At 65.0% G+C, this 51,951-nt stretch carries 49 protein-coding genes, 1 CRISPR repeat array and 1 riboswitch; of the genes, 27 read left to right on the forward strand and 22 right to left on the reverse strand.

All coding sequences use genetic code 11. The features are described 5' to 3' along the window. The coding region (locus ACFMO3_RS11170; RefSeq protein WP_376790487.1) for a transposase at positions 1-240 on the reverse strand (240 nt) is incomplete at its 3' end. 414 nt (positions 241-654) lie between these two features. Here ACFMO3_RS11170 and ACFMO3_RS11175 point away from each other — a divergent pair. Genes ACFMO3_RS11175 through ACFMO3_RS11195 form a run of 5 tightly spaced genes read left to right on the forward strand, consistent with a single transcriptional unit; the run spans position 655 to position 3,709 of the window. Continuing rightward, positions 655-978 (forward strand): ArsR/SmtB family transcription factor, encoded by a 324-nt coding sequence (locus tag ACFMO3_RS11175; RefSeq protein ID WP_376790488.1) that lies wholly within the window; start codon positions 655-657, stop codon positions 976-978. Positions 979-989: 11 nt separating this feature from the next. Beyond that, the gene (locus ACFMO3_RS11180) at positions 990-1,508 is read left to right on the forward strand and encodes a DsrE/DsrF/DrsH-like family protein (RefSeq protein WP_376790489.1); all 519 of its coding nucleotides are present in this window, start codon (positions 990-992) and stop codon (positions 1,506-1,508) included. Between the two features lie 38 nt (positions 1,509-1,546). Next, complete coding sequence (locus ACFMO3_RS11185) at positions 1,547-1,783, forward strand: sulfurtransferase TusA family protein (RefSeq protein ID WP_376790490.1); 237 nt, start codon at positions 1,547-1,549, stop codon at positions 1,781-1,783. After that, positions 1,780-2,397: a hypothetical protein gene (locus tag ACFMO3_RS11190; RefSeq protein WP_376790491.1), complete on the forward strand. Its 618-nt coding sequence runs from the start codon at positions 1,780-1,782 to the stop codon at positions 2,395-2,397. The genes ACFMO3_RS11185 and ACFMO3_RS11190 overlap by 4 nt, the downstream gene beginning before the upstream one ends. 16 nt (positions 2,398-2,413) lie before the next feature. After that, on the forward strand, positions 2,414-3,709 hold the full coding sequence (locus ACFMO3_RS11195; protein ID WP_376790492.1) for a (Fe-S)-binding protein: 1,296 nt from the start codon (positions 2,414-2,416) through the stop codon (positions 3,707-3,709). Positions 3,710-3,906: 197 nt separating this feature from the next. Here ACFMO3_RS11195 and ACFMO3_RS11200 read toward each other — a convergent pair whose 3' ends face one another. The 6 genes from ACFMO3_RS11200 to fabG form a co-directional block, all read right to left on the reverse strand. Next, positions 3,907-5,271, reverse strand: coding sequence for a cyclic 2,3-diphosphoglycerate synthase (locus ACFMO3_RS11200; protein WP_376790493.1), 1,365 nt, complete (start codon positions 5,269-5,271; stop codon positions 3,907-3,909). 183 nt (positions 5,272-5,454) lie between these two features. Continuing rightward, complete coding sequence (gene tatC / locus ACFMO3_RS11205) at positions 5,455-6,195, reverse strand: twin-arginine translocase subunit TatC (RefSeq protein WP_376790494.1); 741 nt, start codon at positions 6,193-6,195, stop codon at positions 5,455-5,457. Then, positions 6,155-6,472 (reverse strand): twin-arginine translocase TatA/TatE family subunit, encoded by a 318-nt coding sequence (locus tag ACFMO3_RS11210; protein WP_376790495.1) that lies wholly within the window; start codon positions 6,470-6,472, stop codon positions 6,155-6,157. Before ACFMO3_RS11210 ends, tatC begins: the two co-directional genes overlap by 41 nt. Before the next feature lie 61 nt (positions 6,473-6,533). Then, complete coding sequence (nusB, locus tag ACFMO3_RS11215) at positions 6,534-7,028, reverse strand: transcription antitermination factor NusB (RefSeq protein WP_376790496.1); 495 nt, start codon at positions 7,026-7,028, stop codon at positions 6,534-6,536. Then, positions 6,988-7,365, reverse strand: coding sequence for an Asp23/Gls24 family envelope stress response protein (locus ACFMO3_RS11220; protein ID WP_376790497.1), 378 nt, complete (start codon positions 7,363-7,365; stop codon positions 6,988-6,990). Before ACFMO3_RS11220 ends, nusB begins: the two co-directional genes overlap by 41 nt. Before the next feature lie 45 nt (positions 7,366-7,410). Next, entirely contained in the window at positions 7,411-8,160 is a 750-nt protein-coding gene (gene fabG / locus ACFMO3_RS11225) for a 3-oxoacyl-[acyl-carrier-protein] reductase (RefSeq protein ID WP_376790498.1), read from the reverse strand. A gap of 328 nt (positions 8,161-8,488) precedes the next feature. Between fabG and ACFMO3_RS11230 the strand changes: the two genes are divergently transcribed. The 4 genes from ACFMO3_RS11230 to folP are packed head-to-tail and all read left to right on the forward strand — an operon-like array spanning position 8,489 to position 12,164. Next, the gene (locus tag ACFMO3_RS11230; protein ID WP_376790499.1) at positions 8,489-9,148 is read left to right on the forward strand and encodes an ATP-binding protein; all 660 of its coding nucleotides are present in this window, start codon (positions 8,489-8,491) and stop codon (positions 9,146-9,148) included. 11 nt (positions 9,149-9,159) lie between these two features. Further along, positions 9,160-10,293, forward strand: a complete 1,134-nt coding sequence (locus ACFMO3_RS11235) for a glycosyltransferase family 4 protein (protein WP_376790500.1) — start codon at positions 9,160-9,162, stop codon at positions 10,291-10,293. Positions 10,294-10,315: 22 nt separating this feature from the next. Next, entirely contained in the window at positions 10,316-10,804 is a 489-nt protein-coding gene (locus tag ACFMO3_RS11240; protein ID WP_376790501.1) for a 6-pyruvoyl tetrahydropterin synthase family protein, read from the forward strand. Further along, positions 10,782-12,164 carry a dihydropteroate synthase gene (gene folP, locus ACFMO3_RS11245; protein ID WP_376790502.1) on the forward strand — a complete coding sequence of 461 codons (1,383 nt, stop codon included), beginning with the start codon at positions 10,782-10,784 and terminating at the stop codon, positions 12,162-12,164. The genes ACFMO3_RS11240 and folP overlap by 23 nt, the downstream gene beginning before the upstream one ends. Before the next feature lie 15 nt (positions 12,165-12,179). Here folP and ACFMO3_RS11250 read toward each other — a convergent pair whose 3' ends face one another. Then, positions 12,180-12,395: an FHA domain-containing protein gene (locus tag ACFMO3_RS11250; protein ID WP_376790503.1), complete on the reverse strand. Its 216-nt coding sequence runs from the start codon at positions 12,393-12,395 to the stop codon at positions 12,180-12,182. A 359-nt stretch (positions 12,396-12,754) separates the two neighbouring features. Here ACFMO3_RS11250 and ACFMO3_RS11255 point away from each other — a divergent pair, with 359 nt between their 5' ends. Further along, complete coding sequence (locus ACFMO3_RS11255) at positions 12,755-13,705, forward strand: ABC transporter substrate-binding protein (protein WP_376790504.1); 951 nt, start codon at positions 12,755-12,757, stop codon at positions 13,703-13,705. 369 nt (positions 13,706-14,074) lie between these two features. Here the strand turns inward: ACFMO3_RS11255 and groES are convergent, their stop codons facing one another. Together groES and ACFMO3_RS11265 are read right to left on the reverse strand one after the other, a co-directional pair. Further along, a complete protein-coding gene (gene groES, locus ACFMO3_RS11260; protein ID WP_376790505.1) occupies positions 14,075-14,410 on the reverse strand; it encodes a co-chaperone GroES in 336 nt (111 codons plus the stop codon). Positions 14,411-14,483: 73 nt separating this feature from the next. Further along, positions 14,484-14,744 (reverse strand): glutaredoxin family protein, encoded by a 261-nt coding sequence (locus ACFMO3_RS11265; RefSeq protein WP_376790506.1) that lies wholly within the window; start codon positions 14,742-14,744, stop codon positions 14,484-14,486. A 275-nt stretch (positions 14,745-15,019) separates the two neighbouring features. Continuing rightward, positions 15,020-15,180: riboswitch (TPP riboswitch) on the forward strand. 235 nt (positions 15,181-15,415) lie between these two features. Between ACFMO3_RS11265 and ACFMO3_RS11270 the strand changes: the two genes are divergently transcribed. From ACFMO3_RS11270 to ACFMO3_RS11285, 4 genes are all read left to right on the forward strand, one after another. After that, the gene (locus ACFMO3_RS11270; RefSeq protein WP_376790507.1) at positions 15,416-16,066 is read left to right on the forward strand and encodes a thiamine diphosphokinase; all 651 of its coding nucleotides are present in this window, start codon (positions 15,416-15,418) and stop codon (positions 16,064-16,066) included. A gap of 24 nt (positions 16,067-16,090) precedes the next feature. Then, positions 16,091-16,738: a TenA family protein gene (locus ACFMO3_RS11275; protein ID WP_376790508.1), complete on the forward strand. Its 648-nt coding sequence runs from the start codon at positions 16,091-16,093 to the stop codon at positions 16,736-16,738. An 87-nt stretch (positions 16,739-16,825) separates the two neighbouring features. Next, positions 16,826-17,953 (forward strand): thiamine ABC transporter substrate binding subunit, encoded by a 1,128-nt coding sequence (locus tag ACFMO3_RS11280; RefSeq protein WP_376790509.1) that lies wholly within the window; start codon positions 16,826-16,828, stop codon positions 17,951-17,953. Between the two features lie 347 nt (positions 17,954-18,300). Continuing rightward, entirely contained in the window at positions 18,301-19,686 is a 1,386-nt protein-coding gene (locus tag ACFMO3_RS11285; protein ID WP_376790510.1) for a glycoside hydrolase family 10 protein, read from the forward strand. On the opposite strand, the gene ACFMO3_RS11290 is transcribed toward ACFMO3_RS11285, so the two are convergent. The 5 genes from ACFMO3_RS11290 to ACFMO3_RS11310 form a co-directional block, all read right to left on the reverse strand. After that, a complete protein-coding gene (locus tag ACFMO3_RS11290) occupies positions 19,650-20,411 on the reverse strand; it encodes a WecB/TagA/CpsF family glycosyltransferase (protein ID WP_376790511.1) in 762 nt (253 codons plus the stop codon). The genes ACFMO3_RS11285 and ACFMO3_RS11290 overlap by 37 nt on opposite strands. Then, on the reverse strand, positions 20,408-21,271 hold the full coding sequence (gene fdhD / locus ACFMO3_RS11295) for a formate dehydrogenase accessory sulfurtransferase FdhD (protein WP_376790512.1): 864 nt from the start codon (positions 21,269-21,271) through the stop codon (positions 20,408-20,410). Before fdhD ends, ACFMO3_RS11290 begins: the two co-directional genes overlap by 4 nt. Before the next feature lie 71 nt (positions 21,272-21,342). Further along, positions 21,343-23,616 carry an FdhF/YdeP family oxidoreductase gene (locus ACFMO3_RS11300; protein WP_376790513.1) on the reverse strand — a complete coding sequence of 758 codons (2,274 nt, stop codon included), beginning with the start codon at positions 23,614-23,616 and terminating at the stop codon, positions 21,343-21,345. A 160-nt stretch (positions 23,617-23,776) separates the two neighbouring features. After that, positions 23,777-25,162 carry a hypothetical protein gene (locus tag ACFMO3_RS11305; RefSeq protein ID WP_376790514.1) on the reverse strand — a complete coding sequence of 462 codons (1,386 nt, stop codon included), beginning with the start codon at positions 25,160-25,162 and terminating at the stop codon, positions 23,777-23,779. Beyond that, positions 25,159-25,758 (reverse strand): hypothetical protein, encoded by a 600-nt coding sequence (locus ACFMO3_RS11310; RefSeq protein ID WP_376790515.1) that lies wholly within the window; start codon positions 25,756-25,758, stop codon positions 25,159-25,161. Before ACFMO3_RS11310 ends, ACFMO3_RS11305 begins: the two co-directional genes overlap by 4 nt. Before the next feature lie 197 nt (positions 25,759-25,955). Between ACFMO3_RS11310 and ACFMO3_RS11315 the strand changes: the two genes are divergently transcribed. The 11 genes from ACFMO3_RS11315 (at position 25,956) to ACFMO3_RS11365 (ending at position 38,302) form a co-directional block, all read left to right on the forward strand. Further along, complete coding sequence (locus ACFMO3_RS11315) at positions 25,956-27,281, forward strand: M16 family metallopeptidase (RefSeq protein ID WP_376790516.1); 1,326 nt, start codon at positions 25,956-25,958, stop codon at positions 27,279-27,281. An 87-nt stretch (positions 27,282-27,368) separates the two neighbouring features. Further along, positions 27,369-27,737: an NUDIX domain-containing protein gene (locus ACFMO3_RS11320; protein ID WP_376790517.1), complete on the forward strand. Its 369-nt coding sequence runs from the start codon at positions 27,369-27,371 to the stop codon at positions 27,735-27,737. Positions 27,738-27,914: 177 nt separating this feature from the next. Then, positions 27,915-28,376, forward strand: a complete 462-nt coding sequence (locus ACFMO3_RS11325) for a Fur family transcriptional regulator (RefSeq protein WP_376790518.1) — start codon at positions 27,915-27,917, stop codon at positions 28,374-28,376. Between the two features lie 3 nt (positions 28,377-28,379). Further along, positions 28,380-30,302, forward strand: a complete 1,923-nt coding sequence (locus ACFMO3_RS11330; RefSeq protein WP_376790519.1) for a heavy metal translocating P-type ATPase — start codon at positions 28,380-28,382, stop codon at positions 30,300-30,302. Positions 30,303-30,595: 293 nt separating this feature from the next. Next, on the forward strand, positions 30,596-31,648 hold the full coding sequence (locus ACFMO3_RS11335) for a glycosyltransferase (RefSeq protein ID WP_376790520.1): 1,053 nt from the start codon (positions 30,596-30,598) through the stop codon (positions 31,646-31,648). Positions 31,649-31,843: 195 nt separating this feature from the next. After that, positions 31,844-32,479: a TetR/AcrR family transcriptional regulator gene (locus ACFMO3_RS11340; RefSeq protein WP_376790521.1), complete on the forward strand. Its 636-nt coding sequence runs from the start codon at positions 31,844-31,846 to the stop codon at positions 32,477-32,479. A 159-nt stretch (positions 32,480-32,638) separates the two neighbouring features. Beyond that, positions 32,639-33,760, forward strand: a complete 1,122-nt coding sequence (locus ACFMO3_RS11345) for an ABC transporter permease (protein ID WP_376790522.1) — start codon at positions 32,639-32,641, stop codon at positions 33,758-33,760. A 39-nt stretch (positions 33,761-33,799) separates the two neighbouring features. Continuing rightward, the gene (locus tag ACFMO3_RS11350) at positions 33,800-34,729 is read left to right on the forward strand and encodes an ABC transporter ATP-binding protein (RefSeq protein ID WP_376790523.1); all 930 of its coding nucleotides are present in this window, start codon (positions 33,800-33,802) and stop codon (positions 34,727-34,729) included. Continuing rightward, on the forward strand, positions 34,722-35,675 hold the full coding sequence (locus ACFMO3_RS11355) for an ATP-binding cassette domain-containing protein (protein ID WP_376790524.1): 954 nt from the start codon (positions 34,722-34,724) through the stop codon (positions 35,673-35,675). The genes ACFMO3_RS11350 and ACFMO3_RS11355 overlap by 8 nt, the downstream gene beginning before the upstream one ends. Positions 35,676-35,759: 84 nt before the next feature. Beyond that, positions 35,760-37,013, forward strand: coding sequence for an HlyD family secretion protein (locus tag ACFMO3_RS11360; protein WP_376790525.1), 1,254 nt, complete (start codon positions 35,760-35,762; stop codon positions 37,011-37,013). Positions 37,014-37,081: 68 nt separating this feature from the next. Beyond that, positions 37,082-38,302 carry an HlyD family secretion protein gene (locus ACFMO3_RS11365; RefSeq protein WP_376790526.1) on the forward strand — a complete coding sequence of 407 codons (1,221 nt, stop codon included), beginning with the start codon at positions 37,082-37,084 and terminating at the stop codon, positions 38,300-38,302. 136 nt (positions 38,303-38,438) lie between these two features. On the opposite strand, the gene ACFMO3_RS11370 is transcribed toward ACFMO3_RS11365, so the two are convergent. From ACFMO3_RS11370 to ACFMO3_RS11385, 4 genes are read right to left on the reverse strand one after another with little or no spacing between them, the layout of a single operon-like run. Then, a complete protein-coding gene (locus ACFMO3_RS11370) occupies positions 38,439-39,284 on the reverse strand; it encodes a metal ABC transporter permease (RefSeq protein ID WP_376790527.1) in 846 nt (281 codons plus the stop codon). After that, complete coding sequence (locus tag ACFMO3_RS11375) at positions 39,281-40,069, reverse strand: metal ABC transporter ATP-binding protein (protein WP_376790528.1); 789 nt, start codon at positions 40,067-40,069, stop codon at positions 39,281-39,283. Before ACFMO3_RS11375 ends, ACFMO3_RS11370 begins: the two co-directional genes overlap by 4 nt. Further along, positions 40,069-41,058 (reverse strand): metal ABC transporter substrate-binding protein, encoded by a 990-nt coding sequence (locus ACFMO3_RS11380; RefSeq protein ID WP_376790529.1) that lies wholly within the window; start codon positions 41,056-41,058, stop codon positions 40,069-40,071. Before ACFMO3_RS11380 ends, ACFMO3_RS11375 begins: the two co-directional genes overlap by 1 nt. Continuing rightward, on the reverse strand, positions 41,055-41,507 hold the full coding sequence (locus tag ACFMO3_RS11385) for a Fur family transcriptional regulator (RefSeq protein WP_376790530.1): 453 nt from the start codon (positions 41,505-41,507) through the stop codon (positions 41,055-41,057). The genes ACFMO3_RS11380 and ACFMO3_RS11385 overlap by 4 nt, the downstream gene beginning before the upstream one ends. 443 nt (positions 41,508-41,950) lie before the next feature. Here ACFMO3_RS11385 and ACFMO3_RS11390 point away from each other — a divergent pair, with 443 nt between their 5' ends. Further along, positions 41,951-43,765: a heme o synthase gene (locus ACFMO3_RS11390; protein WP_376790531.1), complete on the forward strand. Its 1,815-nt coding sequence runs from the start codon at positions 41,951-41,953 to the stop codon at positions 43,763-43,765. A 46-nt stretch (positions 43,766-43,811) separates the two neighbouring features. Here ACFMO3_RS11390 and ACFMO3_RS11395 read toward each other — a convergent pair whose 3' ends face one another. Both ACFMO3_RS11395 and dnaG read right to left on the reverse strand, forming a co-directional pair. Next, positions 43,812-45,368 (reverse strand): sigma-70 family RNA polymerase sigma factor, encoded by a 1,557-nt coding sequence (locus ACFMO3_RS11395; RefSeq protein WP_376790532.1) that lies wholly within the window; start codon positions 45,366-45,368, stop codon positions 43,812-43,814. Positions 45,369-45,479: 111 nt separating this feature from the next. Then, positions 45,480-47,423 (reverse strand): DNA primase, encoded by a 1,944-nt coding sequence (gene dnaG / locus ACFMO3_RS11400; protein ID WP_376790533.1) that lies wholly within the window; start codon positions 47,421-47,423, stop codon positions 45,480-45,482. Between the two features lie 219 nt (positions 47,424-47,642). On the opposite strand from dnaG, the gene cofD reads away from it, so the two are divergent. Then, entirely contained in the window at positions 47,643-48,590 is a 948-nt protein-coding gene (cofD, locus tag ACFMO3_RS11405; RefSeq protein ID WP_376790534.1) for a 2-phospho-L-lactate transferase, read from the forward strand. 41 nt (positions 48,591-48,631) lie between these two features. Here the strand turns inward: cofD and ACFMO3_RS11410 are convergent, their stop codons facing one another. Next, positions 48,632-49,921 carry an MFS transporter gene (locus ACFMO3_RS11410; protein ID WP_376790535.1) on the reverse strand — a complete coding sequence of 430 codons (1,290 nt, stop codon included), beginning with the start codon at positions 49,919-49,921 and terminating at the stop codon, positions 48,632-48,634. 662 nt (positions 49,922-50,583) lie between these two features. Further along, positions 50,584-51,947: direct repeats of the CRISPR family, unit length 30 nt; unit sequence GTTTCAATCCCACGCTGGTTCGATTGAGGC. Positions 51,948-51,951 lie beyond the last annotated feature (4 nt).

A 51,951-nucleotide genomic window follows, 5' to 3' on the forward strand; every position in this document is an offset into this window, starting at 1 on the left:
GGGGATCTGCAGCTCGATGGTGCCCACGCGCGTGTCCCAGTGCCGCGGGCGGTACCCGTTCCGGTACGTGGTGCGCGACGGGGTGCGCTCGTAGCGCTGGGCGCCGATGAGTTCGCTGACCTCGACCTCCATCAGCTGCTGGGCGAGCCAGCGCAGGCCCTCCCGCAGGGCATCGAACCCGGGGTCATCCGGGTACTTCCGCAGGAGCTCGAGGAGTGCCATCCTGGAATCGGCGGTCACCGGTAAGCTTCCTCCCTTCGTCGAGGTTGGTCTAACCCGAAGGGAAGCTGCCGGTGGCCCCTTTTGTCAAGGCCTGGCCCTAGGGCCCAGGGGAATTTACACCACTACCCGGGACTCTAACCCTCCATGGCGTGGGGGGCGACCGGCCAGGGCACATTCCGGATTATGACGAAGCCCTCTGAGTCCGGCGAGGCAACCTGCCTTTGAGGATCCGGGAAGCACCATGAGAGGGGCGAGGAGGGTGCCGCCCCACCCTTGCTCCCTAGGCCGGACCGCCAGGATTTTCGATCCGCCCCGTGCGCCCAAAGGCGCCGTCCTTGTGATTCCCTTCTCCCGAAATTGTGAGCAAAAGCACAACTACGACGGCAACATTCCAGTTATCCTGTTAATTGGATGAGCGAAGGGGGAGGGGGGATGCAGCGACCCACCCGGCGGGAGATCTATCGTCTCCATGCGGAGATCTGCGCGGGCCTAGCCGATCCCACTCGGATCCTGATCCTATATGAGCTGGCCGAGGGCCCGCAGACGGGCACAGCCCTGGCCCGGATCCTGGGCCTACCCCAATCCACGGTTGCTCGCCATCTCCGGATCCTGGCCTTGAGGGGCCTAGTGGTCGCTGCCCGCCGAGGGGGCATCGTGGAATACACCCTGGCGGATCGACGGGTGATCCAAGCCTTGGACCTGATGCGGGCCGTCCTAATGGAGCGTTTCCATCTCTATCCGCACGCTGTGGACTGAAGGAGGCCTCGATGGCTCTGGAGCAGATCGCGGCCGCCCCCGGGGCGGAGTCCGCACAGTTCCCACAGAACCGTCTCTCCCTGGTGGTCTTCAGCGGCGACATGGACCGCCTGATGGCGGCCTTCATCATCGCCACCGGTGCCGCTGCCTCCGGAATGGACGTCACGATGTTCTTTACCTTCTGGGGCCTGCAGGCCGTCAAGAAGCCCACTCCCACCGGACGCAGCCTGTTCGGGCGCATGCTCGGCGCCCTCCTCCGGGACATCCGGGGGGTTGGCCCCAGCAAGATGAACTTCGGCGGCCTGGGTCGATGGATGTTCGAGAAGATGATGAAGGCCCACAACGTGACCCCGCTACCCGAGCTGCGCCGCCTCGCGGCCGAGCTGGGCGTGCGCATGCTCGCCTGCCAGATGAGCATGGAGGTCATGGAGATCCGCCGAGAGGACCTCATCGAGGAGGTCCAGGACGTGGTGGGCGTGGCCGCCTTCCTGGAGGAAGCCGCCCGCTCGAAGATCACGCTGTTCATCTGAGGGAATGCCTCATCCTTGATCCACCGTGGAGGTGTCCGATGGAGCTTAAACCGGACCTCACCTTGGACTTGAGGGGGCTGTTGTGCCCCATGCCGGTGGTCCGGATCAACCAGGCCATCCAGAACGTGCCCGTCGGCGGCGTCATTGAGGCCTATGCCACCGATCCCGGGGTTATGGCCGACATCCCGGCATGGTGTCGGAGCACCGGCCACGAGCTGGTGAAGATCGAGAAACAGGACAAAGTGATCCGCTTCGTGGTGCGGAGGCGGAAATGAGCGCGCCGGTACTGTGGGAGCGGATTGTCCTTGTCGCTGCCGCTCTGGGAGGGATCGGCCTGGGCTGGCGGCTGTGGAAGCTGTGGGCCCACCCTCCCCGGCCGGATCGAGCACCCCGGCGCAGCGCCGCGTGGCGCGGCATCCTCTACGCCTTCACTGGGGGCATGATGCCGTGGGCGAAGGAGAGCACCCGCCGCCACCTCGTTCTCTACGCGCGGGGCGTGCTCTTCCACATCGGCGTCGCCGTCGCCTTCGCCTCCCTGGTCATCCTCCCATGGCGCTACACCCTTCCGCCGGTGCTGGCCCCGGCCGGCCTGTTGCTTCTCCTGATGGGCGCCCTGAGCGGGCTGATCGGGGTTCTGACGCGCCTCTTCGATGAGCGTCTGCGGGCCCTGAGCTATCCAGACGACTATGCAGCGGTGGCCCTGGTGACCTTGTGGCAGGCAGCGGGGGCCGCGTCCTGGGCGAGCTCGGAGGTGCTTCCCCTTTTTTACGGGCTCTCCGCTTTGACTCTCTTGGCCATCCCGCTCACTAAGATCCGACATTGTTTGTATTTCTTCTTCTCCCGCTTCTTCTTCGGACGGTTCTATGGACGGCGGGGGGTGCTGAGCTGACGGCAGGAGGATCCCGATGAGCGAGCTTGTGCAGCAGGCGATGGCCGCTTTTGAGAAATCCCTGGATCGGCAGCTGATCGCAGCTCTGGAGGCTTGCGCGCGGTGCGGGATTTGCGCGGAGTCGTGTCACGTGTTCGCCGCCGAGCCGGACCCCCGCCACGCCCCCGTCGCCAAGGCGGAAGCGGTCCGCCGGTTCTACCGGCGGCGCCATGACCCCATCGGACGTCTCCTCCCCGCATGGGTGGGGGCTCAAAATCTCGTCGAGACGGATCTGGACGAGCTGGCAGAGATCGCTTTCGGCTCTTGCACTCTCTGCCGCCGCTGCACGATGAACTGCCCGATGGGGGTGGACACCGCCCTGATCATGCGAGCGGCTCGGGCGATGCTGACCGCTGTGGGCAAGGCCCCTGAGATGCTGGTTCAGCTGGCCGACGCAGCCATCGCCCGGGGGCAGGACCTCGATCTCCTCCGGACGCTCTATGCCGACTCCATCCGGGAGCTAGAACGGGAGCTCCGGGAGCAGACGGGAGATCCTGCCGCCTGCATCCCGGTCGAGCGGGAGGGAGCGGAGATCCTCTACGTGGCCCTCTCCGGCGCCCACACGATCCTGCCCGCGGCCATCCTCTTCCATGCCGTGGGGGCGGATTGGACCCTGAGCATGTTCGAGGCAGCCAATTACGGCTACTTCCTGGCTGACCTGCAGCGGGCGAAAGCCATCGCCCGACGGATCATCGACGAGGCGCGGCGCCTGAAAACAAGGGAGATCGTCGTGGCGGAGTGTGGGCATGCCTACGCGGTCCTGCGCTGGGAAGCCCCCAACTGGTTCGAGGACTTCCCCTTCCGGGTGCGCAGCATTATCGAGGTCGTCGCAGAGTGGATTGAGCAAGGCCGGCTGCCTGTGGACCCCGCGGCAAACCCGGAACCGGTCACCTATCACGATTCCTGTAACCTGGGCCGCAATGGGGGTCTCCTTGAGGAGCCGCGCCGGATCCTGCGGGCGGTGGTCCAGGACTTCCGGGAGATGACTCCCAATCGGGCGGAGAACTTCTGCTGCGGCGGGGGGGCGGGCCTGGTGGCTGTCCCCGAATGGTATGAGCGGCGCATGCGGGCCGGGCGTCGCAAGGTCGAACAGATCCGGGCCACCGGGGCCCGCATCGTCGTCGCTTCGTGCGACAATTGCCGTCTACAGCTCAGCGACCTGAACGATTACTACCAGCTCGGCGTCCGGGTCAGCGGGCTGCTGGACCTCGTGGTGAACGCCGTTCTGTCCGCGCGCCGGGTTTCAATGGAAGCCAGGAAACCTGTGTTCTGAAGCGGGGGCTCCAAGGGCCAGCGCCCCACCAGGCGGGGAGATCCACTGGGGCAGATGGGATATGGAGAACCGAAGAAGGGGCGCAGGCGCAAGCGGAGCAGGGCCAGCGCTGTCCACGGTGCCTATTCGCTAGGAAGGGATGGGGCGCTGTTCGATTGGGGGGCGACTTCTGGGTCGCCCCCCCAATCGGTGAGGGGTTAGCGATCCCCGCGCGGGGCAGGGGACTGGGGCGGCTGCGGGCCGCGCCCCAGGCGTGCCTCGAGGATCTCCATCAGGGTCGGACGGCCGATCTCCTGGATCTCGTAGCGCACCCGCACCACGGGATGGCGCACCCGGAGGATTCGGGTGAGGTCCACCGGGGTGGCCGTCAGCACTAGATCGCAGAGGGCCCGGTTGATGGTCTCCTCGAGCTCGCGGATCTGTTCCGCTCCATAGCCCATTGCCGGGAGCACCGGGCCGGTCTGAGGATAGCGCCGATAGGTTTCCTGGAGGCTTCCTACGGCGTAGGGTCGCGGATCCACGATTTCCGCGGCCCCGAAGCGCCGGGCGGCGACCACCCCGGCCCCATACGCCATCTCCCCATGCGTGAGGGTTGGGCCATCTTCCACGACCAGAACCCTCCGGCCGCGGATGGCGTTCGGATCTTCCACGAAGATGGGCATGGCAGCCTCTATCAACACGGCCCGGGGATTGACCTGGAGGACGTTCTCTCGGACCTGAAGGATCGCCTCGGGGGCGGCAGTGTCGATCTTATTGATCACCACCACATCAGCCATGCGCAGGTTGGCCTCGCCGGGATGATAGCGCAGTTCGTGGCCTGGCCGATGGGGATCGACAACCACGATGTGAAGGTCGGAGACGAAGAAGGGAAAGTCGTTGTTCCCCCCGTCCCAGAGGATGAGGTCCCCTTCCTCCTCCGCCGCCTGCAGGATCCGCTGGTAATCCACTCCGGCGTAGACGGTGAAGCCGTTGGCCAGATGGGGCTCGTATTCCTCCCGCTCCTCGATGGTACATTCATAGCGATCGAGATCCTCAAACGAAGCGAACCGCTGCACGACCTGTTTGCGCAGATCGCCGTAGGGCATCGGATGGCGGACGATCACCGGGCGCCAGCCGAGCTCTCGCAGGAGGCGGGCCACCCGACGGGTGGTGGGGCTCTTGCCGCTGCCGGTGCGCACCGCGCCGATGGAGACCACCGGCCGGCGGGATTTCAGCTGGGTGGCGCGGGGGCCCATCAGCCAGAAATCGGCTCCCGCGGCGTGGGCGATGCTGGCCCGGTGCATCACATATTCATGGCTCACGTCGCTGTAGGCGAATACTACCCGGTCCACCTGAAAGCGGTGGATCAGCTCGGGGAGCTCCTCCTCGGGGTAGATCGGGATGCCATCCGGGTAAAGGGGGCCGGCCAGCTCAGAGGGATACCGGCGTCCCTCGATGTTTGGGATCTGGGCAGCCGTGAAGGCCACCACCTCGTAAGCAGGGTTGTCCCGGAAGAAGATGTTGAAGTTGTGGAAATCTCGCCCTGCGGCGCCCATGATGATCACCCGGATACGCTCCGCCATAATGTGTGTTCCTCCGTAGAAAGGTTTACCGCGCTTCACGGTCTATGTCCTTCCGATCTGGCTCCGGGTTTTCAAAGATCTGACAGACAGGGGGTGGAGGGAGAGGGTGGGGAGTGCTCCCCCCACAGTCCCCCGGCAGGGGCAAAAGCCCCCTGCACTCCGAGTCGCTGCGCCCCGGGCTGCTCAGGCCAGGGCAGCGAGCAGCACGCTGAGCAGATAGAGCCCGATCAGCGGGATCATCACAATAGACATGTTCACCGGGTCCACGGTGGGCGTGATGGCGGCGGCCAGGATGGCGATCGCCAGCACGGCGATCCGCCACGCCCGCAGCAATTGACGGGCGGTAATCAGCCGGGCCTTCGCCAGGGCGAAGAAAGCCAGGGGCATCTCGAAGCTGAGGCCCAGCCAGAACATGAGGGAGACCACGAAATTGAGATACGTGGAAGGCCGGGGCTGGGTTCGGATGCCGGCGAAGGTGGTGAGGAAGGGGATGGCGACCGGCATCATCACAAAGTAGGTGAAGGCGGCTCCTCCGAGGAAAAGCAGGGTGGCCAACGGCACCAGCAGAAGGACGATCCGGCGCTCATGGGGAAGCAGCCCGACGTAAATGAATGCCAGGATCTGATACGCGATATAGGGGAAGGCCAGGGCGAACCCCACGAGCAGGGATACCCGCATGTAGGCGGCAATGCTTTCGGTCACGTCGACGGAGACCAGGCCGGCGCGCCCCCCGACCGGGGCGGCCAGGAAGTCGATGGCCCGATCGGCCACCAGCAATCCGATCCCTGTTCCCACCCCCAGGGCAATCAGGCTGCGGAGCAGCCGCTGGCGTAGCTCCTCCAGATGCTCCAGCAGCGGACGGGGCTGGTCCTGAGCGCGCGTCTTACCGGTCTTCTGGACGATCGGTCGGCGAGGGATTCGCATCTGCACTCCCGCTCAAAGATGGGAGTTGATAGGTGGCGGCCTCTGGAGGAGGGGGGATTTCCAATGGATCGGAGACCGATCGTTCTATCTCCCGGCTGATTTCCCGGACTTCAGCTTCCCATTCCCGCCGCATTTCTTCGTAGAGGAGTTGAGCCTGGCGGATCCATCGGCCCAGCTGATAGGCCATGCGAGGCAGATCCCGCGGCCCCAGCAGGATGAAGGCCAGCAGGAAGATGAACGCCACTTCCATCGGGCCAATGCCAAACAGGCTATCCATGGTCAGGGATCCTCCCTCTTTCCCCTTCTCGTGTCCTGGAGAAGGGGATTGGGACCGACGATCATGAGGTCGGGCCTTCTGGTTTGCCTTCCATTTCTTCCGCGATGCTGCCGAGCACCCCATTGACAAAGCGGGGGGTGCTATCGGAGCCGAAGAGCTTCCCCAGCTCAACGGCTTCATTAATGGCGATGGCCGGGCTGGTGCGGCGGGCGATGACGAACTCGAAAATCGCCATGCGGAGGATGTTGCGGTCAATGATGGCCATCTGGGCCACCGGCCATGCCGGCGCGTAGCGCTGGATCAGGCGGTCGATTTCCCCCCGATGGGCCAGGACCCCGGTGACCAGCTCCTGAACGAAGGCCTGGGCCTCGGCCGGGAGCGGCTCCGCCTGAAATCGGGCGGACAGGACCTCGCCGGGCGGGTGGCCGGCGGCATCGATCTCATACAGTGCCTGCAATGCCACCATGCGGGCTCGCCGCATCAGGGGGATCCCTTCCCGCGCCCGGCGGCTCTCCTCAGGCTCGTCCGCTCGATCCGGAGGCCGGCGACGGGCCACGCTCCTCCACCTCCACATCGGCGATCAGGACGTTCACGGCCGCCACCTCCAGGCCGGTCAGATCGCGGATCGCGCGGGCGACCTCCTCTTGGACCTGTCGGGCGACCTCCCGGAAGGGGACATCGGGGCGCATGACCAGGGCCACGTCGATGCGCACCCGATCCGCCACCATCGTCACGCGCACTCCCCCGGAAAGCGACCAGGGTCCCACCCGCGCCTGCGCGAGACGAGCAACCCCCGGGATCTGCGCGAGCGTTTGATGGACGATGTCCCGCAGGACCTGGGGGGCTACGATAATGCGCCCCGGGATCGTTTCCTGGATGTCCTCGGACATCATGGGTGCTTGGACCTCCCTTCAGGGCCACGAGGGGATCCTGTGCCCCTACATGCAGGTCATCCCCCCATCGACCGTAAGGACATGGCCCGTGATGAAGGCGGCCTCATCGGAGGCCAGGAACGCCACAGCGTAGGCCACATCCTCCGGGGTCCCCAGCCGTCCCAGCGGGGTCATCCGCAGGGCGGCCTCCTTGAATTCCTGGGGTAACGGCTCGGTGAGATCCGTCGGGATGAGGCCGGGGGCCACGGCGTTGACCGTGATATTCCGGGAGCCCACTTCCTTAGCTAGGGATTTGGTGAAGCCGATTAGGCCGGCCTTGGCGGCTGCGTAATTGGTCTGGCCGGCATTGCCCACCAGGCCGGCGATCGAAGTGATATTGATGATCCGCCCGTAGCGTTGCCGCATCATCGGCCGCAGGGCGGCCTTCGTGCAGTTGAAGGCGCTCTTCAAGTTAGTGGCCAGGATGAAGTCCCAGTCCTCCTCCTTCATCATCGCCAGCAGGTTATCCCGGGTGGCCCCTGCGTTGTTGACCAAGATGTCCACCCGCCCGAACGCCTCTAAGGCGGCACGGATCAACCGCTCGGCCTCCTCGTAGCGGCTGACATCGGCCTGCACGGCGATGCTCTCCCTGCCGGCGGATCGGATGGCCTCCACCACCTCCCGGGCGGCCGCCTCGTTCTGACGATAGTTCACCACGACCCGGGCCCCCCGTCGGGCCAGTTCCAGAGCGATCGCCCGCCCCAGCCCCCGCGAGGCTCCGGTGACTACGGCCACGCGGCCTTCCAGGTTCCCCATCGATGCGCCTCCATGATCCCGGTTTGATGAGCTGGAAACGCTCTCTGTAGCGGGATTCACCTCTGAGGATTTTACATCAACCGGGCGCAAGGATTCAGCCTCGGGGATTCCCCGTTCCCATGGACAAGGGACAGGACCTCCGCCGTTTCCCCGGAACCTGTCCGTCTGTCCGGGTCGAGTCGGAGGATTTTGCGTCGGAACTCTTTCTGGGGTAATCGTCAGAAGGCGAGGCGGTGGAGATTCTCCCCGGGACGCTTTTCTCCCTTCCTGTCCCGAGCCTGTCGCCCGTCATAGCCATCTATGGAAGGAGAGCGAGGGAGCTGGGCCCATGATCGCGCTGGCCTGGAGCGGTGGAAAAGACAGCATGATGGCGCTGCACACATTGCGGCAACGGGGGGAGGGGGTGGCGATATTGCTGGTCACCCTGAACGAGGCTTTCGATCGGGTGACGATGCACGGCGTGCGCCGCTCCCTGATCCACGTCCAGGCCGCGGCCCTGGGCCTTCCGGTTTATGAGGTCTGGCTCCCGCATCCTTGCCCGAATGAGGTCTACGAGCAGCGGATGGCGGAGGCCACCCGGCGCCTGATGCAGCAGGGGATCCGCCGGTTTGCCTTCGGGGATCTGTTCCTGGAGGAGATCCGGGCCTATCGGCTGCGCCATCTGCTCCCCCTGGGGGTGGACGTGCTGTTCCCCCTTTGGGGCGAGCCCACCCGGGATCTGGTTCAGCGGTTTATCGCCCTGGGCTTTCGAGCGGTGACGGTGTGCATCGATGGGAACCGCCTGGGCCCAGGGTTTCTGGGGCGAACCCTCGATCTCGCCTTCCTGGCCGATCTACCCGCGGATGTGGATCCAGCGGGGGAGAACGGGGAGTTCCACACCTTTGTGTATGATGGGCCAGGGTTTCGCTCTCCCGTCCCTTTCGCGCCGGGAGAGGTGGTCTTTCGGGATGGCTTCTGGTTCCTGGATCTGATCTCTATTCCGGCGTAGGTCCAGTGCCCATGCGCATCCTGGTCAGCGGCTGGTTCCTGCAACATCCCGCGACGGGCACCGGCCAGTATGTCGGAGAGCTCCTCCGGCATCTCCCCCGGGTGCGGCCAGGCTGGACGATCGGCGTGGCCCTTCCGGAGGGCTGGGCGGGCCCGTTGCCGGAGGGCGTGGAGCCGGTCCGGGTCCGGCTGCCCCGGCTTCCGCCGGATTTTCAGAAACTTTGGTTTGAGCAGATCGGCCTGCCGGGCGCGGCCGCCCGTTGGCGGGCGGATCGGCTGTTCGTTCCTTACTGGGCGCCGCCGCTTCGTGCTCCGGCGCCGGTGGTCGTCACCGTGCACGATATCATCCCCCTCCGATTTCCGGAGTATCGGGCGACCATGGCCGCCCGGCTGTATACTGCCCTGGTGACGGCGGCCACGCCGGGCGCCGCGCATCTCCTCACGGATTCCGAAGCCTCCCGACAGGATCTCCTTCAACGTCTACGGCTGCCGCCCGAGCGAGTCACTGCCGTCCCCCTGGGCGTGTCCGAGCGGTTCACCCCGCGTCCAGATCCGGTGGAGGATGCGCGGGTGCGGAACCGATACGATTTGCCCCCGGCGTATGTGCTCTACCTGGGGGGCTTCGATCGACGGAAGAACATTGAGACACTCCTCGCGGTTTACACCTGGGCCCAGGAGGCCATCGGGGAGAACTTCCCTCTGGTCATCGCCGGGCGCTTGCCGGAGGGTTCGAGCCGTCTGTTCGTGGATCCCCGACCGCTGGCCCGGGCATGGGGGCTGGAGCATGTGGTGCGAACCATTGGGCCGGTGGCGGAGGAGGACAAGCCGGCGCTCTATCGGGGAGCCTCCGCCTTCCTGTATCCTTCCCGATATGAGGGATTCGGCCTCCCCGTGCTGGAGGCCATGGCCTGCGGGGTCCCTGTGGTCGCCTCAGAGATCCCGGCGCTGATGGAGCTGGCGGGGGATGCCGCTTATCTGATCTCCCCGGAGGATGCCCGGGGGATGGCGGGGGCACTGATCGCCGTGCTGGTGGATACAGCCCTGGGGCAGACGTTGCGCGAACGGGGGATCCGACGCGCGGCGGCCTTTACGTGGATCGCCTGCGCGCAGCGCACGGCGGAGGTGATCGAGGAGAGCACTCCTTAGGGGACGGGAAGGAGGATGGCCGATGGATCGAGTGCGGGTTTCCCAGGATTACCTGGTGTTCTGCGCCGGGCACTTTATGATCCTCCCCCATGGGAGCGAGCCGCTCCACGGTCATAATTATCGGGTGGCGGTGTCCCTGGAGGGCCCGCTGCAGGATGACATGGTGATGGATTTCGTGGCCCTGAAGCGCCTGGTGAAGGGATTGGTGGACGAGCTGGATCACCGGGTGCTGCTCCCGGCGGAGCATCCTCGCCTTCATCTGACGATGCGGGAGGATTATGTGGAGGCAGCGATCGATTCCAAACGATATCTCTTCCCCATGGAGGATGTGCGGATCCTGCCGATCCCCAACACATCGGCTGAGTGGCTGGCCCGTTATCTGGCCGCTCAGCTGCGGGCGCGTCTCCCATCGAACCTGCATCTGCATGCCCTGGAGGTCGAAGTGGAAGAGTCCTTTGGCCAGTGCGCGGTTTACCGGGAGGTGATCGATGCCGCCGTTGCGACGCCTTAAGCACCGGGTGGGCATTGCGCTGGGGAGCAACCTGGGGGATCGGGATGCCGCGCTGCGGGAGGCCCTTCAGCGCCTCCTGGAGTGGGTGGAGGTCGAAGCCGTCTCCTCGTTTTATGAGACAGAGCCGGTGGGCTATGTGGATCAGCCCATGTTCCTGAACGCCGTTTGCATCGGCACGACGGATCTTTCCCCGCATCAGCTCCTGGCGGCATGCAAGGGCATCGAGGCGGCCATGGGGCGACGCCCCGGCCCCCGCTGGGGGCCCCGCCCGATCGATCTGGATCTGCTCTTCTACGATGATCTATGCCTGGAGGACGAAATCCTTACTCTTCCCCATCCCCGGATGGCGGAGCGGGCCTTCGTCCTGATCCCCCTGGCGGAGATCGCGCCGGAGTGGGTGCATCCCCGGCTGGGGCGGACGGCGGCGGCGCTGGCGGCGGAGCAGCCCGCCCCGGGGATCCGGCGCTGGGCCCGGGCGCCGATGCGGGCCGGCCCCGGCTTCTTATACTGGGGAAGGGAGACCTTGGTGATGGGCATTCTGAACATCACGCCGGATTCCTTCTCCGGGGATGGCCTGTTGAAAGGTCCGGACTGGGTGGAGGCCTCCCTGGATCAGGCCCGGCGTTTCAAGGCCGCCGGCGCGCATCTGCTGGATGTGGGGGGCGAGAGCACCCGGCCGGGTTCGGAGCCGGTATCGGCGGAGGAGGAAATGCGCCGCGTGCTCCCGGTCATCGAGCGGTTGGCGGCGGAAGGCTTGGGCCCCATCTCCGTAGACACGTACAAGGCCTGTGTGGCGCGGGCGGCTGTCGCGGCCGGCGCGGATCTGATCAACGATGTGTGGGCGATGAGGGCAGATCCCGAGATGGCGGATGCGGCCGCCGAGCTGGGCGTTCCCATTATTCTGATGGACAACCGGAGCCGGCGGGAGGCTGTGGTGCGGGATCCTCGCCTGGGCGCCCGCTATGAGGGGGAGGGGCATGGGGATATCGTGGCCGCTGTGCGCGCCCACCTGATGGAGCGGGTGGAGGCCGCCCGCGCGGCGGGGATCCCCGCTTATCGCATCATCCTGGACCCGGGGCTGGGGTTCGGCAAGACGGTCGCTCAGAACCTGGAGCTGGTGGATCGGCTAGGGGAGCTGCGGGAGCTGGGCTTTCCGATCCTGGTGGGACCCTCTCGCAAATCGTTCATCGGCTACACGCTGAATCTGCCGCCAGAGGAGCGCCTGGAGGGGACAGCGGCGGTGGTGGCTGTCAGCATCGTGCGCGGGGCAGACATCGTTCGCGTCCACGACGTGGAGCCCATCATCCGCGTCGCCCGTATGACCGATGCCATTGTCCGTCGGGGGCCTCCCTGGCTTTAAACCGAGATCTTCCCCCTACTTAATATGCACGTGGACGAGGATCCGCCCGAAGCGGAGCTCGTCACCGTCCTGAAGCGCATACGGCAGGCCGGAGACCAGACGTTTGTTGTTGAGATAGGTTCCGTTCGTGCTCCCCAGGTCTTCGATGTAGAAGTAGCCGTCGTGATAAAAGATCCGCGCGTGGCGGCGGGAGACCCCCTGGCTTCGGGCCCTCCCGTGAAAGATCCACATCCGGGGTCAGGCCCAGGCTGAGGTCTGAGCGTCCGATCTCGCCGATCTGAGGAGAGCGCACTTCGATGACACGCCCGGTGGAAGCCATTCGAAGGCGCAGCAGCGCAGCGGGTGCCGCAGGAGGAGGCTCCTCCAGCCCGGTTTCTCCCTCCGCGAGGGGAGCCGTATGCCAGCGCTCCGCCTCCGGGACATGGGGTTCGCTGGAAGATTCCCATTCCGATGAGCTACGCTCGGGCATGATCTCGCGCTCGCTCAGAGATCGGGTCGCGGTTTTCCTTTACGGGAGTTTGGAGGCCGGCACGGCCCCTATTATACGCAGGTTGGGCGTAGAAGCGATGGGCCGGAGGCCATTCTGGAGGATGATGCCGCTCCTGGTTCTCGGGCTGCTGGCCTGTCGGCCTATACGGACCGTCTATATCGGCCTGGTGGCCCCTTTTGAGGGGCGGGATCGACCTATCGGTTACGATGTGATCTTTGGGGCTCGCCTGGCGGTGCGGATGTGGAACGCTGCGCATCCCGCAGGCCCCCTGGCTATGCTGGTTGCCCTGGATGATCAGGGGGATCCGATCCTGGCGCAGGAGCGAGCCCGCCAGATCGTGACCTATCCCGGGTTGATTGCCGTGATCGGCCACTTCCGACCGGAGACGACGCGGGCGGCGGCGCCGGTTTACCAGGCGGCCGGGATCGCTCTCATCGCGCCCCTTCTTCCGGCGGACCGGGTGCCAGAGGGTGCGCGGGCGAGCGCTCCGGATCAGCGAACGATTGCGGAGGCGTTGCTTCAGGTCCTTCCGCCGGAGGGCGGACAGATCCTCTGGATCGTTCGCGACGACGAGGAACAATGGTTTGGTCCGGAGCTGGCGGCATTTTTCCGCGAACAGGGGTGGGCGGTGCGGGAAGCCCGCTGGGAGGAAGCTTTCCCTCGGGGAGAAGAGCCGGTTCTTTTCGATGGCCGGGCGATCCACGCGGGGGAAGCCGTACGGCGCTGGCGACAGGAGGGCTGGCGGGGTCTGTTGCTGGGAGGACCCGGTTTGCTGCATCCGGATCTGCGGGCGGTGCTGCCGGCGGATCCCGAGATCCGCGTGGTGACGGAGACCCGGCCGGTGGAGGATCCGGAGTGGGTCGATGCCTATCGCGAGCTCTCCCTAGGAAGGCCTCCCGGGCCGTATGCCCCCCTGGGCTATGATCTCGTCGGAGTGTTGCTCCAGGGGCACGAGTCCTCAGCTCGGCGCTGGGTTGGGCGAATCGGGATCTGGGAGCTCCATGCGGGGCAACTGCGGAAGACACCGGCCTTCTGGGTGCTCATGCCCTGATCACCGCCTGCGAAATACGCTGGTCTATCTCCAGGGTTCCATCCTTTCCCCGATCTCCGAAGCCCAGAAGGACGCAGGGCTATTTCGCCGCTTGAAGCGGTTAATTTCCCATGAGCCCGTATCCACCGCCGCCAACTGGAAATGAACCGCCCCACGGATGGAAGAGCGTCTGAACTTCCCAACAGGGCCCACAGCCGGGGGTGGATGCCTAGCGCACCCACCCCGGCTTTACCTGCTCTTGGAGGGGCTTGAAGTTCGTGGACGCATGCCCGGGACCGTGGCGGTCTGGGCGAATAGAGGGGGTTCGGAGAGCTTGACCTGACCTTGTCACCCTGGGGCTTGTGCCCGCGCGGAGGATGCGCCGGCGTGTTATCCCTTGCGCCGCGCCTTCTTCGCCGGCTTCTCCTCCGGCAGGGAAGCGCGGGTTTCGGTGTCATAGGCTAGGAGATCATTGGCATCGATGATGAGATACTCCACGCCGTTCACCTTCACCTCGTTCCCCGAATACTTGGGGAACAGCACCCGATCGCCGACGCGAACCTTAATGGATTCGTCGTCGCCAACGGCGACCACGACACCGATCTGAGGCTTCTCCTTGGCCGTTTCGGGGATGATCAGGCCGCTGGGGGTTCGGCTCTCCTGCTCCACCGGGCGGATGACTACGCGGCTGCCCAACGGCTGCCATGGGAAACGCTCGTCCGCCATGGGTTCTCCTCCTCCTCATTATTATTTTTGGGCTGCGCCATCGCCAGAGGCGATACCATTCCTACAAAACCTGTTACTTCTTCTTCAGCCCCAGCAAGGCATCGATCTGGGGCCGGTTGAAACCGATCACGATTTTACCACCGATGTCGAGCACCGGCACGCCCATCTGTCCGGTGCGGCGCATGAGGTCCCGTGCTGCCGCAGCGTCTCGGCTGACGTCGACTTCTTTAAAGGGGACGCCTCGCTGCCGAAGGTATTCCTTAGCCGCACGGCACCATGGACAGTTGGGCGTGGTGAAGATGATCACCCGGGGCCATCGCGCGGTTCCGGTCATCGGTTCCCCTCCGAACGGATGTTGGGATCTGCTTCGCGGTTCTCCGCCTGAAGGCTTTTTCACCATCCATCTCGCCTGGGTCACCCTCGCCCTTGATCCACCCGCGGATTCTTGAGGGGTGGGAACTGCCGAGGGCAGCCGGCCCCACCCTAATTTTTTAGATGCAATCGGGCTGTCTCAGTGACAGGAACCCGCCGCAGCAGGATACCAGGCGAAGCGCATCCATCTTCCGGGATTTTGACGCTCTCTCCGGCCGAATATAAACTATGGGATGGATGGTTTCCCGGGGGAGTCTGCGGGCAAGCAGGCTGAGAGGGCGCCTTCTGGAAGAGGCCGGCTGACTGTTCCCACGGTGTGCTCCTCTTCCACGCCCGGCGCCGACCCTTTGAACCTGATCCGGGTCATACCGGCGGAGGGAAGGGGGACATGGACAGCCCTCGCTTGTCGTGGCCCCAGGGGCTTCTATTCTGGATATCCCCGTTTCTTCCGCCGTTTGAGGACTCCCCGATGGATGCGGAAAAGCCGGCCGGATGTTTTTTGTTCCGATGGGGCTTTGAAAAGGCCCCCGGCGGCCTACCCTCCGGCGAAATGCGGTGCTCCTCAGAGTGGGGGCTGATGGAGTTGGGGAAGAAGGCGGTGAAGGCACCCGCATAATCCTCAAGGAGAGTCCGATGGGCGAGTCGGAGATCGTCCTGATTGTGGCGGGGGGTGAAGTCGATCGAGAGGCGTTGCGCCATGCGGCTTCCCGGGCGCGATGGATCCTGGCGGCGGATGGCGGCGCCGCGCATCTTCGGGCCATTGGGGTGATGCCCCATCGGGTGATCGGAGACCTGGATTCGATAGATTCGGAGACGTTCGCCTGGCTGGAACAGATCGGAGCGCCGATCGAGCGCCATCCAGTGGATAAGGACGCCACGGATCTGGAGCTGGCCCTGGAATACGCCCGGCAGCTCAGGGGAGCGATCCGGGTGTTCGGCGGGTGGGGTTCGCGGCTGGATCAGACCATCGCCTCCCTGTTGCTGCTGGCCCATCCCCGCTGGGCCGGTTGGGACATCCGCTTCGTGGGTGGGGGGCGGGAGGCCTTCGTCCTCCGGGGTGAGGGATGGATTGAAGGCCAGCCCGGCGATCGGGTCTCCCTGATCCCGCTGACCGGCGACGCGGAGGGCGTCACGCTGGAAGGCCTGTTCTACCCGTTGCAGGAGGGGGTTCTGCCCTTCGGATCCACCTTGGGGATCAGCAATCGTATGATCGCCCCGCGGGCCCGTGTCCGGGTTCGCCGGGGTCTCCTGTTGGTGATCCATGAACGCGGGGAGCTGGATTGACCTGGGGGATGCAGGAGGGAACCGATGGGGAAGGCCCAGGCGTTCTACACGGCTTGTTTTGATCTGATCACACGCTGCCGGATGCATCCTTTCGTGCAGGGGATCGCCTCGGGGGATCTGCCGCGCGAGCGCTTCGTGTTCTATGTGGAGCAGGACGCCTTCTTCCTGGAGGCTTTTGCCCGGGCGTATGCCCTCGGCCTGGCGAAGGCTCCGGATCGGGAGACGATGGACGCCTTCCGGGAGCTCCTTCAGGGCGTCTTCGAGGAGCTTCGACTCCATAAGGGCTACGCGGCGCGCTGGGGAGCGAACCTGCACCCGGAGCCCGCGCCGGTCACCCAGGCCTACACGGATTTCCTGCTGCGGGTGGCGGCCCTGGAGCCGGTGGGGCATCTGGTGGCGGCGATGACGCCTTGCATGCGCCTATATGCGGATCTGGGGACATTCCTCCGACCGCAGGCCAATCCCGTCAGTCCCTATCGGGAGTGGGTGGAGACGTATTCCAGCGCGGATTTCGAAGCGCTGGCCCGCCAGCTGGAGATGCTGCTGGACCGGCTGCCCGGGGATGAGAAGGCCCAGCATACCCTCTATCGGGCTGCCCTGCGGTTCGAGCTTATGTTTTTCGAGGCGGCCTGGCGCGCTGGTGATTACCAACCCTTCGTTTTCGAGCCTTGAAACACCCGCTGCCCCCATTGGTTGAGCAGGGCGCGGAATGAAGCCCGGTGCCTGGAAATCGATTCTCTCGCTCGAGGAGGCGTAGAGATGGGATACCGATATCGATGGCTCTGGGGATGGGTTCTGGCGGCCCTGATAGGGGCCTGCACCACGCCAACGCCGACTGCCGCCCCGGCGACGGCGACGCCGGTCCCCATAGCTTCCCCAGTTCCCGCGACAGCGATCGCCACCCCCTTGGGCCCGCGGGAGCTAACGCTCATGACCCATGACAGCTTCAGCGTTAGCGAGGAGGTCCTGCGCGAATTCGAGCAGCGTTACAACGTCCGTGTGCAGATCCTCAAGGCTGGCGATGCCGGGGCTGCCCTCAACAAAGCGATCCTGGCCAAGGGGGCGCCGCTGGCGGATGTCTTCTTCGGCGTGGACAACACCTTCTTCAGCCGGGCGATCCGGGAGGATCTGTTCGAGCCTTACCGGCCCCAGGGCATTGAGGAGATCCCGCGGGAGTTCTTCCTGGATCCCGAGTATCGGTTGATCCCCATCGACTATGGGGACGTCTGTTTGAATTACGACAAGCAATACTTCCGGGAGAAGAATCTGAAGCCGCCGGAGACCCTGGAGGATCTCATCCGGCCGGAATACCGCGGGCTGCTGGTGGTGGAGAACCCGGCCACATCCTCCCCCGGCCTGGCGTTCATGCTGGCCACCATCGCTCATTTTGGGGAGGAGCGCTGGCTGGACTTCTGGCGGGCGTTGAAGGCGAACGATGTGAAGATCACCGAGGGCTGGGAGGACGCATACTACAAGGAATTCAGCGGTGCCACGGGAAGCCCGGGGACGCGCCCCATTGTGGTGAGCTACGCCACCAGTCCAGCGGCGGAGGTGTATTTCAGCGAGGGAAAGCTCACGGAGCCGCCCACGGGGAACGTGTTGGGGAAGGACGCCTGCTTCCGCCAGATCGAGTTCGCCGGCATCCTGAAGGGGGCGAAGAACCGGGATCTGGCGGAGCGATGGATGGATTACATGATCAGCCTGCGCTTTCAGGAGGACATCCCGCTCCAGATGTTCGTCTTCCCGGTTCACCCGAAGGCCCGGCTTCCCGAGTTCTTTCAGAAATTCGCCGAGGTCCCGCCAGAGCCGGCTCGTCTGGACCCCGCTCGGATTGATGCGAACCGGGAGCGGTGGATCCAGGAGTGGACGGATGTGATGTTGCGGTGAGGAACACGTTCGGTGCCTCCGCGATTTGATCCCTCCCGAGCTTGGAGTACCGATGGGATCCTAAAGCCGTCCGGCTCATCCCGGGACGGTTTGTGGCGATTTGCGCGACTCGACATCTTCCATCTACCATAGCGGTAGCGATGCCCTCCGGGCGTCCCTTCGGCTTGCGCCTTCCCTTTTTCAACTCGCTTTCGTTGGGAAGCCCGTCCGCCCTCAGAGCCCACCGGGTGAGGAGCGCGGGCATCTTTTCGAAAACCCGATCTGGATCCCTCTTCCCCTTCCGCGCCGCGCGGCCGTGCGGGGGGAAGGGGTTCGAAGATCCTCCTCGGGAGCCGTGGGAGAAAGCCATGGGTGTGTCCGGATGGAATATCCGATGGAGAGCGCTGGCGCTGGGGATGGGGATCCTGGTTCTGGGCTCCGGCTCGTTGTCTCCCGCGGATGTGGAAAATGCCCTCTGGGATCGGCGGAGTGAAGTTATCCCTCAGATCCCCGCTGGAGCACCCGAAGCCTCCCGCCCGGCAGCGGCGGTTCCGACAAGCCAGGGGGGACCGTACCGGGTGTATCTCCCGCTGATCCTCCGTGCCCTGCGGTCAGAGTTCCGCGCCCTATGGGTCACCCGTTTCGACTGGACACGGGTGGATGGCACGTGGGCGAGGCCGGAAACCCTGGTGGCGATCGCCGAGCAGGCCGCCGTTGCCCATTTCAATGTACTTCTCTTTCAGGTTCGGGGCGTCGGGGACGCCTATTACACTCCGGGTTATGAGCCATGGGCCGCCCGCCTCACGGGCACCGTCACGCGCACATTGGGAACTTCCCCCGGGTTTGACCCGCTGCGAGTGCTGCTGGACGCCGCCCATGCCCGCGGTCTGCAGGTCCATGCCCACGTCAATGTCTACCCTACATGGCTTTGTGGCGTCGGCGCCCCGCCGGATGGCCTGAACCCCCCCCATCCGTTCTGGACCTTCTCCCGGACGAATGGACGGTCATGGAGCGCGTGGCGCGTTTATGATTCCTCAGGAGCGCCAATGAATATGATGACTTGCGATACGTATCTCTGGGCCACGCCCGCATGGCCTGGCGTGCGGGATCAGGTGGTGCGGGTGGTGCGGGATCTGGTGAGCCGCTATGATCTCGATGGTGTGCATCTGGACCTAATCCGCTATCCGGGCCGGGGTTATTCCTATGATCCGTTCACTCCTTCGTTCAGCAGTCCGGAGGAGCGGGCAGCGTGGCAGCGGGAACAGGTGAACGCCATGGTGCGCGACGTTTATGCGACCGTGAAGGGCGTTCGCCCCCAGGCGTGGGTGACGGCGGCCGTGTGGGGGGTTTATCAGAACCGGTGGGGGTGGCCGGGGTTCACCTCCGGATACTCGGATTACTATCAGGATTCCAAGCGGTGGCTGCGAGAGGGGTGGGTGGATGCGATCATGCCCATGATCTATCCGGCCAGCCCCTCGGCGAATTGTCCGGATACAACGGTGTGGACGCTGGATCGATTCCGCACCCTGGTGGCGGATTTCCTCGCTGACGCTTCGGGCCGGTATGTGTTCCCCGGGATCCATGGCGGTTACGCTTGCTTTCAGGACATCCGGGACCGCATAGAGGTGGCGCGGTCACTGGGAGCTCGTGGGATGGCGATCTTCGCTTATGGCCCGGTGAGCATGAGGGGATACTGGGATGAGTTCGCGATTCAGGCCTATCCCACGCCGGCCCCTGTCCCTCCTTTGCCATAGCGGGCGGCCAGGACGGCGAGGACGAAGCGGGGGAGGGCGAGCATCCGGCGCCAGCGCCACGGCTGGCGGATCAGCCGATAAAGCCACTCGAGGCCGTGCTCCCGTATCCAGCGGGGGGCGCGGGGGACAATGCCGGCGATGAAATCGAAGGCCCCTCCCACCCCCATCGCCACCGGGATCCGCAGCTCCGGCTGGTAACGGGCGATCCAGAGATCCTGCTGGGGCGCCCCATACGCCACGAACAGAAGATCCGGTCGAGCCTCTCGAAGGCGCTCCAGGATCTCCGGGGCATCCTCCGGCCGGGGAGACCCGGCGAAGGTTCCGGCGACGATCAGGGACGGGTATCGGGCGCGGAGCCTCAGCGCTGCGCGATCGGCCACGCCATCGGCGGCCCCCAGCAGGAAGATCCGCCATCCCCGTTCCGCCGCCCGGGCTGCCAGCGCCTCCATGAGCTCCACCCCGGGCACCCGTTCCCGCAGCGGCTGCTTCAGGATCCGCCCGGCCCACAACAACCCGATGCCATCCGGGACGTTCAGGTCGGCCTGCTCCAGCACCTGGAAGAACGCTGGATTCCGGAGCGCGTGCATCACGAACTCCGGGTTCACGGTGCAGATCTGATGGGCGCCTCCTCCTGCGAGGAAAGCGTCCACGATGTCGAGGGCTTCCCTGAACGTGACGTCGTGGATGCGAACTCCCAGGATGCGTCGGATGGGCGTCTGGATCATGGGCGGTCGCCGGAAGCGAGAAAGTCCATCTTCACCCGCCATGGGGCCGTATAGACATTGGCCCGGTCCTCCTGCAGGAATCCCACCACGGTCATCCCGGTGGCCTGGGCGAGCTCGAGAGTGAGGCTGGAAGGAGCCCCCAGGGCGGCCAGGATGGGGATGCCCGCCCGCAGGGCTTTCTGGGCGATCTCGAAGCCGGCCCGTCCACTCACCAGCATCAGCGACCGACTCAAGGGCAGGCACCCCTCCCGAAGCGCGGCGCCGATGGCTTTATCCACGGCGTTGTGGCGGCCGACATCTTCCCGAAGCCAGAGCAATCGGCCCTCCGCGTCGAAGATCGCCGCCGCATGCAGCCCCCCGGTTCGGCGGAAGAGAGCCTGGGCCTCCCGGAGCCGCCGGGGGAGGTCGCAGAGGAGCCCGATGGGAATCACCGGCTCCTCTTCCGGCAGCGGCGGATACCCCTGAACGAAGATCGCTTCGATAGCCGCTTTCCCGCATACCCCGCAGCTGCTGGTCATGTAGAAATGCCGGGTCAGCCGTTCCCGATCGATGCGCACCGTCTCCGGAAGGATCACCCGTATTTCGTTCGGGGAGGGGCGTTCCAGCGACAGGCCTTGGGCGATGACGCTGGGCTCGGGGATCAGAGCTTCCGTGTAGAGGAACCCCAAGGCCAGGTCTTCATCATGCCCGGGGGTCCGCATCGTAACGGAGATTGGGAAGATCTCCATCGATACCTCGCCTCGGAGCGCCACCTGGATCTCCAGGGGCTCCTCCACGATCACCACATCCCTGCGGATCTCAGAGCGCTCCTGCCGCCAGCCGGTTACCGGCCATCCCTTTAGCGCGCCATCCCGGATCATCGGGATTTCCCTCCCCCATTCCCTGGACCTCTGCCACCGGGAGGGGCGTTAGGCTCGGGCGCCCCACCCTGCTACGAGCGAGGGGTGACCAGGGGCTCCCCCACCTTTTCCACATGCGCGATGATCGCTTTATACGCCGGGATCCCGGCTAGTGGGGATCGAATGTCGGGCGGGATCAGGGCGTTTCCTTCCGGCCAGTGCACCTGCAGGGTGCCCGGCTTCACCTCCCCCGGGAACACCCGTCCCCGGAATTCGCCCCAAGCGTTCCAAAGCCGGACCGGATCCCCAGGCCGGAGCCCGAGCCGCTCGATGTCCGCGGGATGCATCAACACGGCATCCCGCGGAAGGCCGTTAAGGGGATCGATGTCCTCGTGAATCATGCTGTTGAACTGCTTCCCCCGCCGAGTGGCGACCTGGAAGGCCCCTTCAGGGATCTCCACCCGCGGCGGGCGCACGACCTTAAAGTGCGCCTTCCCATCCGGGGTGGGGAACTGTCCGCCCGCGCAAAGCCAAGGCCCGCCATATTGGAACTGATCCCCTTTCTTCCGGAGATGCTGGATCCCATCGTAGAAGGGGATCACCCGGGCGATCTCCTCCCGGATCGTCTGGGTGTTTGGGAAGCGGACACGATCCGCGAGTTCTGGACGGACGCGGGCGGCGATCTCGCCGAAGACCCACCATTCGGGTCGGGCCTCTCCGATCCGCGGCCCGGGGATCTCCGGGCTGAAGATCACCCGACGCTCCGTGGTGGTTTCGGTCACGCCGCCGGGCCCTTCATAACGGGTGGTGGCCGGAAGCAGGATCACGGCCTCCCCGGGCTCGAAGAACATGGGCGGCGAGAGCACGATATCCATATGAACCCGGAGGGGCACCCGTTCCAGGGCTTCGCGAACGAAGTCCGGCCCCGGCAGCACTTCATGGAAGTTGCCGCCCACGCTGAAGAGGAGATCCAGTTCCCCCCGATGAGCGGCTTCGATCATCTCCGGGGCGGTGAGGCCTCGCTTCGGGGGAACCTCGAAGCCATAGAGCTCGGAAAGGCGGCGGGCGTTCTCTTCGTTGATCGGGAGGCCGCCCGGGAATACAGTGGCGTAGGCCCCCATCTCCGCCCCGCCCTGAACCCCGGAGTGGCCCCGAATGGGCATCAGGCCGCATCCCTCTCGACCGACGAAGCCCCGGGTCAGGGCCAGGTTGATGATGGCGTGCACATTGTCCTCGCCATGAGGATGCTGAGTGATCCCCATGCTCCACACGAAGACGGCCCGCTGCGCCTCGGCCACCATGCGGGCGAAGGCCTCCATCTCCTCCCGGGGAAGGCCCGCGCCTTCCTCCAGCTCCTCCCACGGCGTCGCTTCCAGCACGGCGCGCAGCTCCTCGAAGCCTGTCGTATGCGCCCGGATGAAGGCCTCGTCCACCCATCCTCGCTGGATCATGTGCTTGATGGCCCCGTTGATGAACGCGATGTCGCCCCCCACTCGGATCTGAAAGAATCGGTCAGTGATCCGGGTCCCGAAAAGGGCGCTTTCCAAATCAGAAGGAACCCAGTAGCGTTCCATTGCCGGCTCGCGATAGGGGTTCACCAGGACCACCCGCGTTCCAGCCTTGCGGGCGTAGTAGAGATACTTCATCATCACCGGCTGGTTGTTGGCCACATTGGAGCCGAAGAAGACGATAAGGTCCGTCCCGATCAGGTCGGTATAGGAGCACGTCGTGGCGGCCACGCCGAGGGCTGCCTTGAGGGCCAAGGTGCTGGGCGCATGGCAGACCCGCGCCGCGTTATCGATGGAGTTGGTCCCCATCGCCCGGACCGCCTTCTGGGCCACATAATAGGCCTCGTTGGGAAGGCCTCGGCTGGTGAGGTAAAAGCCCAAGCGCTCCGGCGACGTCTGACGGATGAACCCGGCGATGCAATCCAGGGCTTCCTCCCAGGAGATCCGGCGGAATCCGGGCTCGCCGCGGCGGCGGATCATGGGGTAGGGAAGACGGCCCATGGATCGAAGCTCCCGCGAGGATCGCTGGGCCAGGGGGCGGACATCGGAGAGCATCCGGATATCCAGGGGAGGCATCGTATTGAGGCGGAGCAGGCGTAAGCGGATATTGCAGAGGTGAATCCCAGTGATCGTCCAGTCGTGCATCCCGCTGGTGCCCAGAGCGCATCCGTCGCAGACTCCATCCCTCAGGATGCGCCAGGCATAGCCGAGTTGATCCCGGTTCTCCCAGAGCGCCCGCAGGATCTCCAGGTAATTATTCGGGCGCTGCTCGCCGATCCCCAGGGGCTTCCAACTGGCCCACAGGTGCGGCATCCACCGACGGGCCGGCCGTCGGACCGCTCGCCGAACCCCTCCCATTGCTGGCCCCTCCAGATGGAGTTCCGGGGATGCGTCCATCGTTCATTTAAGTTTATTACGATTACGCATTGGAGCTCAAGTTCCGGGAGGGTGAAACGACCTCAAGGGCTCTTAGAGGTGAAGGATCTGAACCGGGTTACGCCGCTGGCTGCTTCCCGTGTTATTCCAGCAGGCCCAGGCGGATCCATGCCTCAGCTAAGGGCCGGAGCTGAGAGCCCAGCCATGGGCTGATGAACAACAGCAGGAGCTCGGCGGTCCACCAGGCGATCCCAAACCAGATCGTGGAGCGCGGCATTGGACGCAACGGCGGCATCTCTTCGCGTGGCCGAGTCAGCTCCCGCAGCAGTGCCCAGCCCAGAAGGCCGGTGCTCCCGATCCATGCCAGCGACAGGATCGGGTGGGAAGGCAGCAACAACCGAGTTAGAGCCCAGCGGGCGGTGAAGCCTGCGAAGGGGGGGGCATCGATCAGGGCCATGCCGCTGCCCAGCAACAGCGCGATCACCCATGGCCCCTGGTCCAGCGAGATGCGTCCGGACTCGGTTGAACCGCTCATCCGACGATGGGCGGCCAGTCCGAAGGCGAGCCCCAGCAGGGCGATGATCCGGACCCATAGCGTCCACGAGCTCAGGTGAATTCCCTCAACGGTCCCTAGGCCCAGCGCCAGCCAGGAGAGGCCGCTGGAGGCCAGCCAGGCATACCCTCCGATGAGGCCCCAGCCTCGTTCCGCCGGGGCCAGCACAGCGCTGCTCAGCATCATGAGGAGCCCCATGGTCTGCAGGCCGGCGCTCCACCCGGGGAGCTTGAGCAACCATGGGAACTCCTGAGCCCAGGCGAGGAGCCAGAACCAGGTCCCGTAATTCAGCAGGAACACGGTGAAGGCGGCTCCAACCGGGGCGCCTTCGGCGAACAGGAGCAGAACCCAGCGGTAGGCCGGCCAGACCCCCAACCAGAGGACCATAGCGATGCCGATCAGCAGCATGGTGAATGTAGCCCAGAAGGGTTGACCCGGGTTCAGCGTCGCCTGCTCGGCCGCCCAGGCGGCCGTGACCCAGGCGAGGAAGCCTAGGCTGGCGGCGATCAGATACTGGGTTGCTCCTTCCATGCCATGGCCTTCCCCGAGCAGCGCCAGCGCCAGCAGCAGGGCGGCGGCGCCGGTGAAAAACGTCCCCAGGCTGATCGGCCGCAGCAGCAATCCGATGGTCCACAATCCGCCGGCGACCAGGCCAAGCGGATACAGGCGGCGCTCGAAGCGGAAGGGCCATGCGGTCAGAAACAGCATGGCCGCCCCTCCCCACAGTGTGCTCAGCGCCCAACGGTCCACCTCCGTTAGACGAAGGCTCCGCCCCAGCAGCACCAGCGGCGCGCCCAGGGTCGCCTGATCCGGTCGCGGGGTCATCACAGGCCAGGGAACGATCCACATGAAGCCCACTAGCGCAATGGCGACTGCGGCCGAGAAGGGAGCCGCCAGCGGCGTGCGGCGGAGCGGATAAATCACAGGGGCGGCGAGGAAGGGAACGGCGAGCAGGATCAGCAAGGGGAAGTTCACGCGGATACCTCCTGACGGACCAGGGTGAGGGCAACGATAAGGAAGGCGACCAGAAGGTTCATCCCGGCCATCAATCCGATGGCGAGCAAGCTATCCTGCACAGCAAGATAGGAAATTTGGTAACCGTTCAGCATGGTCAGCACCCCCAGCCCGGCCTTCAGCGGCGAACGGCTCAACGTGGCGATCAGCAGGCCGATTCCGATCAGGGTGTATGTCACGATCAAGAGAGGTGGAGAAGCAATAGGCAGAGGGAACCGGATCACCATCATGCGGGCGATGGTGTAAAGGAAGAGGGCGGCCAGGATCCGGAACCGCCAGTGGATTACCGGCCGAGCGCTCAAGGTTCTGGGGATGTTCGTCTGCGCCCGTCGGCCCACTAGATAGAACAATGAAGCCAGCAGGGCACTATCCAGGATCTGAACCCCGACAAGTTCCCTGGGGACTTCCATGGTTTGCTGAAGGAGAACGCCGCCCCCCATGCCCATTAGGGCCCATGCCAGCAGCATCCCCCGCCAGTCATCGAGGGCCAGCACAAGCCCCCCTAGGATCGCAACCGCCAGAATGATCAGCTCGCTGATGTTCCAGGCCTCGAACACCTCATCCTCCCCACCATCCTCATCGTTCCGATTCAGTTTAGAAGCACACAGATCGAATGCACAAGCTCTGAACCTATGATAGAGGGAGGTCCCTCGAAGCCCGGGTTGCGCTATGATAGTATCCAGCAGCGGGACGAGCGGGCTTTCCCCGCTCCCCCCGGTGTTCCGACCACTCAACCCTTCATCTGGAGTCCAGAATGGCGCGCAAAAGCGGTCCATCCTTGATACTTCAACGGGTCCGGGCCTGGGCAGTGCCCAACCCGCGTACCATCGCGCGGGAGGTGTTGCCGAACGGCATCATTGCCCTCGCCTATGAGAACTTCAGCAGCCCCTCCGTCGTTCTCTCCGGCCTCCTGTGGGCGGGGGCGGCGGATGAGCCGCCGGAGCGAGCGGGGCTGGCGGCCTTCGCGGCGGACATGCTGACCCGGGGGACGACCCATCGAACGTTCCATGAGATCTATGAGACGATCGAATCGGCCGGCGCCAGTCTGGATATCGAGACGGGTTATCATACCACTGGCTTCAGCCTAAAGGCCCTGGCCGAGGACCTGCCCGCCATGCTAGAGATCCTGGCGGATGTCCTGCGCAACCCGGTGTTCCCTGAGGAGGAAGTGGAGAAAGTGCGGGGGGAGATCCTCACGGATCTTCAGGAGCGGGAACACGACACCCGGCGGATGGCCGGGCTCCGTTTCCGGGAGACACTCTTTCAGGGCCATCCCTATGGGCGGAGCGTGGATGGCTACCGGGAGACCGTGCAGGCGATCACCCGGGAGGATCTGGTCGCTTTCCATCGGAAGTTTTACAGCCCCGAGCGGATGATCATCGCCATGGTGGGCGCGATCCGCGCGGAGGAGGGGATCGAGGCTGTGCGTCGAGCGTTCGGGGATTGGATCGCCTGTCGCCCGGAGCCGGATCCCCTGCCTCCGGTCTCTCGTCCAGACCGCTGGATCCACGTGCACACGCCGATCCCGGGCAAAACCCAGACCGATCTCGTGATGGGCACAGTCGGGCTGGCCCGGAAGGATCCGGACTATTACGCGGCCGCGCTGGCGAACTGCGTCCTGGGGGTGTTCGGGATGATGGGTCGGCTGGGGGATCATGTCCGGGACCGGGACGGGCTAGCTTACTATGTGTATAGCCGTCTGGATGCCGGTCTGGCCCCCGGGCCGTGGAGCGTCATCGCCGGAGTGGCCCCGGAACATCTCCCCCGGGCGGTAGAGGGCATCCGAACCGAGATCCGCCGCCTCCTGGAGCGGCGGGTCCCCGCGAAGGAGCTGGAGGACAATAAATCGTTTTTGATCGGCTCCCTTCCGCTCCGGCTCGAAACCAATGAGGGGATCGCTGGGATACTCGTCGATATGGAGCTCTTCGAGCTGGGCCTGGATTATCTGGAGCGCTATCCCGAGATCATCGCCAGTCTCACCGCTGCGGAGGTCCAGGCGGCGGCCCGCAAATATCTGGATCCGGATCGTATGGTTCTCTCCACCGCAGGTCCCGAGCCGGAGCTCCCCGGGCCCTCTTGAGGGACATGGGGCTGCCTTCACGCCTTCAATCTCCGACAGGAAGCGGCCAGCCGTTCCCTCTGAAAGCCTGAAAGCAGAGAGAGCCGGATGGCTGTGGAGATCCAGGTAGAGATTGTCGCGCTGGCCGATGAGGCGGTCTGGCTGGTGCAATCGCCCGAGGGGAACTGGACGTTGCCGGGCGGTCCTCTGATGGAAGGGGAGGATCCGGTGGATGGCGTCCGGCGATGGATGAGCCGGGTGGCCGGGGTGGAGCCTGAGGAGCCCGTGATCATAGAGGCGGCCTCCCGCCGGGAGGAGGGACGCTGGCAGTTGATCCTCCGTTACGCCTGCCGCCTGCTTCAGGAGCCCCATCCGCCCTCTGAGCTCCCCGGCTCCGGCCTCTTTCACGTTGAGCATCTCCCTCCTCTGGATCCTGGGCAGCGCGCAGCCATCTATCGGGCGCTGCAGGTGTTGTGAGCTTCCCGGGCTTTCCCCGTGATTTCCCTCACTGAAGTTCCGGGCCGGGCTGACCCCTTCCCTTCTGGGCTATCCCCTCTGCCTGACGGAGAACCCCGCCGATTTGACAGGGTGCACGCTCCGAGATATCCTTATCCTGGTTTGGAAAATGATTCTCTTCAGATAGAGGTTTTGATTATGAAACGTTCGGAGCGATTGAGGGCGATGCTGGAGGGCCTGAGGGCGTCCAGGTTGCGGCTGACGCCCCAGCGGGTGGCCATCTGCGAGGTCCTGGCCACGAGCCGGGGCCATCCCACCGCCTATGACATCTACCGGCGTCTTCACCGGCGGTTTCCCACGATGAGCCTGGCTACAGTTTACAAGACCCTGGACGCACTGGTGCGGCTGGGCCTGGTGAGCGCGCTGGGGGATGCCGGGGATGGGATGGTGCATTACGATGGAGACACCACGCCGCACATCAACCTGGTCTGTCTCTCCTGCCACCGGGTGCAGGACCTGGAAGGCGTGGACGTCCGGGCGTTGCATCAGCGGGTGGCCGCCCGATCGGGATACGCGCTGCATGGAGCCCGCCTGGTCTATTACGGTCTTTGCCCCGATTGCCAGCGGAAAACCGGAGCATCCATCGCCGAGGGGGCTTGAACAATGGGAGAGTGGATCCGTCGCTTTGTCTTGGAGGAACGCCGGCTGGAGTTCCCCTTTGTCGGATTGACCCTCGTCGCGTTGATTGGCGGGATCGCTTCGCGCTGGGTGGCCCCTGGTGCGGAAGGCGCCTTCTGGGTCGCCGCTTATCTATTGGGGGGCTTTTATGGGGTGATGGATGGCGCCATGGCGTTGCGTAGGGGGCGGCTGGATGTCAACCTGCTGATGTTGCTCTCCGCCATGGGGGCTGCCCTTATCGGTCATGCGGAGGAGGGGGCGACGCTGCTGTTTCTCTTTTCCCTTTCCAATGCCCTGCAGACCATCGCCCTGGAGCGCACCCGCCGGGCCATCCGGCAGTTGCTGAACCTCCGCCCTCCGGTCGCCCGCCGCATCCGGGGCGGGGAAGAGGAGACGATCCCTATCGAGGCGATCGAGGTGGGGGATCACCTACTGGTTCGGCCTGGCGAGCGGATCCCGGCGGATGGGGTGGTGGTGGCGGGTTCCTCCACGGCCGATGAGTCCCTGCTGACTGGCGAGTCCATGCCCGTTCCGAAAGGTCCGGGGGATCCGGTTTTCGAGGGCACGCTCAACGGCCATGGGGCGCTGGAGATCCGGGTTACCCATCCGGCCTCGGACACCATGCTGGCGCGGATCGTTCATCTGGTGGAGGAGGCGCAGGCGCAGCGCGCCCGCACGCAGCAGTCGATCGATCGCTTTGAGCAGCGCTACACATGGGCGGTCCTGGCAGGGGCAGCGCTCACTCTGATCCTTTCCGCGCTCTGGGGGGAAGCCTTCGATCGTGCCTTCTATCGGGCGATGACCCTGCTGGTGGTGGCTTCGCCGTGCGCCCTGGTCATCAGCACCCCGGCGGCTTTCCTCTCCGCGATCGCCGCCGGGGCCCGCCGGGGGCTTCTGTTTAAAGGAGGGATGGCCCTGGAGGCCTTAGCCCGGGTGCGGGTGGTCGCGCTGGATAAGACGGGGACCCTTACCGAGAACCGGGTGACGGTGCAGGCAGTGCGCGTGCTGAATGGAAACCATCCCGATGCGGTCCTGGCCCTGGCGGCTGCGGTGGAAGCCCGTTCGGAGCATCCGATCGCCCGGGCGATCGTGGAGGAGGCTCGGGCGCGCGGGTTATCCTTCCCGGAGATCCGGGAGGTCAACGCCCGTCCAGGGCTGGGGGTGATCGGCTTCGCCAATGCTCATGCCATCTGGGTGGGCTCTCCTCGTCTGTTCCAGCAGGAGGGTATTCCGCTCCCCGACGAGGTCTCGGCCATGCTGGAAGAGGTACAACGGGCCGGTCGGACCCCCCTGCTGGTCTATGATGGGCAATGGCGGGGCCTGATTGAGGTGGCGGATCGGGTGCGGCCGGAGGCGGCGGAGGCGGTGGAGGCGTTGCGCCGCCTGGGGATCGAAGTGGTGATGCTGACGGGGGATCATCCAGCGGTCGCCCATGCTGTCGCTCAGGCTGTGGGGATCCGGCGCGTGGAGGCCAGGCTGTTGCCGGAGGAGAAGCTGGAGCGGATCCACTCGCTGGCGCGCTCGATCGGGCCTGTGGCAATGGTCGGGGATGGGATGAACGATGCGCCGGCCCTGGCTGCGGCTTCGGTGGGGATCGCTATGGGGAAGATGGGAAGCGATGTGGCCATTGAGACGGCGGACGTAGTGCTGCTTCAGGAGGATCTCCGTCGGGTCGCCGAGGCCATCGCCTTGGCCCGCGCGGCGATGCGCACCGTGTGGCGGAACCTGGCCTTCGCAAGCGGCGTGATCGTCCTGCTGGTGGCTCTCACCTTCGGGCTGGGGATCCCCCTGCCGCTGGCGGTGGTCGGGCATGAGGGGAGCACGCTGCTGGTGGTGCTCCATGGCCTGCGTCTTCTGCGGTGGAGGGGGCAATCCCCTGGTGGGGGAAAGAACCCCTTGAGCGTTTGACGTCCAGATGCATGCCTTCTTTTGGGACTGGTGGACATGCCCCCCGGCGCGCCCATCCACCCCAAAAGCTCTCGATGCTTCGCGGCCCTTCCCGGTTATCCAGAGTCTGGAGAACTCAGCGGTTTCCCGCTCTTCCATTTCTTCCCCCGTTGTCCCGGAGGGGGGCGGCCGGGCGATCACCATCCAGAGAGGGGTGGAGGGAGCGGATCTGTTCTGTATCCCGGAATTCACTAAAATGGCGGAGGGGCAGAGCATGGGGCTGCGAGCCGACTTCCCACTCTGGGGGGTCTTCGATGTTGCGGGTTTCCGTGATCGCCACCGTCAAAAACGAACAGGATTCCATCCAGGATCTGCTGGATTCCCTGGTCCTCCAATCCCGTCCCCCGGATGAGGTGATCATCACTGATGGGGGATCGACCGATGGGACCCTGGAGTGTCTTCGGGGGGAGCGGCGGCTGCCGCTACAAGTGATCGAAGCTCCGGGCGCCAACATCTCCCAGGGGCGCAATCGGGCCATTGCCGCTGCCCGGGGGGAGATCATCGCGGTCACCGATGCCGGGGTGCGGTTGCATCCCCACTGGCTGGCGCACCTGCTCCGCCCCTTCGAGGAGCGGCCGGAGACGATGGTGGCGGCGGGGTTCTTCCTGCCGGATCCCCGCACGCCCTTTGAGGTCGCGATGGCCGCCACCGTGTTGCCGGAGCGGCGGGAGATACAGCCGGATCGTTTCTGGCCCTCCAGCCGTTCGGTCGCTTTCCGCAAAAGCGCATGGGAGGCGGTGGGCGGCTATCCCGAGTGGCTGGATTACTGCGAGGATCTGGTTTTCGATTTCGCCCTGTATGAACGATTCGGCCCCTTTGCCTTCGTCCCTGAGGCGGTGGTTTACTTCCGGCCTCGCCCGACGATGCGGGCTTTCTTCCTGCAATATTACCGGTATGCCCGGGGGGATGGGAAAGCGGACCTGTGGCGGCTGCGCCATGCGATCCGATATGGCACCTACCTAGGACTGATCCCCGCGCTGGCCGTCCTCAGCCTGGGGGTTCACCCCTTGTTCACCCTGGGCTATCTGCTGGGGGGATGGCTCTATCTGCGCGTTCCCTATCGTCGCCTCTTCCGGCTCTGGCGGGGCTACCCATGGTCGGATCGAATGCGCATGGCCATCTGGGTCCCATGGATCCGGGTGTGGGGAGATCTGGCTAAGATGTGCGGCTATCCGGTGGGGGTATGGTGGCGCTGGCGTCATCTCCGGGGCCTTCGCCGGCCTCGCGGGTTCACCGGGCTTCGACCCCGGGAAGCGGATTCCGCTTCCGCCCCATCGGGAGAGCGCTCGGGCGGAGGGCTTTCCTGAGGATCGCTGGAAACGATCCCCTCCCTTCCCACGGCCCATGCACTCCCCGGGAGAGGCGAATTCCCTTTTGGAATCGTCTTGACGGTGAGAAACAACTGTCTATAATTTGATTGTCCGATCAATCAATTTCAGAGCCGAGCATATTCCCGACAAGGCCTGAGCTGTCCTGCTTATCCAGAAAAGGAGCGCCGTGCCATGGGAAAAAGGCGTCCTCTCCTCCGAAAGCGACAGCGTGAGGAAACCCGCCAGCGCATCATTGAGGCGGCCTTCCGGGTGTTCGTCCGGAAAGGTTTTAAGGGGACTTCCAACCGGGAAATCGCGCGGGAGGCGGGGATCTCTCCGGGCTTGATCTACTGGTATTTTCCCAGCAAAGAGGAGCTGTTCCGGGCTGTGGTGGAGGCGAAGGCGTTCGTCTTCCCGCTTCAGCAGATGGCGCGAACGCTGCGAGAAGTTCCCCCTCAAGAGTTTCTGGCGCGGGTGGTGGAAATAGGGATCACCCTGGCTCGGGATCCCGCGATCGTGGCGGCCATGCGGTTGCTTCTTCCGGAGGCCATCCGTAATGAACGGGTCCGCCGGGTATTTGTCGCCCGAGCGATCCGTCCGGGGCTCCGAGCGGTGGCTGGTTATCTGGCGGCTCAGCAGGCCAAAGGCCTTTTGCGCCCTATGGATCCCGAGGTGGGAGCCCGGCTATGGATGGGCCTTCTGCTCTCCCAGATCCTGCTGAGCGATCTGTTGCGGATCCCCTCTCCGGCGCCCACCGATCGGCTCCTAACGGAGGCGCTCAAAGTATATCTGCATGGGGTCCTGGCCCGCGCTCCTTCGCCCTCGTGACTACATAGAGGATGAGGCGCCTCGTCCGGCCCCAGCGGAGCTTTTCGGATCGGATGATGCCCTCATCGTTGCCGAAGCGGCTTCGATAGGGCCCAACGGGCAATTCCTACGAGCAGGGAACAAGGATCTCCCATCCCGGAATATGCAGGGGGCGCTTCGATGCTTCGTCGGATCAGCGCGGTGATCTATAAGGAGGTCCTGCACATCCTTCGAGATCCCCGGACGCTGGCGGTGATGTTCCTGATCCCAGTGGTCCAGCTCTTCCTCCTGGGCTACGCGGCGACTACGGATGTCAAACATGTGCCCATGGTGGTCTTAGACGGGGATCGGACGCCGCAGAGCCAGGAGCTGGTGGATGCTTATCGCGCCGTGGATACGTTCCGGATCATTGGTTATGTGGAACGGCCGGAGGAATTGGCTCGCCTGCTGGACGCGGGGACGGCGCAGGTGGCGCTGTTGATCCCGAAGGGATATGGGGCGGATGTTCTGGCTGGCCGCCAAGCGATCATCGGCTTAGTGATCGACGGCAGTGATCCCACGGTCGCCAACAACGCTTACGCGGCGGCGCTCTCGATCGCGCAGAATCATTCCACCCGGATCCTCCGGCAGGTCCTTCATTTGGATCCCCGACGGATGCCGGGGCTGGATCCCCGCCCGCGGGTCTGGTATAACCCGGAGCTCCGCAGCGCGAACTACATGATCCCGGGGCTCATCGGTACGATCCTCCAGTTCCTCACGATGCTGCTCACGGCTCAGGCGATTGTCCGGGAGCGGGAGCAGGGGACCATGGAGCAGCTGATCGTCACCCCAATCCGTCCGGCCGAGCTGGTGATCGGAAAGGTGGTTCCCTATGTGGCGATCGCCTTCATTGATTTCGGCATCATCCTGATGCTGGGAGCCCTCTGGTTTCATGTGCCGATCCGGGGTGATCTGGGGTTGCTCCTGGCTCTCTCGGGTCTTTTCCTGCTTTCCTCCCTCGGCTTCGGATTGTTGATCTCCACCGTGGCCTCCACCCAGCGGGAGGCGATGTTGCTCACGTATTTCCTGCTGCTGCCATCGATCTTCCTGGCTGGATTTCTGTTCCCGATCCAGGCGATGCCTCAGGCGCTTCAATGGGTCAGCTATCTGATCCCTCTGCGCTACATGCTGGTGATCCTGCGGGGAATCATCGTGAAAGGGGTGGGGATTGAGCCTCTGTGGGATGAGGCGCTGGCGCTGACCCTCTTTGGGATCGCCGTGATGGGCCTGGCGGCCCGCCGCTTTCAGAAGCGCCTGGAGTAGGGATCCGGCCCTCGTTCCATGGGGAGTGGTGAGGGTGAGATGAACCGGACGATCTTGGAGGTTGACCATCTGGAGAAGCGGTTTGGCCCCATCCGGGCCTTGTCGGATGTCTCGTTCGCGGTGGACGAGGGGGAGATCTTCGGGATCATCGGGCCGGATGGGGCGGGAAAGACGACCCTGTTGCGGATCCTCGCCGGGGTCCTGCGGCCCGATGCGGGCTCCATACGTGCGCTCGGGTGGGATCTGTTGCGGGAGCTGGAGCGGGTTCGGCCGCTTCTCGGCTACATGCCCCAGAATTTCAGCCTGTATGGGGACCTCACGGTGCGGGAGAACCTGGCGTTCTTTTCCACGATGTATGGGACCTTCGATCCCGCCTGGATGGAGCGGCTGCTTCGCTTCGCCCATCTGGAGCGGTTCCTGGATCGCCGGGCGGCCCAGCTTTCTGGGGGGATGCAGAAGAAGCTGGCTCTGATCGGGGCGATGATCCATCGGCCCCGTCTCCTGCTGCTGGATGAGCCCACCACCGGCGTGGATCCGGTATCGCGGCGGGAGCTGTGGGATCTGCTCAGCGGGTTTCACCTCCAGGGGGTGACGATCCTGGTGACCACGCCCTATCTGGATGAAGCGGAGCGCTGCACGCGGGTGGCGTTGATGCATCGCGGGCGGATGCTGGCGGTCGATGCTCCGGATCGGCTGCGGGCTTCGCTGGGCCACCCCGTCATCGAGATCATCGCCCGGCCGATCATGCGGGTGCATGCCGTGTTGGCGGATCATCCCGGAGTTCTGGAGGCGGTGGTCCTGGGGGATCGCATCCGGCTGGTGGTGCGGGCGGGGAGCCTTTCCCCGGTGGATGTGGAGAGCATGGTGCGGACGATCCCGGGCGTCACCGTTCAGGAGGCGCGATGGGCCGTGCCCCGCCTGGAGGAAGTCTTCGCTCATCTCATGCGCCGGGAGGGAACCGATGGATGAAGTGGTGATCCGCGCCGAGGGGCTGACCCGCCGTTTCGGGGCGTTCACGGCGGTGGATCATGTCTCCTTTGAAGTTCGCCGGGGGGAGATCTTCGGGTTTCTGGGCCCGAATGGAGCCGGGAAGACGACGACCATCCGGATGTTGCTGGGGCTCCTGGAGCCCAGCGAGGGTCGGGCCTGGGTGCTGGGGCATGATGCGACCTGGGAGACGGCGCGCATCCGCCCGCGGATCGGCTATGTCAGCCAGCGCTTCAGCCTGTATCCGGATCTCTCGGTGGAGGAGACGTTGCGGTTTTACGGGGCGGCCTACGGGCTGTCGCTTCCGCACCTGGCGGGTCGGATCTCCCGGTTGCTGGGGCTCCTGGATCTGGCCGGGCAGGAGCGGCGCCTGGTCCGGCATCTGGCGGGGGGCTGGCGACAGCGGGTAGCCTTGGCGGTCGCGCTCCTTCACGAGCCGGAGCTCGTGTTCCTGGACGAGCCGACAGCCGGGATGGATCCGCTGGCGCGGCGGGCGATCTGGTCGCTGCTGTATCAGCTCACGGAGCAGGGGATCACGGTGTTCGTCACCACGCACTATATGGATGAGGCGGAGCAGTGCTCTCGCCTCGCCCTCATCCATAATGGTCGTCTGGTCATGCAGGGGGCACCGACGGAATTGAAAAGGATGGCCGGCCTAGGGAACGTGCTGGAGATTTCAGCGACGCCTTTGGATCGCGCGCTGGCCTTACTTCGGGAATGGTCGGTTTTCTCCCATGTGGTCCTCCACGGCGCCCGTATCCATGCTTATCTTCCCATGGGTGAAGTTCCCGTTGAGGAAATCCGGAGGCGTCTGGAAGCAGCGGATCTGGAGTCCGTTTCGGTGGAGCCTGCAGTTCCCTCGCTGGAGGATATCTTCCTGTGGGTGATCGAGCGAGAACGAGCCGGCCAGGATCCTGAGGCGCGATGATCTCTTCCGACAACCCAGAGGGCCTTGGGGAGGCCGGGAAGACACGAAAAGGCGCATCCGGTTTGGAACTGGAGGCGAGGCTCTATGAAGAGAACGTTCCGTCTGCTCCTCATCGGTCTGCTGGGGTTTGCCAGCGCATGCCGGTTGGCGATGGAACGGCCGTTGCGGGCCTCTGGCTATCTGGAGGCTCAGACGATCGATATCATTGCGGTGGAGGGCGGCCGCGTGCTCCAGGTATGGGTGGAGGAAGGGGACGCGGTACAGGCCGGCCAGCGCCTAATGGAGCTGGACCCGGCTCTCCTGGATGCGCAGATCCGGATAGCGGAGGCCCAGGTCGCTCAGGCGCGGGCCGCGCTGGATGCTCTGGAGGCGGGTCCCCGGGAGGAGGAGGTGCGGGAAGCGATGGCGCTGGTGGATCAGGCCCAGGCCTTGCGGGATGGTGCGTATCAAGCCTGGAAGGATGCGCTGGCCATGCTGCGGGAGCCTCAGGAGCTGCGGATGCAGCAGGCCATCGCCGCCGCTCAGGCGCGCGCGGCCCAGGCCCGGCTGGAGCAGGCGGTGGCTATGAAAGATATCGCGGAGATCCTGAAGAACCGCGCGGAGGCCGTGATACGGAACCGGGAACATCTCCCTCCGAATCTCCGCCCCCCGTTGCCGGTGGAGGTGCTGGATGCCCCTTACGCCTACTGGGGGGCTTGGGCGGAGGTCAACCGAACGGGGGCCGCTTATGACGGCAGCCGCGCCTTGCAGGATTACCTGGATGCCGTCGTGCGGGATCCGCTAACGCTGCGGACACAGGTGGTGGAGGCCGAGGGCCGTTACCGGGCTGCGGAGGCTGCCCTCGAGGCGGCTCAGGCCCGGCTCGCGGCGCTTCGGGCGGGGGCGACGCCGGAACAGCGGGAGGCAGCCCGCGCCCGTCTACGCCAGGCCGAAGCGGCGCTGGAAGCCCTCAAAGCCCGGCAGGAGCGGTATGTCCTGCAGGCCCCCCAAGAAGGGATTGTGGCCTCACGGGCGGCGGAGCCGGGGGAGCTGGTCGCCCCGGGGACGCGGGTGATGCAGCTGATGGACCTCCGGATTCTCACGTTGACCGTGTATGTCCCGGAAACCGCCCTGGGTCGGGTTCGCCCGGGCATGCGGGTTCCGGTGATCATAGAAGGGTTTCCCGGTGAGCGTTTTGAGGGCCTGATCACCCACGTGGCGGAGGAGGCCGCGTTCACTCCGCGCCATGTCCAGACCCAAGAGGAGCGCGCTCATCTGACGTTCGCTGTCCGCATCCGGCTGGAGAACCCGGAGGGTCGCCTGAAGCCTGGCATGCCGGCCGATGTGGAAGTGCCCTGACGTGGTCGGGATGGTCCGGGCGCATGGTTTCCGGGTCATCCGCTCTACCCTCGCATGGAGGCTTGTCGATGTGCAAACCGCTTCGGGCTGGGATTTCGATGATCCTCCTCGGAGGGATCCTATGGGGGCTCCCCCGACCTGTATCGGGCGGATCGGGGGGAGGCTGGGTGTTCTCCGGCACGCTGACCGGGCGGAGCGTCCAGCTCTCGGCGGAGGTGAGCGGGCGGGTGCGATGGCTGGCGGAGGAAGGGGCGACGGTGAAGCCCGGGGAAGCGGTAGCCGAGCTGGAGGATCCCGTCCTGTCACAGCAGCTGCTGGAGGCAGAAGCCGCCCTGGCCGCGGCTCGGGCCGAGGCGGCTGCGCTGGAGGCCGGGGTCCCGCCGGAGCAGCAGGCCGTGCTGGCCGCCCAGGTGCGGCAGGCCGCAGCGGAGCGTGAGGCGGCGGAGCGCCTCTGGCAGGCATTGCGGCGCCAGCTGGCGGAGCCCCAGGATCTGGAGCGTCAGATCCTCGAGGCGCGGACCGCTCTGGCGGTGGCCGAGCAGGGCGTGGAGCGCGCTCGAGCGGATCTGGAGAAGGCGCGGGCGGATCGAGATCGGCTGCCGTTCGATCAGCGGGAGATCGCTGACCGGCAGGTGGCAGCCGCGGAGGCGGCCTTGCGGGCGGCGGAGGCCGAGCGGGATGCGGCCCGGGCCCGCCTGGAGGGCCTGCTGGCCATACGGGAGCGGCCCCTCTCGCTGCAGGCGCAGGTTCACGCGGCGGAAGCGCAGATGCGAGCTGCGGAGGCAGCCCTGCGCGCGGCCCAAGCCCGTCTGGATCGCGCCCGGAACGGGCCAACGCGATGGGAGCGGGATCAGGCGCGGGCCGCGGTAGCCCTAGCAGAGGCCCAGCGGGATCTGTTGCGGTTGCAGGTGGAACGGCTCCGTCTGACCGCGCCTTTCACGGCAACGGTCTCCGAGCGCCTGGCCCATGAGGGGGAGACCGTTCGCGCTGGGCAACCGGTGCTCAGCCTGAGCACGATGGATCCCTTGGAGGTGACCATTTATGTGCCTGTGAGCCTTCTGGGCCGTTTGCAGGTGGGACAGCCTGTGCGCATCCAGGTCGATGCGTTCCCCGGGGAAGTTTTTCCCGGGGTCATCGCCCGGATCGCTCCCGAGGCGACCTTCACTCCGCGGAACGTCCAGACTCGCGAGGAGCGACAGACGCTGGTCTTCGCGGTGACAGCCCGGGTTCCCAATCCAGAGGGACGTCTCAAAGCGGGGATGCCAGCCGATGTGCAAATTCTACCTTAGTTTGCATATGGAAATCCAGGCCATCCCGATGGAAGGAAGACGAACAATGGTCCATCCGAAGAGGGTGTGCTCCAGGTCTCTCTTACCCATCTTCCTCTTGTGGCTGGCCCGGGTGGCGACGGGAGCCAGGGCGCAATTAGAATCCCACGGGGAGCCGCAGCGGGCGCTGCCGCGCGAGGGCTTCCCATCCCAGCGCCCCAGCGAACATCCCCGTCGCCACCAGCACGATGGCCGCCCCGGAGGCGATGTCCAGGTGGTAGCTCAGATAGAGGCCGATGAGCCCGCTGAGGCTGCCCAGAAGGATCGAGAGAAGCACCAGGCGGTCGAAATCGTCTGTCAGCAGGCGGGCGGTGGCGGCGGGCACCACCAGGCCGGCGGCGATGAGGGTCACGCCCAGCACTTGCATCGCCGCGATCACCACGGCCGCCAGCAGCATGGAGAGCATCAGCTCCATTCGGGCGGTGGGGATGCCGTAGACTTCTGCCACCTCGGGATCGAACAGGGCAAAGAGCAGGGGCTTGTAGTGGAAAAGCAGGAGGGCCAGGGCGAGAAGGGAGGCGCCCAGGATGATCCAGAGATCCGTCTCTGTCACCCCCAGGATGTGGCCGAAGAGGGCGGCCTCGAAGTTGCGGGTGAACTGGCGGGTGCGGCTGATCAGCGCGACCCCCAGGGCGAAGCTGGCCGTGGTCACCAACCCGATGGCGGCGTCTGCTCCGATCTTCCGCCGGCGAGCGATCAACCCGATTAGCAAGGCGGAGAGGAATCCCCACGCCCCCGCGCCCAGATAGAAGTTCAGTCGCAGGACGTAGCCCACCACCGCGCCGCCGAACACAGCGTGGGAAAGCCCATGGCCGATATAACTCATGCGGCGCAGGACCACATAGGGGCTCACCAGGCCACACAATCCCCCCACCAGCACCGCGGCCAGCAGCGCCCGTCGGAAGAACTCAAATTGAAAGGGCTCCAACAGCCAATGGCTCATTCCGCCCTCCCATTTCCCTGACCGTGCCAGCGATCTGCGATCACCTGTAGCCCCCCCTGACGGACCACCATCAGATCGGCCCCATAGAGGCGATGTAGGATCTCCGGCTGGAACACCTCCGCAGGCGCTCCTTCGGCGATCACCCCACGGTTGAAGCAGATCAGATGGGGTAGATGGGCAGCCACTGCATTTAAATCATGGGTGGTCAGCAGGATGGCAATCCCCTCGCGGTGGAGCTCTTCCAGAAGATGTAGGATCTCATGGCGGACCGCGATGTCTACCCCGCTGGTCGGCTCGTCGAGCAGCAGCAGCCGGGGACGACGGACCAGGGCCCGGGCGAGGAAAGCGCGTTGCTGTTGCCCGCCGGAGAGCTCTGCGATGTGGCGACGAGCCAACCCGGCAATGCCCAGCCGCTCCATCACCATCCATGCGCGCCGTCGGGCCTCTCGTCCATACCAGGGGCCCGGTCCGTCCTCCCGGGCAAGCCCCATCAGCACCACCTGCTCCACGGTCACAGGGAACGTCCAGTCCACGGTCTCCAGTTGCGGCACATAACCGACCGGCAGCGGGCGCACCTGCGACAGAGGGCGCCCCTCAAACCGGACCTCTCCGGTGAGGGGGCGGATCTGGCCCATCAGGACGCGAAGCAGGGTGGTTTTCCCCGCTCCACTTGGGCCTACCAAGCCCACGAAGCAGCCTGGCTCCAGCCGTAGGGAGAGGTCTCGGAAGACCGGCTGCCCGTTATAGCCACAGGTCACTCCGCGCAGCTCCACCAGCGGCGTCATCACGGCCGGCTCCGATCTGGGATGTTCCGGATGTCCACCTCCTGCAACGCATCGGCGCGCCCCCCCAGGGCGGTCACTATGGTCCGCACGTTCTCCACCATCATGTGAAGATAGCTATGCTCCGGGCTTCCTGGCTCCCCAGGCAGGGTATCATCCCGCAGCGTGTCGATATAGCGCGCGCCGGTCTCCCGGCCGATCTGCTCCAGGACCTTGCTGGGGAATACCTCCGAGCCGAAGATCGCCGGGACTTTCTCCCGTCGAATCTGCTCGATCAGGGCAGCTACCTCCCGCGCCGAAGGCTCCCGAAAATCCGAGGGCTGGATGGCCCCGATTACGGTCATCCCATAGCGACGAGCGAAGTAGGCCCACGAATCGTGATAGGTGAGCAGCTTGCGGTTCGACGGCGGGATCGTCATGATGGCCTCCCGGATGGCGCGATCCAGTCGATCCAGCTCTGCGAGCAGCACCGCCGCGTTCTGCTCGTAGTAAGTCCGGTTGGCCGGGTCCATCCGCACCAGGGCATCCCGGATCCGTTCCACGTAGCCCCGAGCGTAGATGGGGTCCATCCACACGTGCGGGTTTGGATCGCCCTTCTCGGGTGGGAACGAGAAGTCAAAGATCCACTCCTCCCGAGAGAGGAGCATATCCCCCAGCTTCAGCAAGACAGCCTCAGGCTTTTTGTTCGCCAGGGCCAGGCGCTCAATAGAGGTCTCCAGGTTCAGACCATTGAGGACAATCAGATCGGCCTGCGCCAGATATTGGGCGTCCTCCGGGGCAGGCTCGAAGGTATGGGAATCCACCCCCTCCGGGATCAGGCCGTGGAGATCAATGCGATCCCCCCCGACGTTATAAACCAGATTGGTTAAGGGGGCGACAGTAGTGACCACGCGCAACCGTCGGACGGGGGCTGCAGGGCGAGGCGATGCGCAGGCGGCAAGCAGCAGAACCGAAAGCAGTATCCCTCCCCATCGATGGCGCTCAATTTTCATGGCTTGGCCTCCGATGGAATGGATCCCCGAGCTCGACAGCGGGAGCAGAGCCCCAGAACGCTCAGAGTGATCTGCTCCACAGACAAGCCCAGGCGGCCCTGGATCTCCTGACGCAGCTCTTCGAGCACGGATTCTTCCAGATGGAAGATTTGATGGCAGGACCGGCACCGGAGATGGCCATGGCTTGGCCGATCCCGCCACTCGTAAACGATCCGTCCCTCGCCCAGCACATGGCGTTCCAGCAGCCCAAGCCGGGTGAACAGCCGCAGCGTTCGGTACACCGTGGAGAGGTCCATAGCCGGGAAGCGATCCCGCACCGCTGCATGGATCTCCTCGGCGGTCATGTGGCGCCCGGAAGCTTGCATGGCCTCCAGGATCACCACCCGCTGGGGCGTGGCCCGGCAGCCGTGTTGACGAAGAGTTCGTCGGATCGGATGACAGTGCGGCATCTCGTCCCTCCAGGAGGGGTGCCTTCCCCAACCGGTCAGTGGAAACGCCTCCGGGGGGGATCTTGTTGCAAATTTTTGCTGTTGCAATAATATGGCGACAATCTTTATTCGTCAACATTCTCGAGGTCCAGATCGACTTTCCTCGGGCTGCCTTCTGACCCGCGACCATCGTCCCGTTGAGGAGTTGGGGAGGTCGAAGCACTTATAGCCGTGGCGATCCTCAGAATGACCGTCGGCGGACCTGTGGGCGCTGTTTGCAGGAACCGCGGCGGCGGCGATGAAGGGGCGGGCGAAAGCTTCCTAATCACCGAGCTGCCTGGGAAAGGCCAGCCGCCATGCCTCTCATTACTGGATCTCGATGTTGCAATTTCCAGGGAATGGAGTGGGGCGGATGGGAATTTTTCTGTATGATATATGAAGAATCTTCCTCGTTGGAGCATCCCATGCAGAGCGCGAAGGCCTGGAGGGGATTGCGAATCCTGCTGGGGATCACAGCGCTGGCGATCGGCTTGCTGACGATGTGGGGGGCGCTGGTGCGCACGACCGGATCGGGTTTGGGTTGTCCGGACTGGCCGCTATGCCATGGGCGGGTGGTTCCCCCGCTGGAGGATCCGGCTGCCTGGATCGAGTGGATTCACCGGATTCTGGCGGCCAGCGCGACGTCGCTGCTGGCGCTTTCCGCGTTGATCGCCTGGGGAAAGGAACGACGTCCAGATCTCTACCGCCCGCTCTTCTGGGCGCTCGGGCTGGTGTTCGGGCAGGCTCTGGTGGGCGGGCTCACGGTGATCCTGGAGCTTCCGCCCACGATGGTGGCGGTCCATCTGGGGTTGGCGCTGTCGATCCTGGCCCTGACGCTGGTGGCGGCGGTGCGCGCCTCCGCCCCTTGGTCCGCCCACGCGCCGCATCGGGAGCTTTCCTCGGTTCAATCCGCTGCCCGTGCCATGCGCTGGATCGGTATGACGGGCATAGGGCTGTTCATTCTCATGCTGCTGGGGGCCACGGTGACGGGGAGCGGGGCTTCGTGGGCGTGCTCGAGCTGGCCCTTCTGTGAGGGGTGGGTGATCTGGCCGGGCGATCTGCTGGGCCGTGTGCATATGCTGCATCGGCTGGCTGCCCTCGGCGTGGGCTTTGTGTTGGCCTGGCTCGCCGTTCGGTTGGCGACCTGGCGCGGGATCGCCCGCGGGATCTTCCATTGGGTTCTGACGGCCTTCGTTCTCTATCTAATCCAGATCGTCCTGGGGGCCATCAACCGGTGGATGGGGTTCCCGGCGCTGTTGAACGCCCTGCATCTGGGGCTGGCCACGGCGATCTGGGGGGCGCTGGGGATCGCCTGGACATGGGCGCTGGGCGAGGCGCAATGGGTGGAGGGGATCCCCCAGGAAACCGTTCGCCTGCGGAATCTCTGGGAGCCCTATTTCACCCTGACGAAACCGGGGATTGTGGCGCTGCTTCTGGTTACCACGGCAGGGGCGATGATGATCGCCCAGGGCGGGCTGCCCCCTATTGTTACCTTTATCTACACCCTGCTGGGAGGCTTTTTGATCTCCGGTGGGGCCAATGCGATGAACAATGTCTGGGATGCGGAGCTAGACCGGCGGATGCATCGCACGGCTCGCCGTCCGATCCCGGCCGGCCGGCTGGGGCGGGGGGAGGCGGCGGGGGTGGCGGCGCTCTTTTCCCTCCTCGGCTTTCTCCTCCTGTGGACCTTTGTGAACACGACGGCGGCGTGGCTGGCCCTGGCGGGATGGATCTGGTATGTAGGGGTCTACACCATGGGGTTGAAGCGGTGGACGCCGCAGAACATTGTGATCGGCGGGGCGGCCGGAGGGTTCGCCCCGATGGTGGGCTGGGCGGCGGTGACCGGGCGGGTTGATCCGATGGCGCTGTTTTTATTCGCGCTGATCTTCTTCTGGACGCCCCCTCATACGTGGTCTTTCGCCATCTTGACGGAACGGGATTATCGGGAAGCGGGGGTTCCGATGCTGCCGGTGGTGAGGGGCGCGCGGCCGGCTGCCTTCCAGGCTTTCTTGTATACGATCCTCCTCGTGCTGCTCACGCTGGTTCCCTTCATCACGGGAGCGATGGGGCGGATCTATCTGGCCGGGGCGCTGGCGCTGGGCGCCTATCTGCTGTTCCTGGCGTTTCGCCTCTGGCGGGCGCCGGAGAAGGCCATCGCCCGCCGGATGTATCACGCATCGAATGCTTATCTTTTCCTGATCTTCGTTGGGATGGTGCTGGATCGAGCCATCCGCCTTTAGCGGTGATGGGAGCGAAAGGCTGGGAATCGGCTGATCCGGTTGGGGATCAACTCAGGTAATCCTTCAACCGTCGGCTGTAATGGGGGTGGCGCAGCTTGCGCAGCGCCTTGCTTTCGATCTGCCGGATCCGCTCTCGCGTCAGCCCGAACATCTGCCCCACCTCGTCCAGGGTCCGCCACTGGCCGTCCTTTAATCCGAAGCGGACCTCCAGCACCTGCCGCTCCCGCTCCGGGAGGGTATCCAGGATCTCCCGGAGCTGCTCCCGGAGCATGGTCAGATGGGCTTCTTCCAGCGGGCTGCGAGTTCCCTGATCCTCGATGAAGTCTGCCAGCTCGCTGTCTTCCTCCTCTCCAACCGGCGTTTCCAGCGACATCGGTTCGGCGGCCCAGCGGAGGGCCCGCTCCACCTTCCGGGTGGCCTCCCGGAGCCGGCGGGCCAGATGGGGCGGCAGGGGCTGGTTCGTGTTCCAGGCGGCCTGGATCTCCAGGACCTCCTGGGGGGAGAGCAGGTTCACTTCCAGGGCCAGTTCCTCGGGGGTGGGATCCCGGCCCAGGGTCTGCTGGAGCTTCTGCTGAGCACGCATGAGGCGGCTCAGGAACTCTGCCAGATGGACTGGGATGCGGATGGTGCGGGCCTGATCGGCGATGGCGCGGGTGATGGCCTGGCGGATCCACCAGGTGGCATAGGTGGAGAACTTGAAGCCTCGCCCGGGATCGAATTTATCCACCGCTCGCAGCAGCCCCAGGTTCCCCTCCTGGATCAGGTCCAGGAAAGGGACGCCGCGGCCGATGTATTTCTTGGCCACGCTCACCACCAGGCGCAGGTTCGCCCGGATCAACCATGAACGGGCTTCCGCCGCTTGATCCTGCCCATGTCGCCACCAGCGGCTCAGGTGTTCTTCAGAGGGGAGATGGGCCCGAAGGGCCCGCTCGCTGGGCCAGCGGATCGCTGAGGCCGAACCCGCGCCCGCATGTTCCGTTAGGTAGGAAAGCACCTCGGGGGGGAGCAGCAGCAGATCGGTGTAGATCCGGACCAGTTGCTGGAGCAGGTCGGCCAGCCGGCGGCTGCCTCGCTGGCGCTCCAGGTAGGGTTCGAGGGAGTGCGCGCGGGCTTCCAGAACCGGGCGGCTGACATCGGCGATCAGATCGGTCAGGCGGGGCATGGGACGGCGGAGCCGGGCGGCCATCTCGGCGGCCTTCTCCCATGCGGCCACCAGATCCCGATACACCGCGATCGCCAGGTCCGCCTGGGAAAGCTTGCGCAGGCCGGCGCGGATCTCATCCAGCCGCCGGGGAGCCTGGAGGCGGATGGCCAGATCCAGCTCCTGGGTGGGCTCCAGCAGCGGAACCCGGCTGATCTCCCGCAAATACATCCGCACCGGGTCCTCGGCCACCTCCGGGCCCCACCACTCCTCCAGGGCCTCGATTTCCTCCTCGATCCCCTCGCTCTCGATCTCTTCCAGCTCGGTCTCCTCCGGTTCCTCCGGGAAGGGTTCCTCTGCCATCTCCTCCTCTTCCTCCTCCAGGAACCCTTCCTCTTCCTCCGGCCATTCCTCTTCAAGGCCCCGCTTCTCCTCGTCGTTCTCCCATGGTTGTTGCGACATCCGCGGACACTCCTTTCCCGATGGATCGGGCAGACTTGACTTTATAGATGTCCTGGGGTTTGGTCTCCCATGCGCCCCCAGGCAGGTGCGGTCCTGTGGCTGTGCGGCTCGCTACCGTCGGACGGTTGTGGGAAGCGGATCATCCATCATCCATCGGCGATATCGGAAGCGTTGCGTCTGATTGAGCTCTTCCGCCAGCGTCTGCCATTTTGCCATGAATTCGTCCTGTGGCCAATCCGGCATGGACTCCGCCAGCGCCTGGAGCTCTTCGAGAATTCCCTTCAGGCGCTGTTCGCGGAGCCACAGCGCCAAGCGCAATGCCTCCTCCGCCCATTGCTTGTCTTCCGGGTCGAATCCTCGCAGCAGCGGCCCGCGGCGCTGAAGAAGCTCCATCCACAAGGTTCGGAGCAGCCCAGGGCGCTGGGGATCCGTCGTCTCCTCCGGCCAATCCTCCACCGGTCCGAACTCCGATAGATTCCGGAAAAGGGCCCGGTGGGTGGAATCCTGGAAATCCTCTTCGGTAAGCGGCTCCAGGCCCAGCTCGGTGAAGCGGACGTTCAGGTAGGGCAGGAGGTCAGGCCCCATGCCCAGCATGACCAGCAAGGTCGCCTCTGCCTCCGTTCCGCTTCCGAAAGCCTCGAGGCCTGTTCGGGGTTTCTCGCGGGCGGAGCCGAGGAGCGCCGCCGATCCTTTGCGGGCTCGCCGCTCATGCCCGCTCATGCGATAGCTGGTGACCTGCTCCAGCAGCACCCGCTCGTTCAGCCGGGCCATGCGGGCGGCCTGCTGGATGTAAACATCCCGCTCCACCGGATCCGGGATGGCGGCGAGGATAGGGACGATCTCCCGCACGAAGGTGGCTTTCCCTTTCGGATCCTCCAGGTGATGTTGAGCGGCCAGGTAATCCAGGAGGAAGGCGATGACCGGGCGCGCGCTCTCCACTGCCCGAGCCCATTCCTGAGGAGCGCGGCGAATGAGCTCATCGGGATCCACGCCTTCCGGCAGGGTCAGCACCCGCAGGTCCACGCCGAGCTGACCGCTCAGGTGGATCCACCCCCGAGGGCCAAGCTCCAGGGTGGTCTCGGGGAAGGCTTCGCGGGCCGAGGCCAGCCCGCGCAACACCGCGTGCATCCCGGCCGGGTCGGCGTCCAGGGCCAGCACCAGGCGCTTCAGCCCGCGGCTCAGCAGGCGCAGCTGCGCCTCGCTGAGACGGGTGCCCAACGCGGCCACCACGTTGGTGAAGCCCGCCTGATGGGCCATGATCGCATCGAAATACCCCTCGACGATCACCGCCAAGCCGGTCCGCCGGATCTCTGCGCGGGCCCGATCCAGTGCGAAGAGCACCGCGCTTTTGTCGAAAAGGAGCGTCTGGGGAGAATTGAGATACTTCGGCTCCTCGTCTCCCAGCGCCCGGGCTCCGAAGCCGATCACGTGGCCCTGAGGATCGCGGATCGGGATCATCAGGCGGCCCCGGAACCGATCGAAGGCCGTGCCGTCCTCCCGGATCACCGCCAGGCCCGCGGCCTGAAGGGCTTCCAGAGGGAAGCCTCGGTGGCGCATGAAATCGATGAGCGCATGCCAGGCGCTAGGGCTATACCCCAGGCCGAAGCCCTCGATGGTTTCGGGAATGAGCCCTCGGGCGGCCAGATAGGCCCGCGCCGGCTCCGCCTCGGGGCTGTGACGGAGCTGGTGTTGATAGAAGAGGGCCGCGGCCTCCAGGACCTCACGGAGGCGGGCGCGCTCCCGCTCCCGGGCCTCGACCTCCGGCGTCTTCGGCTCGAGAGGGATGCCGGCCCGTTGCGCGAGGGCCCGCAAGGCCTCCGCGAAGGTCAGCCCGTCCCGCCGCATCACGAACTGAAAGACATCCCCGCCGGTGTTGCAGGCGCCGAAACACCGCCATGTCTGGGTATCGGGGAAAACCACAAAAGCCGGCGTACGCACATTATGATGAAAAGGACAGAACCCGATATAGTTCTTCCCCGAGCGGCGCAGCGGGACGCTCTCGCTGATGATCTCGACGATATCCAGTCGGGATTTGATTTCCTCGATCAGGGACATGGGCGCTCCGGACAGCATGGGATGCACTGTCGATGATGTGTTCGGTTCCGGATACGGACGGCGAGCATCCTCCCGCCGGTGAAGGTCTCCTTCTGGTCTCCATCATAGCGGCGGGAAGGGATCCTGCCAAATCCGGATCGGATCCGGGGCGCTACGGTTGGTTTCCCGGGGAAGAGACTCCAGGTTCAGCGGACCGCGAACGATGAGGAGAGATGCGCCATGCGGATCGTGGTTCTGGCTGGAGGGGTGGGCGGCGCGCGAATGGCGGATGGGTTCGCCCGTGTGATGCCGCCGCAGGATCTCACGGTGATTGTGAACACCGGCGATGATTTCGAATGGCATGGCCTGGTGGTGTGCCCAGATCTCGATACCGTGATGTATACCCTGGCCGGGATCGTCAACCCGGAGACCGGATGGGGGATCCGGGGGGACACCTGGGGGGCGCTGGAGATGCTGGGGCGATACGGCGGGGAGACCTGGTTTCGGGTTGGGGATCGGGATCTGGCCACGCACGTCTACCGCACCTTCCTGTTACGGCAAGGCCGGCGGCTGAGCGAGGTCACCGCGTGCCTCTGCCGCGCCCTGAGGGTGGAGGTCGCCATCTGGCCGATGAGTGACGAGCCGGTACGGACCATTGTAGACACGGAGGAGGGACCGCTGCCGTTTCAGGATTACTTTGTGCGCCGGGGATGCCAACCCCGGGTGCGGGGCTTCCGCTGGGAGGGGCTGGAGGGGGCGCAGCTGGCTCCGGAGGCTCGCGCGGCTCTGGAGGGGGCGGACCTGGTGGTCATCGCCCCCTCGAATCCGTATGTCAGCATCGGCCCCATCCTGGCTCTTCCAGGTGTTCGGGAGCTGTTGCAGGATCGAACGGTTGTGGCCGTCTCGCCCATCCTCGGTGGGCAGGCGTTGAAAGGGCCGGCAGCCAAAATGATGGCCGAGCTGGGGGAATCCCCTTCCGCCCTCGTGGTCGCCCGGAGCTATTATGCTTTCCTGGACGGCTTCGTGCTGGACCACGCGGATGCAGCCCTGGCCCCGGCCGTGGCGGCCATGGGGATCCGCCCGCTGGTGACGGATACGGTGATCCTGGATCCAGAGGCGCGGGCCCGTCTGGCTCGGGAGATCCTGGCGTGGGTCGCTGCCGGCCTCCCGGCAGCGGGCGAAGGTTAAGGGATTCCCCCGATCCTCCGGGTGGTGCTGGAACAGGAGCTTTACGTCGGAGCGCTCTCTCCGGCGCCGGCCTGCGCGGCGCGGGCCCGCAGCTCGGCGCGCAGCGCCAGGATATCCCGTGGGGCAGACCAGATGGCCAGAGCGAAGAGGAAGCCGCACAGGAGCCAAGTCCCCACGCAAATCGTCAGGATAGCCGTGTGCAGGGAGGTTTGCACGGCCAGCAGGCCGGTGAGGAAGGGCGCCAGGGAAGCGCCGCTCCCCTCGATGAAAGATTCCAGCGCCTGAGCGGAGCTCCGGATCTCCGGCGGGCTGATGTCGAAGACGGTGGCCAGGACGTTGGGGGCGGCTAGGGGGATCGCGAAGGCGGTGAGGACCACCATGGCCCAGAAGGCACCGAAGGCCTGCGGAGGGATGGACATCGTGATCGCCAGCAGGATGGCGCCGGCCAGCACCCCGGCCATCGAGACGATGAGGCGCCCCCGCAGGGTGCGCCGGAACAGCCAGTCGCCCATCGCCCCGCCCGCCAGGTAGCCCATGGACATCACGACCACGGCGGAGGCCATAATGACGAAGATCTGGGCGTTGCTATAGCCCCGCTCTGCCTCCAGATAGCGGAAGAACCAGAAGGAGATCACGTTCCATGGAAAGACCCCAAAGAACCCCTGGGTGACCAGGAAGAGGAAGGTGGGCTTACGCAGCAGCGCGCGGACCTCATTCAAGTTGAAACGATAGGAAGGGATCTCGGCGAGGGCGGCCAGCTCCGGCTCGCTGTGTCCCCGGGGGACTTCGTGGATCGTGCGCCAGATCAAAAGTGCTATGAGGAAGCCCAGGGAGCCAGTGATCAGATAGATGGCCCGCCAGCCGATGAGGTCCTTGAGGCCGAGGGCTAAGGCCACACCCATCAGATACCCCACGGGGCCGGTCATTTGGAGGAACCCGTAGATGCGGCTGCGAAGCTGAGGGCCGAAGTAATCGGAGATCAGGCTGTAGAGGCCGGGATAGGCGTTGTCGTCGATTCCGGTGGAGGCGCGGGTGAGCAGGAAGAGGGGGTAAGTGGGGGCGATGGCGCTGAGCCAGGTGGTGGCGCCCCAGATGAACGAGGCCAGTCCGATTAAGAAGGGGCGGGCGAAGCGATCGGCCATGTATCCCCACAGCGGGTAGAGGAAGAGGCCAACCAGCAGCGCCGCCGTGGAGGCCAGGCCCATCAGATCTTCCCCGATGTGGAACGTCTTCATGATCTCCGTGGCGAGAGGGCCCAGGAGGAGCTTGTCGGTTTGATGGAGCAGCATGAACGCAAACAGCACCGCCGCGACTGCCCAGGGCGTGCGCATGGGTCCCTCCGATGGATGTTTTCGCGAGGCCTTAAAGAGACAGCGGGTCCCCGAAGGCGTCCTGGCCGCCCCTTAGCCGTTGCGCGATCGATTATATCATACGGCCTCCGGGTTCTGCGCCCCCATGGGATCATCAGACGAGGGGATGCCATCCTGGCGCTGATCCACATCGGACGTGCAGCCGGTGGCGCATGGGAAGTCATTGGCCAGGACCGACCGGGGGGCGGAGGGAGGACGGGGGCTGGTGGACGGATTCGAAACGGCGGTCGGGGAAGGAGCCGGTGTGCGAGGGGGAGCCGGCGTCGGAGAGGGCGCGGGCGTTCGAGTTGGGGGAGCGGTAGAGGGAAGAGAAGGCCGAGGGGGCTGGGTTGGCGATGCCGGTCGATCCGGCGTCATTGGGGGCGGGGGCATAGGGGTGCCCGTGGCCGTGGGAAGGGGAGAAGCCGTTCCCGTAGGCCTGAAGGGATACGAGCGGACAGCTCGCCAGGCCCTCTGGTCGAGAAGGCTTCCGGCTGGCTGTTAAACACGGAAGGAGGGAAGGGATCCATCCCCTATCCGAGGAGGAGGAAGGCCAGCCGAGCGACTGGGGCTGCGCCTCCCCTCCTCAATCTCCGGAAGACTTTCTCTATATACATGATAGCACATCGCCGGATCCCCTATGGGTTTCTGTCCCCTGCTGGTTCGATTGAGGCGGATATGTGTGGCCCCCACACGCGGTTCGGGAGGTGGTTTCAACCCCACGCTGGTTCGATTGAGGCCGCCTGGGTCTCCCGGTGGAGGTGGTAATCGCCTCCATGTTTCAATCCCACGATGGTTCGATTGAGGCCCGGCACGGTGATCACCACCGTGACCCAGGTATATCCGTTTCAATCCCACGCTGGTTCGATTGAGGCCCGGTGAAGCGAGGGTTGCACCACCGGCCCGTATGGTTTCAATCCCACGCTGGTTCGATTGAGGCTCAACGATGACCTCCTGGAGGAGGGCGTGCCTCTCCCGTTTCAATCCCACGCTGGTTCGATTGAGGCCATTAAGGGGCGCTGGGCCCTGAACGATCTGGATTGGGGTTTCAATCCCACGCTGGTTCGATTGAGGCCCGCTTGGGCCGCCCTCATTCTTGAAAACGATCTCTCGTTTCAATCCCACGCTGGTTCGATTGAGGCCAACATGCCAGACGGAGCGCGCTGGGCGCCGTAAGCCGTTTCAATCCCACGCTGGTTCGATTGAGGCATACGGGCCAGCTCCTCATGGGAGAGCGGCTTCTCCGTTTCAATCCCACGCTGGTTCGATTGAGGCCGCCTGCTGGGGGTGCAGGAGGAGGAAGGAAAACGAGGTTTCAATCCCACGCTGGTTCGATTGAGGCCACCACAAACGCCACATGATCGACAGACCAGCCCGCGTTTCAATCCCACGCTGGTTCGATTGAGGCTGCGTGATCAGAGACGGCGAATACGCCGGCTTGCCATGTTTCAATCCCACGCTGGTTCGATTGAGGCTTCTCGTTGATTATTTAGCGTCTTATGCTAAGAAAAGTTTCAATCCCACGCTGGTTCGATTGAGGCATGAGCGCTATGAATGGGTTACTTCTCTACTTTGAGAGTTTCAATCCCACGCTGGTTCGATTGAGGCGCCATGTGCGGTTTGCACCACCGCGTATCCCTCCTCCGTTTCAATCCCACGCTGGTTCGATTGAGGCCAGCCCGCAATCAGGAAGATGAACATCCAGATCACGGGGTTTCAATCCCACGCTGGTTCGATTGAGGCCCCGCCACGGCCATGGCGCCCCCGATGATCTTATCGGTTTCAATCCCACGCTGGTTCGATTGAGGCGGCAACAATCTGTTCCGTCACTCCAGGATCACCCCAGTTTCAATCCCACGCTGGTTCGATTGAGGCCGACGATCGCGATGATAAGGCGCACATAGAAATTCATGTTTCAATCCCACGCTGGTTCGATTGAGGCAGGCGTGATGTATTCCGTTGTCGAGAATCCGACACCGTTTCAATCCCACGCTGGTTCGATTGAGGCTAAG

Source organism: Thermoflexus sp. (genome assembly GCF_042408815.1).
Lineage (GTDB): Bacteria > Chloroflexota > Anaerolineae > Thermoflexales > Thermoflexaceae > Thermoflexus.

Coding starts and splice junctions, on each gene's coding strand:
- ACFMO3_RS11175 (WP_376790488.1), top strand. CDS start 655: ATGCAGCGACCCACCCGGCGGGAGATCTATCGTCTCCATGCGGAGATC.
- ACFMO3_RS11180 (WP_376790489.1), top strand. CDS start 990: ATGGCTCTGGAGCAGATCGCGGCCGCCCCCGGGGCGGAGTCCGCACAG.
- ACFMO3_RS11185 (WP_376790490.1), top strand. CDS start 1,547: ATGGAGCTTAAACCGGACCTCACCTTGGACTTGAGGGGGCTGTTGTGC.
- ACFMO3_RS11190 (WP_376790491.1), top strand. CDS start 1,780: ATGAGCGCGCCGGTACTGTGGGAGCGGATTGTCCTTGTCGCTGCCGCT.
- ACFMO3_RS11195 (WP_376790492.1), top strand. CDS start 2,414: ATGAGCGAGCTTGTGCAGCAGGCGATGGCCGCTTTTGAGAAATCCCTG.
- ACFMO3_RS11200 (WP_376790493.1), bottom strand. CDS start 5,271: ATGGCGGAGCGTATCCGGGTGATCATCATGGGCGCCGCAGGGCGAGAT.
- tatC (WP_376790494.1), bottom strand. CDS start 6,195: ATGCGAATCCCTCGCCGACCGATCGTCCAGAAGACCGGTAAGACGCGC.
- ACFMO3_RS11210 (WP_376790495.1), bottom strand. CDS start 6,472: ATGGATAGCCTGTTTGGCATTGGCCCGATGGAAGTGGCGTTCATCTTC.
- ACFMO3_RS11220 (WP_376790497.1), bottom strand. CDS start 7,365: ATGATGTCCGAGGACATCCAGGAAACGATCCCGGGGCGCATTATCGTA.
- fabG (WP_376790498.1), bottom strand. CDS start 8,160: ATGGGGAACCTGGAAGGCCGCGTGGCCGTAGTCACCGGAGCCTCGCGG.
- ACFMO3_RS11230 (WP_376790499.1), top strand. CDS start 8,489: ATGATCGCGCTGGCCTGGAGCGGTGGAAAAGACAGCATGATGGCGCTG.
- ACFMO3_RS11235 (WP_376790500.1), top strand. CDS start 9,160: ATGCGCATCCTGGTCAGCGGCTGGTTCCTGCAACATCCCGCGACGGGC.
- ACFMO3_RS11240 (WP_376790501.1), top strand. CDS start 10,316: ATGGATCGAGTGCGGGTTTCCCAGGATTACCTGGTGTTCTGCGCCGGG.
- folP (WP_376790502.1), top strand. CDS start 10,782: ATGCCGCCGTTGCGACGCCTTAAGCACCGGGTGGGCATTGCGCTGGGG.
- ACFMO3_RS11250 (WP_376790503.1), bottom strand. CDS start 12,395: ATGTGGATCTTTCACGGGAGGGCCCGAAGCCAGGGGGTCTCCCGCCGC.
- ACFMO3_RS11255 (WP_376790504.1), top strand. CDS start 12,755: ATGATGCCGCTCCTGGTTCTCGGGCTGCTGGCCTGTCGGCCTATACGG.
- groES (WP_376790505.1), bottom strand. CDS start 14,410: ATGGCGGACGAGCGTTTCCCATGGCAGCCGTTGGGCAGCCGCGTAGTC.
- ACFMO3_RS11265 (WP_376790506.1), bottom strand. CDS start 14,744: ATGACCGGAACCGCGCGATGGCCCCGGGTGATCATCTTCACCACGCCC.
- ACFMO3_RS11270 (WP_376790507.1), top strand. CDS start 15,416: ATGGGCGAGTCGGAGATCGTCCTGATTGTGGCGGGGGGTGAAGTCGAT.
- ACFMO3_RS11275 (WP_376790508.1), top strand. CDS start 16,091: ATGGGGAAGGCCCAGGCGTTCTACACGGCTTGTTTTGATCTGATCACA.
- ACFMO3_RS11280 (WP_376790509.1), top strand. CDS start 16,826: ATGGGATACCGATATCGATGGCTCTGGGGATGGGTTCTGGCGGCCCTG.
- ACFMO3_RS11285 (WP_376790510.1), top strand. CDS start 18,301: ATGGGTGTGTCCGGATGGAATATCCGATGGAGAGCGCTGGCGCTGGGG.
- ACFMO3_RS11290 (WP_376790511.1), bottom strand. CDS start 20,411: ATGATCCAGACGCCCATCCGACGCATCCTGGGAGTTCGCATCCACGAC.
- fdhD (WP_376790512.1), bottom strand. CDS start 21,271: ATGATCCGGGATGGCGCGCTAAAGGGATGGCCGGTAACCGGCTGGCGG.
- ACFMO3_RS11300 (WP_376790513.1), bottom strand. CDS start 23,616: ATGGGAGGGGTTCGGCGAGCGGTCCGACGGCCGGCCCGTCGGTGGATG.
- ACFMO3_RS11315 (WP_376790516.1), top strand. CDS start 25,956: ATGGCGCGCAAAAGCGGTCCATCCTTGATACTTCAACGGGTCCGGGCC.
- ACFMO3_RS11320 (WP_376790517.1), top strand. CDS start 27,369: ATGGCTGTGGAGATCCAGGTAGAGATTGTCGCGCTGGCCGATGAGGCG.
- ACFMO3_RS11325 (WP_376790518.1), top strand. CDS start 27,915: ATGAAACGTTCGGAGCGATTGAGGGCGATGCTGGAGGGCCTGAGGGCG.
- ACFMO3_RS11330 (WP_376790519.1), top strand. CDS start 28,380: ATGGGAGAGTGGATCCGTCGCTTTGTCTTGGAGGAACGCCGGCTGGAG.
- ACFMO3_RS11335 (WP_376790520.1), top strand. CDS start 30,596: ATGTTGCGGGTTTCCGTGATCGCCACCGTCAAAAACGAACAGGATTCC.
- ACFMO3_RS11340 (WP_376790521.1), top strand. CDS start 31,844: ATGGGAAAAAGGCGTCCTCTCCTCCGAAAGCGACAGCGTGAGGAAACC.
- ACFMO3_RS11345 (WP_376790522.1), top strand. CDS start 32,639: ATGCTTCGTCGGATCAGCGCGGTGATCTATAAGGAGGTCCTGCACATC.
- ACFMO3_RS11350 (WP_376790523.1), top strand. CDS start 33,800: ATGAACCGGACGATCTTGGAGGTTGACCATCTGGAGAAGCGGTTTGGC.
- ACFMO3_RS11355 (WP_376790524.1), top strand. CDS start 34,722: ATGGATGAAGTGGTGATCCGCGCCGAGGGGCTGACCCGCCGTTTCGGG.
- ACFMO3_RS11360 (WP_376790525.1), top strand. CDS start 35,760: ATGAAGAGAACGTTCCGTCTGCTCCTCATCGGTCTGCTGGGGTTTGCC.
- ACFMO3_RS11365 (WP_376790526.1), top strand. CDS start 37,082: ATGTGCAAACCGCTTCGGGCTGGGATTTCGATGATCCTCCTCGGAGGG.
- ACFMO3_RS11370 (WP_376790527.1), bottom strand. CDS start 39,284: ATGAGCCATTGGCTGTTGGAGCCCTTTCAATTTGAGTTCTTCCGACGG.
- ACFMO3_RS11375 (WP_376790528.1), bottom strand. CDS start 40,069: ATGACGCCGCTGGTGGAGCTGCGCGGAGTGACCTGTGGCTATAACGGG.
- ACFMO3_RS11380 (WP_376790529.1), bottom strand. CDS start 41,058: ATGAAAATTGAGCGCCATCGATGGGGAGGGATACTGCTTTCGGTTCTG.
- ACFMO3_RS11385 (WP_376790530.1), bottom strand. CDS start 41,507: ATGCCGCACTGTCATCCGATCCGACGAACTCTTCGTCAACACGGCTGC.
- ACFMO3_RS11390 (WP_376790531.1), top strand. CDS start 41,951: ATGCAGAGCGCGAAGGCCTGGAGGGGATTGCGAATCCTGCTGGGGATC.
- ACFMO3_RS11395 (WP_376790532.1), bottom strand. CDS start 45,368: ATGTCGCAACAACCATGGGAGAACGACGAGGAGAAGCGGGGCCTTGAA.
- dnaG (WP_376790533.1), bottom strand. CDS start 47,423: ATGTCCCTGATCGAGGAAATCAAATCCCGACTGGATATCGTCGAGATC.
- cofD (WP_376790534.1), top strand. CDS start 47,643: ATGCGGATCGTGGTTCTGGCTGGAGGGGTGGGCGGCGCGCGAATGGCG.
- ACFMO3_RS11410 (WP_376790535.1), bottom strand. CDS start 49,921: ATGCGCACGCCCTGGGCAGTCGCGGCGGTGCTGTTTGCGTTCATGCTG.